At 63.0% G+C, this 43,699-nt stretch carries 38 protein-coding genes, 1 pseudogene and 1 riboswitch (1 of these 40 only partly in view); of the genes and pseudogenes, 22 read left to right on the top strand and 17 right to left on the bottom strand.

The window, feature by feature from the left end; translation table 11 throughout:
• Positions 1-118 (bottom strand): annotated as a pseudogene (locus EOB80_RS09475) (hypothetical protein); it reaches 837 nt to the left of the window's first position.
• Positions 119-270: 152 nt separating this feature from the next.
• Here EOB80_RS09475 and EOB80_RS09470 point away from each other — a divergent pair.
• Both EOB80_RS09470 and EOB80_RS09465 read left to right on the top strand, forming a co-directional pair.
• On the top strand, positions 271-855 hold the full coding sequence (locus EOB80_RS09470; RefSeq protein WP_127327453.1) for a nitroreductase: 585 nt from the start codon (positions 271-273) through the stop codon (positions 853-855).
• Positions 856-1,464, top strand: coding sequence for a flavin reductase family protein (locus EOB80_RS09465; RefSeq protein WP_127327452.1), 609 nt, complete (start codon positions 856-858; stop codon positions 1,462-1,464).
• Here EOB80_RS09465 and EOB80_RS09460 read toward each other — a convergent pair.
• Positions 1,461-2,342, bottom strand: coding sequence for a CoA ester lyase (locus tag EOB80_RS09460; RefSeq protein WP_127327451.1), 882 nt, complete (start codon positions 2,340-2,342; stop codon positions 1,461-1,463). The two genes, EOB80_RS09465 and EOB80_RS09460, sit on opposite strands and share 4 nt — an antisense overlap.
• A 3-nt stretch (positions 2,343-2,345) precedes the next feature.
• Complete coding sequence (locus tag EOB80_RS09455) at positions 2,346-2,798, bottom strand: MaoC family dehydratase (RefSeq protein WP_023810497.1); 453 nt, start codon at positions 2,796-2,798, stop codon at positions 2,346-2,348.
• 150 nt (positions 2,799-2,948) lie between these two features.
• Here EOB80_RS09455 and EOB80_RS09450 point away from each other — a divergent pair, with 150 nt between their 5' ends.
• Positions 2,949-4,073: a DUF2336 domain-containing protein gene (locus tag EOB80_RS09450; protein ID WP_127327450.1), complete on the top strand. Its 1,125-nt coding sequence runs from the start codon at positions 2,949-2,951 to the stop codon at positions 4,071-4,073.
• Here EOB80_RS09450 and EOB80_RS09445 read toward each other — a convergent pair.
• Together EOB80_RS09445 and parE are read right to left on the bottom strand one after the other, a co-directional pair.
• The gene (locus EOB80_RS09445) at positions 4,070-6,136 is read right to left on the bottom strand and encodes an FUSC family protein (RefSeq protein WP_127327449.1); all 2,067 of its coding nucleotides are present in this window, start codon (positions 6,134-6,136) and stop codon (positions 4,070-4,072) included. The genes EOB80_RS09450 and EOB80_RS09445 overlap by 4 nt on opposite strands.
• Before the next feature lie 44 nt (positions 6,137-6,180).
• Positions 6,181-8,235 carry a DNA topoisomerase IV subunit B gene (gene parE / locus EOB80_RS09440; RefSeq protein ID WP_127270722.1) on the bottom strand — a complete coding sequence of 685 codons (2,055 nt, stop codon included), beginning with the start codon at positions 8,233-8,235 and terminating at the stop codon, positions 6,181-6,183.
• Between the two features lie 237 nt (positions 8,236-8,472).
• On the opposite strand from parE, the gene cpaB reads away from it, so the two are divergent.
• The 10 genes from cpaB (at position 8,473) to EOB80_RS09390 (ending at position 18,691) form a co-directional block, all read left to right on the top strand.
• Entirely contained in the window at positions 8,473-9,399 is a 927-nt protein-coding gene (gene cpaB, locus EOB80_RS09435; RefSeq protein ID WP_245466310.1) for a Flp pilus assembly protein CpaB, read from the top strand.
• A gap of 30 nt (positions 9,400-9,429) precedes the next feature.
• Positions 9,430-10,875 (top strand): type II and III secretion system protein family protein, encoded by a 1,446-nt coding sequence (locus EOB80_RS09430; RefSeq protein WP_127327448.1) that lies wholly within the window; start codon positions 9,430-9,432, stop codon positions 10,873-10,875.
• A 4-nt stretch (positions 10,876-10,879) separates the two neighbouring features.
• Positions 10,880-11,149 carry a hypothetical protein gene (locus EOB80_RS09425; RefSeq protein WP_127269273.1) on the top strand — a complete coding sequence of 90 codons (270 nt, stop codon included), beginning with the start codon at positions 10,880-10,882 and terminating at the stop codon, positions 11,147-11,149.
• A gap of 49 nt (positions 11,150-11,198) precedes the next feature.
• Positions 11,199-12,413, top strand: coding sequence for a CpaE family protein (locus EOB80_RS09420; RefSeq protein ID WP_127327447.1), 1,215 nt, complete (start codon positions 11,199-11,201; stop codon positions 12,411-12,413).
• Positions 12,410-13,831, top strand: a complete 1,422-nt coding sequence (locus EOB80_RS09415; RefSeq protein WP_127327446.1) for a CpaF family protein — start codon at positions 12,410-12,412, stop codon at positions 13,829-13,831. The genes EOB80_RS09420 and EOB80_RS09415 overlap by 4 nt, the downstream gene beginning before the upstream one ends.
• Positions 13,832-13,835: 4 nt before the next feature.
• Complete coding sequence (locus EOB80_RS09410) at positions 13,836-14,801, top strand: type II secretion system F family protein (protein ID WP_127327445.1); 966 nt, start codon at positions 13,836-13,838, stop codon at positions 14,799-14,801.
• A 1-nt stretch (position 14,802) separates the two neighbouring features.
• A complete protein-coding gene (locus EOB80_RS09405) occupies positions 14,803-15,765 on the top strand; it encodes a type II secretion system F family protein (RefSeq protein ID WP_127327444.1) in 963 nt (320 codons plus the stop codon).
• A gap of 134 nt (positions 15,766-15,899) precedes the next feature.
• Entirely contained in the window at positions 15,900-16,721 is an 822-nt protein-coding gene (locus EOB80_RS09400; protein ID WP_127327443.1) for a hypothetical protein, read from the top strand.
• A 163-nt stretch (positions 16,722-16,884) separates the two neighbouring features.
• Entirely contained in the window at positions 16,885-17,355 is a 471-nt protein-coding gene (locus tag EOB80_RS09395; protein WP_127320645.1) for a hypothetical protein, read from the top strand.
• Between the two features lie 160 nt (positions 17,356-17,515).
• Positions 17,516-18,691, top strand: a complete 1,176-nt coding sequence (locus EOB80_RS09390; RefSeq protein ID WP_127267795.1) for a GGDEF domain-containing protein — start codon at positions 17,516-17,518, stop codon at positions 18,689-18,691.
• On the opposite strand, the gene gcvP is transcribed toward EOB80_RS09390, so the two are convergent.
• The 3 genes from gcvP to gcvT are packed head-to-tail and all read right to left on the bottom strand — an operon-like array spanning position 18,692 to position 22,994.
• Positions 18,692-21,502 (bottom strand): aminomethyl-transferring glycine dehydrogenase, encoded by a 2,811-nt coding sequence (gcvP, locus tag EOB80_RS09385; RefSeq protein ID WP_127327442.1) that lies wholly within the window; start codon positions 21,500-21,502, stop codon positions 18,692-18,694.
• Between the two features lie 17 nt (positions 21,503-21,519).
• Positions 21,520-21,888 carry a glycine cleavage system protein GcvH gene (gene gcvH / locus EOB80_RS09380; RefSeq protein ID WP_127320643.1) on the bottom strand — a complete coding sequence of 123 codons (369 nt, stop codon included), beginning with the start codon at positions 21,886-21,888 and terminating at the stop codon, positions 21,520-21,522.
• A gap of 5 nt (positions 21,889-21,893) precedes the next feature.
• Positions 21,894-22,994, bottom strand: a complete 1,101-nt coding sequence (gcvT, locus tag EOB80_RS09375) for a glycine cleavage system aminomethyltransferase GcvT (protein ID WP_127327441.1) — start codon at positions 22,992-22,994, stop codon at positions 21,894-21,896.
• Between the two features lie 149 nt (positions 22,995-23,143).
• Positions 23,144-23,230: riboswitch (glycine riboswitch) on the bottom strand.
• Between the two features lie 245 nt (positions 23,231-23,475).
• Here gcvT and EOB80_RS35175 point away from each other — a divergent pair.
• Positions 23,476-23,742: a hypothetical protein gene (locus EOB80_RS35175; RefSeq protein ID WP_245466309.1), complete on the top strand. Its 267-nt coding sequence runs from the start codon at positions 23,476-23,478 to the stop codon at positions 23,740-23,742.
• Entirely contained in the window at positions 23,649-24,476 is an 828-nt protein-coding gene (locus tag EOB80_RS09370; protein ID WP_245466308.1) for a hypothetical protein, read from the top strand. Before EOB80_RS35175 ends, EOB80_RS09370 begins: the two co-directional genes overlap by 94 nt.
• A 42-nt stretch (positions 24,477-24,518) precedes the next feature.
• On the opposite strand, the gene EOB80_RS09365 is transcribed toward EOB80_RS09370, so the two are convergent.
• Together EOB80_RS09365 and EOB80_RS09360 are read right to left on the bottom strand one after the other, a co-directional pair.
• Positions 24,519-25,247 (bottom strand): GntR family transcriptional regulator, encoded by a 729-nt coding sequence (locus EOB80_RS09365; protein ID WP_127327440.1) that lies wholly within the window; start codon positions 25,245-25,247, stop codon positions 24,519-24,521.
• Positions 25,248-25,254: 7 nt separating this feature from the next.
• On the bottom strand, positions 25,255-26,535 hold the full coding sequence (locus EOB80_RS09360; RefSeq protein ID WP_127327439.1) for a D-amino acid dehydrogenase: 1,281 nt from the start codon (positions 26,533-26,535) through the stop codon (positions 25,255-25,257).
• 221 nt (positions 26,536-26,756) lie between these two features.
• Between EOB80_RS09360 and EOB80_RS09355 the strand changes: the two genes are divergently transcribed.
• Positions 26,757-27,548, top strand: coding sequence for an aspartate/glutamate racemase family protein (locus EOB80_RS09355; RefSeq protein ID WP_127327438.1), 792 nt, complete (start codon positions 26,757-26,759; stop codon positions 27,546-27,548).
• A 31-nt stretch (positions 27,549-27,579) separates the two neighbouring features.
• Here the strand turns inward: EOB80_RS09355 and EOB80_RS09350 are convergent, their stop codons facing one another.
• From EOB80_RS09350 to EOB80_RS09330, 5 genes are all read right to left on the bottom strand, one after another.
• Positions 27,580-28,371: a molybdopterin-binding protein gene (locus EOB80_RS09350; RefSeq protein ID WP_127327437.1), complete on the bottom strand. Its 792-nt coding sequence runs from the start codon at positions 28,369-28,371 to the stop codon at positions 27,580-27,582.
• Position 28,372: 1 nt separating this feature from the next.
• A complete protein-coding gene (locus EOB80_RS09345; RefSeq protein ID WP_127327436.1) occupies positions 28,373-29,251 on the bottom strand; it encodes a cytochrome b/b6 domain-containing protein in 879 nt (292 codons plus the stop codon).
• 97 nt (positions 29,252-29,348) lie between these two features.
• A complete protein-coding gene (locus EOB80_RS09340; RefSeq protein WP_023810520.1) occupies positions 29,349-30,026 on the bottom strand; it encodes a DUF1345 domain-containing protein in 678 nt (225 codons plus the stop codon).
• 31 nt (positions 30,027-30,057) lie between these two features.
• Positions 30,058-30,528 (bottom strand): YaiI/YqxD family protein, encoded by a 471-nt coding sequence (locus tag EOB80_RS09335; RefSeq protein ID WP_127327435.1) that lies wholly within the window; start codon positions 30,526-30,528, stop codon positions 30,058-30,060.
• A 70-nt stretch (positions 30,529-30,598) separates the two neighbouring features.
• The gene (locus EOB80_RS09330; RefSeq protein WP_127270241.1) at positions 30,599-31,726 is read right to left on the bottom strand and encodes an S-(hydroxymethyl)glutathione dehydrogenase/class III alcohol dehydrogenase; all 1,128 of its coding nucleotides are present in this window, start codon (positions 31,724-31,726) and stop codon (positions 30,599-30,601) included.
• 197 nt (positions 31,727-31,923) lie between these two features.
• Here EOB80_RS09330 and EOB80_RS09325 point away from each other — a divergent pair, with 197 nt between their 5' ends.
• The 3 genes from EOB80_RS09325 (at position 31,924) to EOB80_RS09315 (ending at position 38,400) form a co-directional block, all read left to right on the top strand.
• A complete protein-coding gene (locus tag EOB80_RS09325; RefSeq protein ID WP_127327434.1) occupies positions 31,924-33,894 on the top strand; it encodes an acetyl/propionyl/methylcrotonyl-CoA carboxylase subunit alpha in 1,971 nt (656 codons plus the stop codon).
• A 107-nt stretch (positions 33,895-34,001) separates the two neighbouring features.
• Entirely contained in the window at positions 34,002-37,529 is a 3,528-nt protein-coding gene (gene dnaE, locus EOB80_RS09320; RefSeq protein WP_127327433.1) for a DNA polymerase III subunit alpha, read from the top strand.
• A gap of 67 nt (positions 37,530-37,596) precedes the next feature.
• Positions 37,597-38,400, top strand: coding sequence for a potassium channel family protein (locus tag EOB80_RS09315; protein ID WP_127327432.1), 804 nt, complete (start codon positions 37,597-37,599; stop codon positions 38,398-38,400).
• Positions 38,401-38,411: 11 nt separating this feature from the next.
• On the opposite strand, the gene EOB80_RS09310 is transcribed toward EOB80_RS09315, so the two are convergent.
• Positions 38,412-39,293, bottom strand: coding sequence for a DMT family transporter (locus tag EOB80_RS09310; protein WP_127327431.1), 882 nt, complete (start codon positions 39,291-39,293; stop codon positions 38,412-38,414).
• Between the two features lie 197 nt (positions 39,294-39,490).
• On the opposite strand from EOB80_RS09310, the gene EOB80_RS09305 reads away from it, so the two are divergent.
• Positions 39,491-39,997, top strand: coding sequence for a hypothetical protein (locus tag EOB80_RS09305; RefSeq protein ID WP_127327430.1), 507 nt, complete (start codon positions 39,491-39,493; stop codon positions 39,995-39,997).
• Here the strand turns inward: EOB80_RS09305 and EOB80_RS09300 are convergent.
• Positions 39,994-41,322: a DNA polymerase IV gene (locus EOB80_RS09300; protein ID WP_127327429.1), complete on the bottom strand. Its 1,329-nt coding sequence runs from the start codon at positions 41,320-41,322 to the stop codon at positions 39,994-39,996. The two genes, EOB80_RS09305 and EOB80_RS09300, sit on opposite strands and share 4 nt — an antisense overlap.
• A gap of 65 nt (positions 41,323-41,387) precedes the next feature.
• On the opposite strand from EOB80_RS09300, the gene EOB80_RS09295 reads away from it, so the two are divergent.
• Both EOB80_RS09295 and EOB80_RS09290 read left to right on the top strand, forming a co-directional pair.
• Positions 41,388-41,963: a GNAT family N-acetyltransferase gene (locus tag EOB80_RS09295; RefSeq protein ID WP_127327428.1), complete on the top strand. Its 576-nt coding sequence runs from the start codon at positions 41,388-41,390 to the stop codon at positions 41,961-41,963.
• A 171-nt stretch (positions 41,964-42,134) separates the two neighbouring features.
• A complete protein-coding gene (locus tag EOB80_RS09290) occupies positions 42,135-43,658 on the top strand; it encodes a hypothetical protein (RefSeq protein ID WP_127327427.1) in 1,524 nt (507 codons plus the stop codon).
• The last annotated feature ends 41 nt before the right edge of the window (positions 43,659-43,699 follow it).

The raw sequence follows: 43,699 nt of genomic DNA, 5'->3' as shown, positions 1-43,699 counted from the left end.
CCGGAAGCTTCAGGTCGGTGACACCGTCGACGTTCTGCGCCACGGCAAGCGAAACCGGCGCCATGAATATCAGCGCGCCGAGCCAGACCAGGAAAAGACGGACAGTCCCCTCAAACATGCCTTGCGTTGAAGCCCATGGCGGTGGCAATTTCAAGGCTTAAGAGTTGAAACGACTCTTCCCTCCGGCGTATCCCGCGCCAATGCCCGAGCCGCCCGAATTCCCGATGGCGCGCTTCAGCTCAAAACAGAATGTCCAGGAGACTTGCGCCCATGGCGTCGCCGATCATCGACTTCCTGCTCACCCGAAACTCCGCACCGATCCCCGATCTGAAGGAGCCGGCGCCGAGCGATGCGGAGATCGCGACGATGATCACTGCTGCCTCGCGGGTGCCTGACCATGGCCGGTTGGAGCCCTGGCGCTTCATCCTCTACCGTGGCGACGCCCGCGTCGAGATCGGCAGGCAACTGGCAGCGCTTGCAGAGCACCGGGAAGGTCCCTTGTCCGAAGGCCGCCGCAACCAGGAACTGGCGCGATTCTCGCGCGCGCCACTGGTGATCGGCGTCGTTTCGATCCCCAGGGACAATCCAAAAATCCCGCAATGGGAAATGTTCCTGTCGGGCGGCATGGCGGCGATGAACCTGATGATAGCAGCGAATGCGCTGGGCTATGGCACCAACATGATCAGCAACTGGTATTCGGATGTGCCGGAGGGCAGGGCGCTGCTGGGGCTGGCGCCGCAGGAGCGGGTCATCGGCTTCATCCATATCGGCTCCTATGCCGGCCCGGCACCGGAGCGGCCCCGGCCCGATCCGGCAAAGCTGTACAGTGACTATTCGGGGCCGTGGGCGGGCTGAATGTTCTACGAACCCTCAAAGGGCCACGGCCTGCCGCATGACCCTTCGAAGGCGATCGTGGCGCCGCGTCCGATCGGCTGGATTTCGACACTGAACAGGGCTGGTGAGGTCAATCTCGCGCCATACTCCTTCTTCAATGCCGTTTCGACGCGGCCTTTCATCGTCTGGTTCTCCTCCGAAGGCGAGAAGGACAGCGCCTCCTTCGCCCAGGAAACCGGCGAGTTCGTCGCCAATCTGGTCAGCCGCGATCTTGCGGAGAAGATGAACCGCACATCGGTCAATGCGCCGCGCGGGGTCAACGAGTTCGTCTATGCCGACCTTGCCATGGCGCCGTCGCGCCTGGTGGCGCCGCCGCGAGTGGCGGCAGCGCCGGCAGCGCTTGAGTGCAAGGTGACGGAAGTCTTTCGGCCAAAGGCACTGGACGGATCGCCGACAAGCGCTGTGATTGTTGCCGGTGAAGTGGTCGGCGTGCACATCGATGACGCCTTCCTGACAGACGGCCTGTTCGACATCACCAAAGCCGGCAATGTCGCCCGTCTAGGCTATATGGACTATACCAGCGTAGATGAGGTGTTTTCGATGCGCCGGCCGCGCTGGGACAAGGACTAACCCAAAACTCCCGCCGCCTTTGCCCGCGCCAGAAGCCGCTCGGCTAGCCGCAGATGCGGTCGATCGAACATCTTGCCGTCAATGCCGACGACGCCGGGACTTCCCGCTGCCGCGAACGCGGCGACGATTGCTGCCGATTGTCTCACGGCCTCGGCCGACGGCGTGAAGGCGGCGTTGATGACCGGCACCTGATCGGGATGGATCGCCATCTTGCCGGTGAAGCCATCGCGCTCGGCCTCGGTGCATTCCGCTTCGAAGGCCTCCATGTCGCGAAAATTCGGGAAGACGGTGTCGATCGCCTCGACCTCCGCCGCACCGGCGGCAAGTATGGTCATGGTGCGAGCGTGTCGGAACACGTCCGTGTAGCGGCCATGCTCGTCGCGGGCGCTGCGCGCGCCGATCGCCGCCGACAGGTCTTCAGCGCCCCAGGTGAGGCCGGCAAGCCGCGCACTGGTCCCGGTATAGGTCGCCGCCGCCAGCACGCCTGCCGGCGTTTCGGTGATGATCGGCAGGATCTTGATCGCGCCGTCGGCCAGATCATTTTCGGCCTCGCGCACCCTGAGCTTTGCTGACAGATGCTGCACATCCTGGCCGCTGTTCGACTTGGGCAGCATGATGCCGTCGGGTCGTGCCGGCACCAACGCCGCCAGATCGTCATCCGTCAACCCGGTCGTGAGGTCATTGACCCTGACATAGATGGCTGAACTGGTTTGCGCCCTGCGTTCCAGGATGAAGCGCGCCGCCACCTCGCGCGCCAGCGCCTTGTTGTGCGGCGCCACGGAATCTTCGAGGTCGACGATGATCACGTCGGCGCCGGCACCAAAACTTTTTTCCAGTTTCCTCTGGGAATCGCCAGGGACGAACAGCAGCGAACGCATGCGTCAGATCGCCTTCTTCAGCATCATCGCTTGCCTGGTGCATTTGGCGACGAGATCGCCATGCTGGTTGTAGGCGCGATGCTCGAATTCGACGATGCCGCGATCGGGTTTCGACCTGGATTCGCGCACCGAGATGACTGTCGTCTCGACCCGGATGGTGTCGCCATGAAAGACCGGATGCGGAAACACGGTCTCCTTCATGCCGAGATTGGCGACCGTAGTGCCGACTGTGATGTCATTGACCGAAATGCCGATCATCAAGCCGAGCGTGAACAGCGAGTTGACCAGCGGCTTGCCCCATTCGCTCTTGGCGGCGAAATCGAAGTCGATATGCAGCGGCTGCGGGTTCAGCGTCATTACCGAAAACAGCATGTTGTCGCTTTCGGTAACGGTCTTGCGCAGCGTGTGCTGGAAGACATGGCCGACAACGAACTCTTCGAGATAAAGCCCGGCCATTTCTTTCTCCTCAGGTGCTTGACGGTGATAGGCGCTGCAAATCAGCCTCGCAAGCCAGTTAATGAACATGGTGAACGGTTCGTAAACCAATTCTGCCTACGGTCGTCAGTGGGGTCAGAAGCTTCTGACAAGGGGCGTAAGCAGGCGGGCATGGTTGTTGTTTCGCATTTTCTGAAATGGATCTACACGGCCAGGGTGTCGGAGCGTGCAGCGGCGGCGAGCGCTCTGGCCCGGGCCTATATCAATTCCGAATTGCCTTTCGAGGACCGTTGCGCCGCCGAGGCGGCGCTGACGCTATTGCTCGACGATGCCTCGTCGAAGGTGCGGCTGGCGATGGCCGAGGCGCTGTCGATGAGCCACCAAGCGCCAATGCAGATCATCAGCGTGCTGGCCTCCGACCAGCCGGAAGTCGCCGGCGTGGTGCTGGCGCGCTCGCCGCTGCTCACCGACGCCGACCTGATCAACCGCGTGGCCTCAAGTCCGAAGGCGACACAGAAATTGATCGCCGACCGGCCACTCGTCTCGATGGCGCTGTCGGCGGCCATCGCCGAGATCGGCGAGGCGGACGCCTGCGCGGTGCTGCTCGCCAACAGCGGCGCCGACATCGCCTCGCTCAGCTTCCGCCGCATGGCCGAACGGCATGGGCACCTGCCGCTGGTGCGCGAGGCGCTGATATCGGATATCAGGCTGCCGGCCGACTGTCGGCATATGCTGCTCGTCAAGCTCGGCGAAATGTTGAAAACGTCGCCACTGGTGATGGCGATGATGGGCGCGGCGCGAGCCGACCGCGTCATGCGCGACGCCTGCGTCAAGGCTTCGGTGACGCTGATAGAAGGCACGCGCCAGGAAGAACATGCGGCCCTGATCGAGCATCTCAGGCTGCGCGGCGACCTTACCGCGAGCTTTCTGATCCGCACCATTGCGCATGGCAAGGTCGATTTCTTCGGCTCGGCGCTGGTCGCGCTCAGCCAGCAGTCCGAACAACGAGTGAGGGCGCTGCTTGCCGGCGGGCACGACGTGGCGTTGCAGGCGCTGTTCCGCAGCGCCGGCCTCGCCGCCGCCACGCATGCCATCATCCTGCGCGCGCTGAAGATCTGGCGCGAGGTCGCCAACGGCAAGCGCGTCGCCGGTGTGCAAGAGGTCAGCTGGCTGATGCTCAAGGAGGTGGGCGGGCAGTCCGCGGAAGGCGATCTTGCCACGCTGGTCAAGTCGATCCATCTCGACGCGCTGCGCGAAAACGCACGCGGCCACGCACTGGCGATAGCGGCGGCTTAGCCTTTATCCCTCGCGAAAAAGTCCGGGAAATCCTCCATCGCCGCGGCGATGATGCGCAGCGATGCTGCGATCTGCAGCAATTCGCCGGTGCCGTTTCGCTCGGCGATGTTCGCTGCGTACTGCCGGGCGACGGCGACGGTCGAGGTCTGTGGATCGCCGGGGGCGCGGAAAAGCAGTTCGCGCGCCAGTCCCCTCAGGAAGTTGGCGATCGAAAGCGCGGTCTCGGATGGAATGGCATGGCTTTGGCTTGCATCGCGCAGCCGAAGGACCTCCAGGCCGACGGTGACGGCGGCGACTCCGCCGCCCAGAACCGCATCGCCCTTCTGACCGGCATTCTGCACTAGCGGCATCAGCTGGTTGATGCGGTCGTAGGCGAGGCTCTCGAAGGCCGACCGCCTCGGCACCCGCTCATGCAGGCAAAGCCGCGCCAAATCCTCGCGCATGGCGCGCACGATGCGGTTGGCCGCGAGCCACGGATCGGCTGGCAGCACGACGATGAAGACACCGATCGCCAGCAGGATGCCGACCAGGATCGACGCCGACCCGGCGAAGAAGGGTACGGGATCGTAGGTCATCGCCTGGTGCGGGCTCAGGAAGGCGAGGAAGTTGATGGCGAAGGCCGTCGCCACGCCGACATAGCGTGGATTGGCCATGACCAGCGCCGTCGGTACAAGGATGGGCACGACAAACAGCATGAACCAGCCGAAGCCCGGCAAAGCGGGCAGCGCGATCTGGCCGACGAGAAAGGCAAAGGGCAAAGCGAGCAGCGTTCCCTTGAAGAAACCCCAGGCGACCTGCACAGGGTCGGGGCGAGCAGCAAACAGGCTCGATACGACAGCAACGAGGATGACCGTACCGGCCGCTTCCGACCATTTCGTCGTCAACCAGAAGGCCGCGACCAGCAGCGTGGCAAGGGCAGCGCGCACGGCGTTGCGCGACGCGCCGGCGTAATCGCGATGCACCACCAGCGCAGGCTGCCTGCTGCCCCTGGCCGACCGCGTGGCAGGCGCGCGCAAGGCGTCGAGGCCGCGCAGCACCTGCTTGAGCGCATCGGCGAAATCGGCGGCAATGGTCAGGCGGGTGATAGTGCCGACCCTGTCGTCGCCCTGGTCGGTCGAGGCATCGGGCATTTGCCGGGCGTTTCCGGCAATCGCATCGAGCCGAGCCACCCACAGCGCCGTATCGTCCAGCGCGCCGGGCTTGGTCGCCAGCTCGCTGACCAGCGACTGCAGTTCCGAGCGCACCGGAATGAGCGCCGCATTCTTCGGGGCGGCGTGCGAATGCAGCGCGCGTGCCGCCGACAGGGCCGAGAGCAGCTGTCCGATGGTGCGCCGGACTGGATGGGCGCGCGGCGCGAAGCTTGGCGCCTCGAGCCTGGCATAGGCGCGCATCTCGCCGAGCGTCTGGGCATCAGTGATCAGCTTTCGGTGCAGCGTGGACAGCGTTGCCGGGTCGCCGCCGGAGAACGCACCGCCGGCATAGGTGGCAAGATCAAGGATACAGCGTTTCAGGCGCGAGACGATGGCGTCGCTGGCCAGTTTCGGCAGGATCAGGCGGCTGGTCAGGCCGGCGCAGACAATGCCAAGCACGATCTCGGCACATCGCGCGACCGCGAGGTCGACGACGAGATGCGGTTGTCCGAAGGCGGGCAGGCCGATGATCATTGCGGTGTAGCCGGCGAGCGCGGCGCCATAGGCTTCCGGATTGCGCAGCAGCGACGAGACGAAGGTGCAGATGCCGATCCAGACGGCAAGCACCGTCACCAGCACCCAAGGGTTGGTGCCGAATACGGTGGTGATGCCGATCGCCGCGACGCCGCCGACCAGCGTGCCGAGCAGCCGGTAGAAGCCCTTCGCCAGCACCATGCCGGCAACCGGCTGGGCGACGATGAACACCGTCATCATGGCCCATTGCGGGTGGTCGAGTTTTAGGGCGTAGGCGGCCAGCAGTGCGATCAGCCCGGCTGAAACGGTGCGAAGAGCGAAAATCCAATCCGACCGCGTCGGTTGCGTCAGGTCGGCCAAACTGGTTTCGAAATAGCCTTTCAGCCGTGCCGCAATCACACGCTGGTCTCCATATCAGAAGCGCAAGCTAAACCGGCTGATGGCTAGATATCCAGCACTTCCGTCTCGGCGAATTCGGCGCGTTCCTGGATGAAGCGGAAGCGGGCTTCCGGCTTGGTGCCCATCAGTGCATCGACGGCGTCCTTGGTCGCCGCCTCGGCATCGATCACGTCGATCCTGAGCAGCGTGCGCTTCCTCGGATCCATGGTGGTTTCCTTGAGCTGGGCCGCCATCATCTCGCCCAGGCCCTTGAAGCGGCCGAGTTCGACCTTGCCGCGCCCGGTGAATTCGGTGCGCAGGAGCTCGTCCTTGTGCGCGTCATCCCGGGCATAGGCGACCTTGCCGCCTTGCCTGATCGAGTAAAGCGGCGGCACCGCCAGATAGAGGTGGCCACCACGCACCAGTGCCGGCATCTCCTGGTAGAAGAAGGTGATCAGCAGCGAGGCGATATGGGCGCCGTCGACATCAGCGTCGGTCATGATGATCACGCGGTCGTAGCGCAAATCCTCGTCGCGGTATTTCGACCGCGTGCCGCAGCCGAGCGCCTGGATCAGGTCCGAGATCTGCTGGTTGCCGGCGAGCTTGTCGTTGCCGGCGCTGGCGACGTTGAGGATCTTGCCGCGCAATGGCAGCACCGCCTGGCTGGCGCGGTCCCGCGCCTGCTTGGCTGAGCCGCCGGCCGAGTCACCTTCGACGATGAACAGTTCAGCGCCGGCCGCGGCATTCTGCGTGCAATCGGCGAGCTTGCCCGGCAGCCGCAGTTTGCGCACCGCGCTCTTGCGCGACACCTCTTTTTCCTGCCGTCGGCGCACTCTCTCGTCGGCGCGCGCGATCACCCATTCGAGCAGCTTCGAGGCTTCCTGCGGATTGTCGGCCAGCCAATGGTCGAACGGATCGCGGATCGCGGTCTCGACAATTCGAATTGCCTCGATCGTCGCCAGCCTGTCCTTGGTCTGGCCGACGAATTCCGGCTCGCGGATGAACACCGACAGCATGCCCGCCGCCGAGATCATGACGTCTTCCGAGGTCACGATCGAGGCGCGCTTGTTGCCGACGAGATCGGCATAGGCGCGCAGGCCCCGCGTCAGCACGTTGCGGAAGCCGGCTTCGTGGGTGCCGCCTTCGCCGGTCGGGATGGTGTTGCAGTAGGAATTGATGAAGCCGTCGCCGCCGAACCAGGTCACCGCCCATTCGAGCGAGCCATGGCCGCCTTGTTTCTCGCTCTTGCCGGCGAAGATTTCGCGAGTCACCTGGAAGTCGTCGCCGAGCGATGCCTTGAGATAATCCTTCAGGCCGCCGGGAAAATGGAATTCAGCCTTGGCCGGTGTCTGATCTTTTTCCTTGATCAGCGACGGATCGCAGGTCCAGCGGATCTCGACACCACCGAACAAATAGGCTTTCGAGCGCGTCATGCGGTAGAGCCGCGCCGGTTCGAACGCAGCGCCCTTGCCGAAAATCTGCTCGTCGGGGTGGAATCGGATCTTTGTGCCGCGCCGGTTGTGGATTTCGCCCAGTTGCTCCAGGCCGGTCACGGGAACGCCGCGCGAGAATTTTTGTCGATACAGTTGCCGTCCCCGCGCGACCTCGACCTCGAGATGGTCCGACAGCGCGTTGACCACGGACACGCCGACGCCATGCAGGCCGCCTGATGTCTCGTAAACCTTGGAGTCGAACTTGCCGCCCGAATGCAGCGTCGTCATGATCACTTCGAGCGCCGGCTTCTTGAACTTCGGGTGCGGATCGATCGGGATGCCGCGGCCATTGTCGGTCACGGCGAGATAGCCGTCGGCCGAGAGCTCGACATCGATGAAGGTGGCATGGCCGGCTACCGCCTCGTCCATCGAATTGTCGATGACCTCGGCGAACAGATGGTGCATCGCCTTGTCGTCGGTGCCGCCGATATACATGCCTGGCCGGCGGCGCACCGGCTCCAGCCCTTCCAGCACCTCGATGTCGGCAGCGCTATAGCCCTCGCTGCCATCCTTGATTGAGGCAGGACGCTTGGTGGCCTGCACCAGCGGATCCGCCGGACGCGCCGGTGTGCGAACCGGCTGCGGCTGCTTGTCCATATTGCCGAAGAGATCGTTGTTGTCGTCCATGCCTGCCATAGGGTCCGGTGCTGCGAATCACCTCGCGATACTGCCACGCTTTTCAGCGCCAAGCGACCGAGGTTCCTGTTCCGTTCGGGGATCTGATCCCTCTTAACCCAAAACCATTCGATAACCAAGCTGGCGGAAATAGGTCCGATGCCGGCGCGCAAGATTCCTGATTCTTTAACAATGCGGCCTAGCGTGAGCCCAACAAAACAAGAAACTGCTGATATCAGGGGTTTAGGCGTGAGGGGCAAGGCCATATCGATGATCGGCATCGCCGCCGTTTTCGGGGCGATCTCGATCTTTGCCGCGGATTTCTGGGTCAAAAGCCAGGCCAAGGCGGATTCCGAAGAGAAGACGTCGTCTATCCCGGCCCCTGTCGTGCCGAAGGTCGAGTTCAAGACCATCGTGGTGGCGAATGCCCCATTGCGCTACGGCATGGCGCTCGACCGCGCGCAGCTCAGCGAAATCCCGTGGTCGCAAGAGGCCGTGCCGCAGGGCGCCTTCACCACCATCAATGCGTTGCTTGCCGATGGCAGCCGCGTGGTGCTGTCGCCGATCGAGGTCAACGAACCGGTGCTGCTGACCAAGCTGTCTGGGCCAAATGGCCGCGCGACGCTTTCCAACATGATGACGCCCGGAATGCGGGCGGTCACCATCCGCACCGACGAGATAGCCGGCGTCGGCGGCTTCGTCACGCCCGGTGACCGCGTTGACGTGGTGCTGACGCGCGATGCCGGCGAAATTCAGGAAGTGGCCAAGAATGCGCAAGGGGCCGCCGGTTCGACCATCACCTCCGAGATCGTCGTTGCCGATGCCAAGGTGCTGAGCGTCGGGCAGGGCGCCGACGAGCGCCAGACGACGCCGCAGATTTCCAATTCGGTGACTATCGAGGTGACGACAGACGGCGCGCAGAAAGTGGCGCTGGCCCGCACCGTCGGCACCTTGTCCCTGTCGCTTCGATCCGCCAGCGAAGGCGGTGACGGCAAGAACGGCGTCACCACCATCTCCTCCTTCGGCGGATCGGTCGCCTCGGATGTGCAGGCCGCGGCCGGCTCGGTGTTCGACGCCGTCACCAAGGAGCCGGAGAAACCGAAGTTCAAGACGGTCATCGTCACGCGCGGCACGAAGGCCGAGGAATACCAGGTTCCTTCGCGGGACCAGAAATAAGCCAGTGGGGACTGGGTGAGGGACGGGACAATGTTCGGGCTGTTCACATATCGGGTCATGGGGCGGTTGCGCATTTTGCGTGCGGTGGCTGTCGCGTCTTCGCTGGCTGCTGCCGCGATGCTGGCTTTCGGCGCCTCGGCGAGAGCTGACAACGACATCGTCTATGTGTCGTCGACCAAGAATGCGTCGATCAAGGTTGCCAAGGGCAAGCCGAAGACGATCATGACCAGTGCCGCCTTCTACCAGATCGTCATCGGCGATCCGGAGATCGCCAACGTCAATCCGCTGACCGACAAATCCTTCTACGTGCTCGGCAACAATCTCGGCACTACCGGCATTGCGCTGTTCGATGAGAAGAAGCAGCTTGTCGGCACCGTCGACATCGAGGTGACGCTCGACACAGACCAGCTGGCCAGCACCATTCGGGCCAGCGTGCCGGATGCCAGGATCAAGGTCGGATCGGCCAACGGCCGGGTCGTGCTGTCGGGCGAGGCGGATGACGCGGTCGCCGCCGAAAAGGCAAACAAGATCGCGACGCGCTTTTCCGGCACCGAGGAGGTCATCAACTCGGTCAACATCTCATCGTCGCAGCAGGTCCAGCTCAATGTCCGTTTTGTCGAGATCAACCGCCAGGCGGGTCAGGATCTGGGCGCCAAATACGCCGCCAATTTTGCCTACGGCCTCGGTGGCCGCGATGTCTCGATCGATCCGGGTACAGTGCCGGCCGCCGGCACCGGCGAGATCATCGGCAGGCTTTTGTCGAACGGCGTGTCGATCGATATCGCCATCAAGGCGCTAGAAGAGCGCGGCCTGGCGCGGCGGCTGGCCGAGCCGAACCTGATCGCCCGGTCCGGCCAGACGGCGAGCTTTCTCGCCGGCGGCGAATTTCCGATCCCGGTCTCCGAGGACGACGGCAAGATCTCGGTCAGCTACAAGAAATACGGCGTCAGCCTGGATTTTACGCCTACGGTTCTGAAAGATGGGCTGGTCAGCCTTGATATTGCGCCGGAAGTCTCCTCGATCGACGCGTCGGCCTCCTACAATATCGGCACCATCTCGGTTCCCGGCTTCATCGTGCGCCGTGCCAGGACGTCGGTCGACCTGAAGAACGGCCAGAGCTTCATGATCGCTGGACTGCTGCAGTCGCAAAACGACATCACCACGTCGCGCATTCCCGGCCTCGGCAAGATGCCGGTGCTTGGGGCGCTGTTTTCCTCGAAATCCTATCAGCGGCGCGAGACCGACCTCGTCATCATCGTGACGCCCTATCTGGTCAAGCCGGTCGATCCGTCGAAGAAGCTCGTCGAGCCGACAGATGGCACGCAGCCGGCCAGCAACGCCGACTATTTTCTCAACAACACCGAGGAAGTGAAGGATTCCGATGCCGGTCGCACCGTGGCGCTGGCAGACGGCCGCGTCACTCAACCTGCAGCGGCCGCTTCGGCTGGGCATTTCCTCGACCTGCCGAAGGATTGAAGCCATGCGTCTGGTCTTTGGATCGAGCGTCGCCTTGCTGCTGACCGGCTTTGCCGCCGGCTGCACCAGCGACGACTATGTGCGCAGCGAAGGGCCGACGGCCGGCGCCGGAAATGCGCAGGCCGCCAACACCGTCATGCAGATGGTCGATCCCTGGAAATACGGGGTCCAGAACACCAGGCTCCTGGTGCCGGCCCAACGAGGCAGTGCCGCGGCTGTCACACCCGATCAGGCGGCCGGTGCCAAGGCGTCGCAGTCCAGCACGACCAATTGATCCCACGGGCAAATGATCCAACGGTCGATCGACCTGACAGGCTGACAGAATGGCAAACGGCATCAAGACCAGGAAGATCCTGCTCGTATCGACCGACAGGACATTTGCGCAGGTCACGCGCACCGCATTTTCCGCCTCCGAGATCATACAGCTCTCGACGGTGGAGAAGAACGTCACCGAGTTGCGCGGCGAGATCCAGGAAGCCGACTTCGGCGCCATCATCGTCGACATGGATGCGGCAAGGCTGGAGGAGGTCGAGTCGCTGCAGCGCATTATGCGCCGGCTGGAGGACAAGGTTCCGGTCGTCGTCGTCACCCAGGAGTTCAACGCCGCCGCGGTGCGCATTCTGGTGCAGCTCAAGGTCGCGGATTTCCTGGTCAAGCCGATCACCACGGCCGATCTGGTGCGCTCCGTCGTGCGGGCGCTGCAGGGACCCGGGCGCGAGGAAAACACCGAGTCGCAGATCTACACCTTCATGCCTGCCGCGGGCGGCGTCGGCACCACCACGCTGGCGCTGCAGACCGCTTTCCAGCTGCATCACTCGGTGACGCGCGGCGCGTCGACCTGCGTCGTCGATCTCAATTTCCAGCAGGGCGCCTGTGCCGAATATCTCGACCTCGAACCGCGTTTCGACATCACCGAGATCGAGAACCAGCCCGAGCGTCTCGACCGGCAACTGCTCGACGTGATGCTGTCCAAGCATGCCAGCGGGCTGTGCGTGCTGGCGGCACCGGCGCATCCAGCAGAGATGCGCTCGTTCAAGACCGATGTCGTGGTGCGAATGCTGGACCTCGTTTCGGCCTATTTCGACAATGTCGTCATCGACATGCCACGCACCTGGTTTCCATGGACGGAAACCGTGCTGCTCGGTTCCAACAAGCTCTACATCGTCGCGGAAATGACGGTGCCGTGCCTGCGCCACACCCAGCGGCTGATCCAGGCGGTCTACGAGACTGCCGGCAAGGAAGTGAAGCCGAACGTCATCGTCAACCGTTTCGAACAGAAGATGTTCGACAACGGCATCAAGCAGGCGGACGTCCAGGAAATTCTCGGCGAGCATTTCGTCGGCGGTATCGCCAACAACTATCGGCTGGTGCGCGAGGCGGTCGATCGCGGCGTGCCGTTGCACGAGATCGATCCAAACGCCAATGTCGTCAACGATCTGAAGAAGATCATCCTGCCGGAGGAGGCGGTCCCAACCCGGGCGAAATCGCGCTCGCTGTTTGGCATCGGCCGTGGATTGCTGAAGAGGAAAGCCGGATGACCAGCCGCTTCTCCGCCCTGCAGAACCGCGATGCGCTTCCGCAGCGCGTGCCTGAGACGACGCCGGTCGCCCATCATGCCGTCGTCATTCCGACCAGCCGAAAGGCTTTGCCGGCAAAGCCGGACACAGCGCCGGCAAAGAATGCCAACAAGGTGCTCGATGCGCGCGTGCGTATCCACCGGCTGCTGCTCGAAGAGATCAATCTTGTCGCGCTGGAGCGTTTGCCGAAGGATGAGATGCGCCGGCAAGTGCATGATTTCGTGTCGGAAAAGACCAAGCAGGAGCGGATGGCGATCAACACCGTCGAGCTTGACGCGCTGGTCGACGACATCGTCGACGAGATGGTCGGCCTCGGTCCGCTCGAGCCGCTGCTCAAGGACCCCGACATCAACGATATCCTGATCAACGGCCACATGAACTGCTTTGTCGAAAAGAAGGGCAAGCTGCAGCCGGTCCACATTCCGTTCAAGGACGAGGCGCATCTCCTGCGCATCGTCAACAAGATCGTCGCCGCGGTCGGTCGCCGCGTCGACGAATCGCAGCCGATGGTCGATGCCCGCATGCTGGACGGCTCGCGCTTCAACGCGGCCATCCGCCCGGTTGCGGTCGATGGGCCGCTGGTGTCGATCCGCAAATTTTCCAAGAACAAGCTCGGCCTGCACAAACTGGTCGAATTCGGCGCCATCACCCAGAACATGGCCGAAGTGCTGGCGGCGGCCGTGCATGCCCGCAAGACGACGATCATTTCGGGCGGTACCGGCACCGGCAAGACGACCATGCTCAATGCGCTGTCGGCCTTCATTCCGGAAGACGAGCGGCTGATCACCATCGAGGACGCGGCCGAGCTCCAACTGCAGCAGCCGCATGTCGCGCGTATGGAAACACGTCCGGCCAACATCGAAGGCCATGGCGAGCTGAAGCAGCGCGACCTGGTCAAGAACGCACTGCGCATGCGCCCCGACCGCGTCATCCTCGGCGAGTGCCGCGGCGAGGAGGCTTTCGACATGCTGCAGGCAATGAACACCGGCCACGAAGGGTCGATGGCGACCATCCATGCCAACACGCCGCGCGACGCCATTTCGCGGCTCGAGCAGATGCTTGGCATGACCGGCATGCCGATGACGGTGCAGTCGATCCGCAGCCAGATCGCCAGCGCGCTCGACCTGATCGTCCAGCTGACGCGACTTTCCGACGGCAAGCGCAAGGTGACCAGTGTCGCCGAGGTGACCGGCATGGAAGGCGATGTCATCCAGATGCAGGAGATCTTCCGCTTCGTGCGTACCGGCATGGAGGCCGACGGCAAGATTCTCGGCCACTACGAGGCGACCGGCATCCGGCCGCGCTTCCTCGAGGATCTGCGCGCCATGGGCATCGAGTTTCCCGGACGATATTTCGAACCCGGCCGGCCGCAGGAGTAGCCAAGTGTTCGATGGAATGAGCGCTATCTATGTCGTTTATGCCGCGGCCGCGCTGACCGGCATCCTGATCGCCGAGGCCTGCTACCTGCTTTATGCCGGCCGCAGCGACAAGCGCACCGCCATCAACCGGCGCATGAAGCTGCAGGAAAACAAGATCAGCCAGGAGCAGGTGCTTGTCCAACTGCGCAAGGAACGCGGCCTCGACGCAGGCACGCCGCTGTTTTCGCTGGATCGGTTCCGCGCTTTGCGAACCCAGTCGGGCATGATCATGCCGCTGTCGAAATTCCTGATGATCAGCTGCGGCGTGGCGATGGCGATGACCCTGGTCGCCATCTGGTACGGCTTGCCGCCGCTGATGGGGCTTGTGCTGTTTGTGGTGCTTGTGCCGGTGCTGCCGGTGATCACGCTGCGCTTCAAGCGCAAGCGCCGGGTAAAGCGGTTCGGCATGCAATTGCCGGAGGCGCTGGAACTGATCACGCGTGGCCTGAAGGCCGGCCATCCGGTGCCGGTGGCGATCGCCATGGTGGCGCGCGAGATGCCCGACCCGATCGGCACCGAGTTCGGCGTCATCGCCGACGAGGTGACATATGGCTCCGATCTGGTTTCGGCGTTGAACTCGCTGTTCGACCGGGTCGGCCAGGAGGATTTGCCGCTGTTCGTCACCGCCGTCTCGATCCAGACCAGTTCGGGCGGCAATCTGCGCGAGATCCTCGACGGCCTGGCGACGACGATCCGTGAGCGTGGCAAGCTGCGCCGCAAGGTGCGCGCCATTGCGACAGAAGGTCGGATGTCGGCCTACATCCTGACAGCGGTGCCGGCGTTGCTGTTCACCGCCATTATGGCGCTGATGCCGGGCTTCTACCGCGACGTCTGGGGCGAGGCGAAAACCTGGTACCTGCTCGGCGGCTCGATCACCTGGCTGATGCTGGGCAATCTGATCATGTTCAAGATGTCGAATTTCAAGTTCTGACATGCAGGGCTTCATCGAATTCCTCGCCTCGCTTGCGCCGACCTCATTGATGCCGGTGGCCATCCTGCTGCTGGCGGCGGGTGCTGCCGCTGTTGCCTGGCCTGTTGTCATGGCGAAGGGCGACCGCAACGAGGTCATGCGCCGGCTCAGGGTCGAAAACGGTCCCGTGGCCGCCAAACCAGAGCCGGTGCAGAAGAAGAATACCGGCGTCGTGCGCGAGAAGGCGGTGAAGCGGGCGCAGGAATTCTACGCCAGGAGCGATCCGGAAAATGTCGCCCGGCTGCGCATGAAGCTCACCCAGGCGGGCTACATGGAGCCGCGCGCTGTCGGCACGTTCTTCCTGATCCGGTTCAGCGCGATGATCGGCACGGCAATCGGTGTGTTTGTGCTCAACCGGTGGATGGCCAGCCCGGACGCGACGATGGCCAGTCGCTGGACATTCGTCATCCTGTCGGGAGCGGCCGGCTATTTCCTGCCCGGCCTGGTGTTGAGCCAGAAAGTGCGGGAACGCAGGCGTGAGTACCGCAACGGCTTTCCCGATTTCATGGACCTGATGATTGTCTGCTCGGATGCCGGCATGAGCATGGAGGCCGGCATAGAGCGCGTCTCCAAGGAACTTGCCAAGACCTATCCCGCGCTCAGCCAGAACCTGCAGCTGGTGTCGTTGGAGCTGAGGGCAGGGCGCAGCCTCGACGATGCGCTGAAGGCGCTCGCCGACCGCCTCAGCCTGGACGAAGTGCGTTCCTTCGCCACGCTGCTACAGCAGTCCAAGGAACTCGGCACCAGCCTGTCGGGGGCGTTGCGCGTTTTTTCCGACGACATGCGCCATAAGCGTATGTCGTTGGCCGAGGAAAAGGCGCACGCTCTGCCGGCCAAGATGTCGGTGCCGGTGGTGGTATGCATCCTGCCGGTGGTGCTGATGATCGCGGCCATTCCAGTCATCGTCAAAATGACGGCGCAATAGCATGATGCCGAAAGGTGTGAGGCTTCGATTCGAGCTGAAATCGTCCGGCTCTAGCGAGCGCCCCACAAAAGTCCTAGCAAGGGGACTGACAAACCATTGTTATGACCGTACTCGGCCTTGCAGGTGAGAAGTCCATGCTGTTGCGCACCCTCTTTCTCGGCCTTGCCGCAGCCACCCTGTCGCCCGCCTGGGCCGTGGCCGACGATTGCGGCGATGCCGCCGCCCTGGTGCAGCAGGCCTATCCCAAAGCTCGAAAGAGCGCCGACGGCACCTCGTTCACGCTCGAACCTCATATCAGCATCGCCCTGACGGATGGCGACGCGCCGTTTGGGCTGAGCTGCAAGATCTGGCCTGCCCATGACGACCTGCTGTTGGTAGCCGTGCCGCTGATCGACAGCGCCCAATCCAGCGACGATGGCCATGTCGGCGATATCGAGCTTCTGGTCGTCGACAGGAACAGCCAGCGTGTGCGCCTGCGCCTGCTCCAGCCGGGGCTGATCGCCGATGATGCCATCGCCATCCGCAAGATCGAGTTCGATACCGGCCGCTACAGGCTGGCGCCCGGGGTGATGGCCTTCGGCCTGCGCATCGAAATCGCGAACCATTCGCAGGCCAATCCCTTCAGCGAAACCGACCTGCGGCTTTATGTTCTCGCCGGCGATGCCCTGCGCCTGGTGCTCGATGGCCTTGTCGTGGCCGGCAATGGCGGCGAGGGCGACTCCAATTGCGCGGGATCCTTTCATTCGACCGAGGTCAGCCTGGCAATGAGCCCGACGAGCCATCACGGCTATCACGACATGGTCGCGCTCGAGCGGACGCAAACCGATGACCCGTCTCCCGACAAGGATGGCGAGTGCCAGTCCCATCCCGGCAAGCCGGTGAAACGGACCTACCGGCTGCGCTATGACGGCAACCGCTATCCGGTTCCCGAGGCACTCAAGGTCATGGGTCCGTGAAAAGGCCGCTCGCGTCCTTGCAGGGATAACCCTCGTCTCGTGGTTAATGGCTGGTGTGCCCGAAGCCGAATTTTGGCGGCGTTTCGGCACCGAACTTTAATCGCCGCTGATATATTGTGTTTCCTGAAGAACGACCCGGCAAATCGGGCGATGAGGCAGGGGCATGCGTCACAGTAATTTCACGGCAATGGCCGCAATGGCGGCCGTCTTGATGATGTCTGGCTGTACGACGAGTGGCGTCGACACCACCAAGACCACCGCCATCCAACCGGCGGCAAAAGACACCGAAACCTCCGATCTGGCGCAAGGCAAGGCGCAGTTTCGCGACGCCAATTACGGCCTCGCCGAAAAGCACTTCCGCAAGGCCGTCGAGTTGAAAGCCGACAATGCGGAGGCCTGGATGGGGCTCGCCGCTTCCTATGATGAACTCGGCCGCTTCGACTTCGCCGACCGAGCCTACGGCCAGCTTTTGAAGGTCGCCGGCCGCAAGCCGCAGATCGTCAACAATATGGGCTATTCGCAACTGCTGCGCGGCAATCGCAAGAAGGCCAAGGCGTTGCTGCTCGAAGCGAAGGCCGGCATGGCCGATCCAACAGTCGTCAACGCCAACCTCGCTCTCTTGAACAAGGGTTGATCTCGCATCCATGGGTCCGGTTTCGGGACACGTGCCATCGACGCTTTGTAAACCCTATCCGCAGGTTGCATCGATGGATCGCCTGAAAACCCGTATCTGAGGGCTGCCGCTGACCTAGAATGCAGCGCAACCGCCGACGCTCAAGAGGCCCTTGCCCGATATGCTGGACTTCAGTTCGCTCCTGCTCGCAGCCGCGCTGTCGGGCATATGCCTTAGCGTCACCATGTTTGCGATCTGGTTCACCGCGCCCAAGGCAGGTTTCGTGCTGACGGTTGCGTGCGGAATTCTGGTGCTCGTCGCGCATGTGATCCTGTTCTGGCGGTACACCAAGGATCCCGATCCACTGCTTTGCCAGATCGTGCTTGCACTGCTCAGCCTGGGGTTCCTGATCATCTGCTTGTCGGCCATGCAATTTCTGGGGGTGCCCGGCTACGGACGCGCCGTTGCACCGGCGCTAGCCGCCATGGCCATTTGTGCCGTCGTGACCTTTATGGGCTTTGACGGCATTGGCTTCATCGTCACCTACACCACGGTGACGGCGCTGCTGTCGGCGATCGGTGCCATGTTCTGGATCAACGGCAGTCACGACCGCCGCATCCTTCTGGTGGTTTCGTTTCTGAGCGGCACCTGCGCGATGTCGTTTGCGCTTTGCGGCGTGGTTCTGCTGACCAAGGGGCAATGGACGCTCGGGGTTGCGCCCGACAACTGGGCCGAACGATTGAATTCCGTGGTGGCGGTCGCCTGCATGACCGGGCTCGGAGCGTTGACGCTCTCCCTCCATCATCTGCAGGCGCAAATCGAACTCAAGGCCGAGACCATGACCGACCCGCTGACAGGGTTGCTGAACCGCCGGGCATTGACGTCGCTCTACGGCGAACGGAGTTTCGGTCCGTTCATGTCCATCGTCATGTTCGACCTCGACCATTTCAAGCGGACGAACGATGTCTACGGTCACCCGGTAGGGGATCAGGTCTTGTGCCGTTTTGCCGCCGTCATCAAGAAGTATGCCCGGCCCGGCGTCGACGCTTTTCGCCTTGGCGGCGAGGAGTTCGCAATCGTCATGTCGCGGATGACGGATGAAAAGGCTTACGATCTCGCCAGCAAGATAGGCGTGGCGTTCGGCACCGAAATCGTCCCCACCCAGCTCGGCAAGTTGCGCAGCACGGTCAGCGGCGGCATCGGCTTTGGCGAGGCAAGCGGCAGCAGGCTGGACAACGTGCTCGCCGAGGCGGACGCGGCGCTCTATGCCGCCAAACGCGCCGGACGAAATTGCGTCATCAGCCGCAAGAGGATGGGCAAGGCCGAGCCGATCAAGCCGGCCTTGCGCTCAGCGTAATTACTCCGCGGCACCCAGATAATCCGACAGCGGCGGGCACGAGCAGACCAGGTTGCGGTCGCCGGCGACATTGTCGATGCGTGACACCGGGGGCCAGTACTTGGCTGCCGTGTCGGCGTCGCCGGCCGGATAGGCCGCTTCCAGGCGCGAGTAGGGATGGTTCCACTGGCCGGCCAGCGCCTCGGCGGCGGTGTGCGGCGCGTTGACCAGCGGATTGTCGGCCAAAGGCCATTCGCCCCTGGCGACTTTTGCTGCCTCTGCCGATATGGCGATCATGGCCTCGCAGAAGCGGTCGAGTTCCCGCTTGGGCTCGGACTCGGTCGGCTCCACCATCAGCGTGCCGGCGACCGGGAAGGACATGGTCGGCGCGTGAAAACCATAGTCGATCAAGCGCTTGGCGACATCGTCGACACTGATGCCTGCACTCTCCTTGAGCACACGGGTGTCGAGGATGCATTCATGCGCGACGCGTCCCTGCCTGCCCTTGTAGAGCACCGGGAAATGCGCACCGAGCCGCGTCGCGATATAGTTGGCGGACAGGATCGCCGTCTCGGTCGCCTGCTTGAGGCCCGAGGCGCCCATCATGCGGATATACATCCAGGTGATCGGCAGGATCGAGGCGCTGCCGAAGGGGGCGGCGGAGACGGCGTGCGCCGAGCCTTCGGTGACATGGCCGGGCAAATACGGCTTCAAATGCGCCTTGACGCCGATCGGCCCGATGCCGGGTCCGCCGCCGCCATGCGGTATGCAGAAGGTCTTGTGCAGGTTCATGTGGCAGACATCGGCGCCAATGTCGCCGGGACGGGCAAGCCCGACCAGCGCGTTGAGGTTGGCACCGTCGAAATAGACCTGGCCGCCATGCTCATGGATCAGTGCGCAGAGATCGCGTGCGCCTTCCTCGAACACGCCATGCGTCGAGGGATAGGTGAACATCAGCGCCGCGAGATTTTGCGCATGTTCAGCCGCCTTGGCCTTCATGTCGTCCATGTCGATGTTGCCGTCTTCGGTGCAGCGCACGACGACGACGTTCATGCCGGCCATCGCCGCGCTCGCGGGATTGGTACCATGCGCCGAGGAGGGGATCAGGCAGACGGTGCGGTGGTTGTCGCCGCGTGAGCGGTGATAGCCGCGGATGGCGAGCAGGCCGGCATATTCGCCCTGGCTCCCGGCATTGGGCTGCAAGGTGACGGCGTCGAATCCGGTGATCTCTGACAGCCAGCCCTCCAGCTCACCGATCATGGCACGGTAGCCTGTCGAGTGCGCGGCCGGGGCGAAAGGGTGCAGATTGGCAATGCTCGGCCAACTCACCGGCATCATCTCGGCGGCGGCGTTGAGCTTCATGGTGCAGGACCCCAGTGGGATCATGGCGCGGTCGAGCGCCAGGTCCTTGTCGGCCAGCCGGCGCAGGAAGCGCATCATCTCGGTTTCCGACTTGTTTTCGTGGAAAACAGGCTGGGTCAGGAACTCCTTGCCGCGCGGCTTGCCGGGTACCGTGCTGTCGGCGGAGACACCAGCCTTGGCGCCGAACAGGGCCGCTATTGCGTCGAGATCGGCCTCGGTCGAAGTTTCGTCGAAGGCAATGCCGATATGGTCGGCATCGACGGCACGCAGCAATCTGCCACCCTTTTCAGCCGCAGTGGCGATCGAAGTTGCCTTGCCCTTCACCTCCGCCGTCACCGTGTCGAAGCGGCTTGAACCGAGCACGGAGATACCTGCTGCTTTGAGCCCGGAGGCGAGACGATTGGCCAGCGTGTGGATGCGCCCGGCAATCGCCTGCAGCCCGGCGGGGCCGTGCCAGATGGCATAGGCAGTCGCCATGTTGGCGAGCAACGCCTGCGCGGTGCAGATGTTGGAGGTCGCCTTGTCGCGGCGGATATGCTGTTCGCGCGTCTGCAAGGCAAGCCGGTACCCAGGCCGGCCCTTGCTGTCGGTAGACTGGCCAACCAGGCGGCCGGGCATCAACCGCGTGAGCCTGTCGGAGACGGCGCAATAGGCCGCGTGCGGGCCGCCAAAGCCCATCGGCACGCCAAAACGCTGCATCGGGCCGACGGCGATGTCGGCGCCGAGCTTGGCCGGCGCGTCGGTCAGCGTCAGGCCGAGCGGGTCGGCGATGAAGACGACGATAGCCCCGGTCGCGCGCGCCTTGTCGATCGCTGCCTTGTGATCGCCATAGATGCCAAATGTATCCGGCCAGGAGACAAGCAGGGCGGCGGTGTTGTCGTCGATCGTTTCGCCATCGATCTCGATGCCGAGCGGCTCGGCACGGGTGCGCACCACGTCCAGCGTTTGCGGATGCGGCGTGCCGGCAAGTGCGACCTTGGTTCGCTTGTCACGGTGGTGGCGCAAGGCGATGCCGACGGCTTCGGCCACGGCGGTTGCCTCATCCAGCAGCGAGGCCGAGGCCACCGGCAGGCCGGTCAATTCGGTGACCAGCGTCTGGAAGTTGAACAGCATTTCGAGCCGGCCTTGGCTGATCTCTGCCTGATAGGGCGTGTAGGCCGTGTACCAGGCAGGATTCTCGAACAGATTGCGCTGGATAACCGGCGGGACATGGACGCCGTGATAACCGGCGCCGATGAAGCTTTTCAGCACCGTATTCCCGGACATGACAGCCGAGAGTTCGGCCAGCGCTTCCGCTTCGCTCGCCGGTGCTGGTAGGGCAAGCGGCCGATCGAGCCGGATCGACTTCGGTACGGACTGGCTGATCAGTGTCTCGATCGAGGGCACGCCGATGGCGGCCAGCATCGCCCTGGTGTCGTTGAGGCCGGGACCGATATGGCGGGCCGAGAAGGGGTAGGGTGCTGCGGTCATGTCAATAAGTCCTGATATCAACCGATATGGGCTTTGTAGGCGGCCTCATCCATGAGGCCAGAGAGCTGGCTTTCGTCGGCAAGCTTCATCTTCCACAGCCAGCCGGCCCCTGTTGCGGCCGAGTTGACCAGTGACGGATCCGACGACAGCGTGCCGTTGGCCTCTGTGATCTCGCCATCGACCGGTGCATAGACATCGGATGCCGCCTTGACGGATTCGACCACGACGGCGGTGTCGCCCTTGGTCAATTTTTTTCCGGTCTCCGGCAGTTCGACGAAGACGAGGTCGCCGAGCTGCTCCTGCGCGTAATCAGTGATGCCGACCGTGGCGATGCCGCCCTCGACGCGGAGCCACTCGTGATCCGATGTGAAATAGGTCGTTGCCATTGAGATCATCCTTTGCGGTAGCGATGGGGTGTGAAGGGCAGGGAACTGATATCGACTGGGATTTTCGTCCCGCGCACATCGGCGAAGACCCGCGTTCCGGGCTTTGCCAGAGGTGTCGAGACATAGCCCATGGCGACCGGATGGCCGGCCGAGGGGCCGAAGCCGCCCGATGTGACCTGGCCGGCCGGATTGCCGTCGGCGTCAAAAAGCGCGGCACCGCCACGCACCGGCTGGCGGCCTTCCGGCTTAAGCCCTACCCGCTTTTGCGCGGGTCCTCGTTCCACGGCGGCGCGGAGCGCATCGGCGCCGATGAAAGCGCCGGAAGCGCGGATGTCCTTTGGAATTGCCCACATCAAGGCGGCGCTGGCGGGATCGGTCTCCGGCGTGATGTCCTGGCCATGCAGGCACAGTCCTGCCTCCAGCCGCAGGCTGTCGCGGGCGGCCAGGCCGATCCACAGCACGCGTTCGTCGCCGAGCAGCTTGGCGACGAGGTCGCGTGCATCGGCTTCCGGCAGGCCGATCTCGAAACCGTCCTCGCCGGTATAGCCCGACCGGCTCATGAACCAGTTTTTGCGCGGTTCGACACCATGCATGAAAAGCAGCGAGCCGGTCTCGATGCCGGCGCGGGAAAGGGCGGCCCAGGCTTCAGGACCCTGGATGGCCAGGAAGACGCGGTCGAGCGGCTCGACCCTGGCGTCGAAATCCGCGGCAAGTGCACGCAAATGCTTTTCATCGGCGACGGCGTTGCCTGCGTTGGCGACTACCATGAACCTGTTATCGCCAAGTCTGGTGACGATGAGGTCGTCCAGGATGCCGCCTGCCTCGTTGAGGAAAAAGGACAGTTTGGACTGTGAGATTTGGAGTGGGCCTGCATCCAAGGGGCAAGCGCGGTTGAGCAGCGCAACCGCCTCCGGCCCGCTGACTTCGAACAGCTTCATATGCGAGATGTCGAACAGGCCGGCCTGTTCGCGGGTGTGAAGATGTTCCTTCATGACGCCCGCCGGATAGGTCAGCGGCATCGACCAGCCGGCAAAAGCGCCAAAGCGCGCACCGGCGGTTACATGGATGTCTTCGAGGGGTAGGTGTCTTGTATCGTCGCCCGTCATGTCGTCTCCAGAGTCGCACGCAATCGGTCGCGAATGGCGACCAGTCCGTGCCCCTCTGTCTGAAGCCTGAGAGACTCGCGCAGCCGGAACTCTGTCAGCGGCGCTTACACCTTCGGCGCGGGGGCAAGCCCCGACTTTCCAGAGTGTCTTTCCCGTCTACGGTTCTTTTGCCTGAGAGATTTCGGGCGATTTCCCCTTCGGCGACAGCTCTCGCTGTTCTCTCCCGCAAACAGGTAGGACTCAGACCCTGAGTCCTCGACGCGCCATCCATAGCTCGCGCGCGACGGCTTGTCACCTGTCAGCGACATCTAAAGCGCGTGCATGCCATTCTTCAAAACCGCGGCACGTTTTTGGGCGACATGCGTTGGCCGACAAGTCTTCGCTAACCACGCCGTTTGCCGGTTTTTCAAGACACTGCTGATATATTGGCTTGTATGACGCTTTGGGGCCGGCGCTTGGCGACGGCGGACGGGGACGACAAATGGGCGAATTGATCATGAGCGCGCCGGTGGCCGGGCTGACCTCGAAAAGCCGCATCGCCGCGGAGGACGTGGCGATGTTGCGCCATGAAGTGTTCGGCGATGGCGTCGTGACGCGCGGCGAGGCCGAGGCGCTGTTTGCGCTCGATGCAACGGCGAAGGACAAATGCCAGGAATGGCCGCCCTTCTCGTCGAGGCGGTCACCGACTATATCGTCCACCAGGAAAAGCCGTCGGGCTATATCTCGCAAGACAATGCCGACTGGCTGATCCGCACGATCTCGCGCGATGGCATGGTCGACAGCCGGACCGAGCTTGAATTGCTGGTGCATGTGCTGGAACAGGCGAAATCGTCGCCGAGCCAGCTTTGTGTGTATGCGCTGGAGCAGGTGGCGCATGCCGTCATTGACGGCAAGGGGCCGCTGATGCTCGGCGGCACGCTGGCTCCCGGCCTCGTCGCACAGGCGGAGGTCGAGTTGCTGCGCCGGATCCTCCATGCCCATGGCGGCGACGGCAACATCGCCATCACGCGCGCCGAGGCCGAGGTGCTGTTCAAGATCAACGAGTGCACTGCCCAAGGGCACAATGATCCGTCCTGGAACGAGCTGTTCGTCAAGGCGATCGCCAATTTCGTCATGTGCTCGGCCGGCTACGAAGCACCGACGCGCGATGTGGCGCTGCGCCGTGATGCCTTCCTCGAACATGCCGATCCGGAAATCGGCGGCTTCTTCAGCCGCATGATCTCCGGCGGCCTTGCCGGCATCATGGAAGCCTATCGGTCGCCAGGCGACATCGAGGCCGAGTGGGAAGCCAAGAACAGGGCGGCCGAGGCTCTGGCCCGCCGCGCCGAGACGGTCGATGCCGGCGAAGCCGGCTGGCTGATCGAACATATCGGCGTCGACAGGCCTCTTTACGAGAACGAACGCGCGCTGTTGACCCTGATCAAGCACGCCTCACCGGAAATCCATCCGGCGCTGGGGCCGCTGCTCGACAAGGTTGCCTGATCGATAGGGGTTTTGCCTCGGCCAAAGCTGGGATTTGCCCGATTAGATCTGGTCGACGTCGATGTATATCCTTGCCAAGCCTTCCCTGACGGTCGACATGGCATCGGCGACACTGATGGCGATGTGGTCGTGCATGAGCCTTGCGGCGCTGTTGGCATCGCGGGCTACCATGGCCCGGGCGATTTCGCTATGTTCGGTGTAGGTTGTCGACAATCGCCGGTGCTTCTCCACTTCGATCTTGCGAACGAAATGGATGCGCGTGTTGATGCCTTCGAGCATGCGCGCCAGTTCGGAATTGCCTGACAGCCTGGCGATGCGGATGTGAAATTCCTCGTCCCTGGCGGTCAGTTCGGCGCTGGAAAACGAGTCGGCGCGCGTCATGGTGAGCGCCCACCAGTCGACGAGCGCGGCAAGCTCCTCATCTGTCGCGCGCTGGACCGCCAGCCTGACGGAGCGCTCCTCGAGCACCGCTCGCACGTCGGAAAGATTGACGATCTCGTCGACATCGAAGCCCCGGCAAAAGAAGCCGCGATTGGTCTGGAAAGTGATGAGTTCCTCCGTGACCAGCCGCTGGAGCGCTTCCCGGACCGGGCTGCGGCTGACATTCAGCCTGGCGGCAAGCGCCACTTCGTTGATGCGCTCGTTCGGCTTGAAGCGATAATCCATCGCCATGCGACGGATTTCTTCATAGACACGCGGGCCGGTCTTGATCGGCTTGGATGCCAGCGCTGCGCTGTTGTCCCGGTTGCTTTGCCTGGTGGGTCGGAGCATGGCGTCGTCAAGCCTTTGCGGCGCTTGGTTCGGCGAACCGCGCCTGTGTGGGAAGGATGCCGTCGAGGGCGATCGGCGCTGCCCGGCCGGCGATCAGATCGGCGACGATACGGGCCGATCCATGCGCCATGGTCCAGCCGATATGGCCGTGCCCGGTGTTCAGCCACAGGTTTCGGATGTCGCGCCGGCCGAGGATCGGCAGGTTGTCGGGCGTCATGGGCCTCAGGCAGGCCCGCATCTCGGCGCGATCATAGGCGATGCCGCGCGGGAACAGGTCCTGCGTGACGCGCTTCATGAAGGCGAAATCCGAAGGCTTGTGGCTGCGATCATAGCCCGCGAATTCCGCGGTGGCGGTCACGCGGATGCGATCGCCCATCGGCGTGATGGCAACGAGATTGTGCTCATCGATGACAGGGAGTTTTGGAGCCAGCGCCTGATCGACGATGGGAATGGTCATGGAATATCCCTTGACCGGATAGATCGGCAGACCAAGGCCGATCTTGCGGGCGAGGACGGGGCTCTCGGCGCCGAGACACAGAACGTAGGTGTCGGCCAGAAACTCTCCCTTGTCGGTGACGATCTGGGTGATCGTTTCCTTTCTGCGTTCGATCCCCACGATCCTGGTCCCTGTCAGGATCTTGCCACCCCTATTTTCGACGATGGCCGCCAGCGCGCGCGTGAACTTGGCGGCGTCGCCGGTTTCGTCGGTCGGACACAATATGCCGCCGGCAATGTTGCCGCGCGACGAAGCCAGCGCCGGCTCGCGGTCAACGATTTCCTGCGCGTCTATGATGCGGATCTCCTGGCCGTCGGCCTCCAGCAGGCGCATGTTGGCGATGCCCTTGTCGAGCGCCTGGCGGTTGCGGTGGAAGTAAAGAATGCCGGCCGATGTCCTGTCGTACTGGATCGCTTCCTCCCTGACGACCGCCTGCAGGACCGATTGGGAATGGACCGCAAGCCGATGTTTGAGAAGGGTGTTGCGACGCGCTTTGGCGGCCGTGCATTGCATGAGGAAGCGCAGCGACCAGCTGTAGAGATGCGGGTCGGCGGAGAGCTTGAAACGAAGCGCCTGGTCTTTCTGGAACAGCGACTTCAGCAGGATTTTTGGCGCGGCCGGCGATGACCAGACGAAGGAATGGCCGGGCGCGATCATGCCGGCATTTGCCCAGCTTGCCCCTTCGGCCACCTGTGATGCCTGCTCGAGAACGGTGACCGTGTGGCCGTCCTTCTGCAACTGATAGGCAGTGGTGACCCCGACAACGCCGCCGCCCAAGATCAATACTTGCATCGCTGTCCCGAATGGTTGTCGTTTCTATTGTCGACAATTCAACCGGAAGACGCTGGCCATTGTCAACGGGCGCGTGAGCCGACGATCGATTCATCGTTCAGACAGGGCGAAATGCGAGCATTCCCGGTTCCCAAAATTGGAACGGAGCTCTTGACACGTTTGGCAAAGTTGTCGTTTTTATTGTCGACAATTCTGATTGTCATCAGGAAGGGGACTGCGCCATGGACGCCCCGCTTAGCCGCGCCGCGCTTGTCGTCGACAAGGAACACATTCCCTTCAAGACCGACGACGGCATCGGCACCCGCGCCAATCTCGGCCTGCTCGTCCTTCGGACCGACCAGACCATCGAGGATGAATTCCGCTATGCGCTGCCCGCGCGCGACATCGCGCTGTACGAGGCGCGGCTCTACAGCGATGTCGAGATCACGCCGGAAAACCTGATGAAGATGTCGGCCGTCATCCCGGGAACCGTCGGGCTCTTGCCGGACGTCAAGTTCGATGTGATCGGTTTTGCCTGCACCTCGGGAGCGCTGGTTATCGGCGAGCACAAGGTCGCCGAACGCGTTCACGAGGTGCTGCCGGGGGTGCAAGTGACCAACCCGGTGACGGCGGCAAGGGCGGCGCTGAAGGCCCTGGGCGTCTCGCGGATCGCGCTGCTCACCCCTTACTTGGCGAAAATCAATCATTCCTTGCGGGCATCGCTGATGGCGCGGGGGATGGATATTCCGGTCATGGGCTCCTTCAACGAGGCGGATGACAATGTCGTTGCACGCATCACACCGGCATCGGTCAAGCAGGCCATTTTGGAGATCGGCGCGTCGAGCGACTGTGAGGCGGTGTTCGTTTCCTGCACCAGCATGCGCGTTGCCCGCATCATCGAGGACGTCGAGAAGGAACTGGGGAAACCGGTAACCTCGAGCAACCATGCACTTGCCTGGCATATGCTGCGGCTTGGCGGCATTGGCGAGCAGATTGCCGGAAAGGGCGAACTGTTTCGCCGCTCGCTAGGCTAGCATCTTCAGAGCCGGAATTGCGGTGTTCAGATCAGATCCCGCCGTACCAGTCGTAGCCATTGTCTTCCCAATAGCCGCCGCGACCGCCGCCGACAGTGGCGAAGCCGTCGACCAGCTCGATCTTGTAGAGATATTTCGGCATCTTGTAGCCGAGTTGGCGCTCGACGCGAACCCGCAGCGGAGCGCCGTTCTCGACCGGCAGCGGCTTGCCGTTCAGGCCATAGGCGAGGATCGTCTGTGGGTGGCGGGCATCGACCAGGTCGATGCTGCCGTAATATTTGATGTCGCCCGACAGGCTGCGGTCGATCGTGTCGAGGCAATGGAACATGACGTAACGCGCCTGCGGTTTGACCATCGCCTGGTCCAGCACCAGCGACAGCGGCGTGCCGGTCCATTTGGCGATGCAGCTCCAGCCTTCGACGCAGTCATGGCGGGTGATCTGGGTGCGGCTCGGCATATTCTGGAGTTGCTCGCGGCTGAGCGATAGCGGCTTCTCGACAAGGCCTGAAACCTCCAGTCGCCAGTCGGCAAAGTTGTTGGCGAGCAAGCCCTTGTAGACATCGTCATCGGGAGCGGTGACACCATTCGGCCGCTGCGGCTGGCGGATGTCGGCCTCGGTGAATTCCGGGGCCAGCGCGTCACTTCCGGCAAGCAGCCGCTGTGCGCGATAGGTCAGGCCATTGGCGTTTTCGAGGAAACTGCGCAGGCCGCTGCCAACACCTAGCTGACTGTCGAAGGCGTCGCAGCCCGACAGCATGATGCCGGAGACGCCAAGACTGGCACCGGTCAGGAATTTGCGGCGGCTGATCTGGAATTTTGCCATGTCAGGCACTCCTCTCGGCTGTATCGTCCTGTGCGGGAGGATCTGTCCGATACCAGCCGGTGATGATCGAGCGCAGTTCGTTGATCGGGCCGGCGGCCAGGATCATCAGGATATGGACGACGAAGAAGGCGACCAATAGCACCATGACGGTGAAATGGATGGTGCGTGCCGTCTGCCGGCCACCGAGCAGATCGTTGAGGAACGGCAGCACCGAATTCATGCTCGGCGACATGGCCAGACCGGTGATGATCATCAGCGGCAACAGCACGAACAGCACCCCGCCATAGGCCATCTTCTGCAGCGTGTTGTATTCGCGCGTGTGGTGGAATTTGAGCTTGGCGTGGTCGACGATGTCTTGCGGCAATCGTTTCAAATCGTCGAGGCGTGGCGCGAGATCGCGCCGCAGATGGCCGTTCACGGTGCTGGCGACAAACCAGACGATCAACGTCGTGGTCAGTATCCAGGCAAAGAAGAAATGGATGACGCGCGCGGTGCCGAGATCATAGTAGGATGGGATGGTCGCCCAGGACGGGAAGGCGCGGGACGTCTCCTGGCCGGCCGGACCCGACCAGCCGAGCACGCCAGTGGTGTCGAAGCGATGCCCGAAGATTTCCATGTAGCCGCGCGGACCCGCATCGGAATTCTCGGCGCCGATGGCGAAGATGGTGTTGTTGTATTCGAAGCCCGATTCTTTGCCGATATAGAGCTGCGGACGGGCATTGAAGATCTGCAGGCCTGACAGCAGCATGAAGAACAAGGAGATGGCCCAGAGCCAATGCGTCAGCCGCGTCCAGCGCGACTGCCGGTAGATCAGCGTTTTGTCGTTCGACGCAGAAGCGCCTGGATCGGCGGCGGATTGGCTTCTGGCAACGGATTCCATCGTCTTTCGTCTCCCGGCCTCGCGGCATGGCCTGCGCGTTCATTGTCCTCCTGATACGTCGCGATCCAAACCGATGTTTCATCCGATCACGGATTTATTACGGACCGCCCAGGCTGACGGCGAGATTGACGGCGGCGGCGACGATGACCGTGTTGAAGAAAAACGACAGGATGGAATGGACAAGCACGACACGACGCATATGCGTGGTCGAGATGTTGGTATCGGCGGTCTGTGCCGTCATGCCGATCACCGTCGAGAAGTACAGGAAATCCCAGCCCTCCGGCCGTTTGTCACCCGGGAACAGCAGTCCGCCGACAGGGATTTTCTTCCTGGTCTCGGCATCCACAGCATCGCCGTCCATCCAGTAGACATGAGCATAATGGAGCGCTGCCATGGCATGAATGGTGAACCAGCCGAGCGGGATCGACAGCAGCGCGAAGGTGAGCTCGACGGGATGGCTTCTGTCCTTCTGATTGATCAGTAGGAACAATGAGATAACGGCAACGCCGACGACGACAAGCGTCACAGCGAAGATGACCAGCACCGGCTGGTCCGTGGCACGCGCATTCCTGCTCAGATACCTGCCGGTGAACTTCGGCATCTGGGCGACGACGAGAATGACATAGGCGGCAAAGAACGCGTTGGCGCCGATCGAATAGGCGAGCGGGGCGTGCAGCAGCAACGCCACGAGAAGCGCAAAAACGCCAACGCAGGCCGACACAGCGAACAACATGTGGCGCTGAATGGGAGACTTCACCGGGGTTTCGGCAGCCATGTCGGTTCCAACCTTGGATGGCGCTCGGTTTCTAGTCTGGTGGGGCGGATTTGAGCGCCCGCCGCAAGATGCGGTCGAGTTCGCCGAGAAACCGCGACCGGTCTTGCGGCGCGAAGCTGGCATTGTAGCCCTTGCTTTCGCCGGTCTCGCGCAGATGCTGCTTCAGGTCACGCATCGCCACCGCCATGCCGATCGTTTCCGGCGTGAAGGGGCGCCCCGTTGGCCCAAGCACATGGGCGCCGAGTGCCACCGCGCGGGCGGCCAGCGGAATGTCGGCGGTGATCACAATGTCGTTGGTGCGTGCATTGTCCACGATCCAGTCGTCGGCGGCATCAGCGCCCTTGGAGACCACCACATTGCGGACCATCGGATCGCGCGATGGCCGCAGGCCGCCATTGGAGACGTAGGTGACAACGACGCCATGCCGGTCGGCCACTTTTTCGACCTCGGCCTTGACCGGGCAGGCGTCTGCATCGACGAGAATGGCGGGGAGTTCGCTCATGTTTCTTTTCTCCTCCCACTTGTGAACCACAGAGGTCGCGGGCCGATTGGGCGGCGGCCTGGTATCTTCCTCAGTAAACCACGACGCTTCTGATCGATTTGCCCTCATGCATGAGATCGAAACCCTTGTTGATGTCCTCGAGCTTCAGCGTGTGAGTGATCATCGGGTCGATCTGGATCTTGCCGTCCATGTACCAGTCGACGATCTTGGGCACGTCGGTGCGGCCGCGCGCGCCACCGAAGGCGGTTCCCATCCAGGTGCGGCCGGTGACCAGCTGGAACGGCCGCGTCGAGATCTCCTGGCCGGCACCGGCGACGCCGATGACGACCGACTTGCCCCAGCCGCGATGCGAGGCTTCCAGCGCCTGGCGCATCACCTTGGTGCTGCCGGTGCAGTCGAATGTGTAGTCGGCGCCGCCGATCTGGTCGGCGCCACGCTTGGTCATGTTGACGAGGTGGGGCACGACATCGCCGTCGATCTCCTTCGGATTGACGAAATGCGTCATGCCGAAGCGCTCGCCCCACTCCTTCTTGTCGTTGTTCAAATCGACGCCGATGATCATGTCGGCGCCGGCAAGTTTCAGGCCTTGGATCACGTTGAGGCCGATTCCGCCGAGGCCGAAGACGACGGCGGTGGCGCCGATCTCGACCTTGGCGGTGTTGATCACAGCACCGATGCCGGTGGTGACGCCGCAGCCGATGTAGCAGATCTTGTCGAAGGGCGCGTCGGGGTTGACCTTGGCCAGCGCGATCTCGGGCAGCACGGTGAAGTTGGAGAAGGTCGAGCAGCCCATATAGTGAAAGATCTTGTCCTTGCCGATCGAGAAGCGCGATGAACCATCGGGCATCAGGCCCTGGCCCTGGGTGGCGCGGATGGCCGTGCACAGATTGGTTTTTCGCGACAGGCAGGAATGGCACTGGCGGCATTCGGGCGTGTAGAGCGGGATGACGTGATCGCCCTTCTTGAGCGAGGTGACGCCCTTGCCGATATCGACGACGACGCCGGCGCCCTCATGGCCGAGGATGGCCGGAAACAGACCTTCCGGATCGGCGCCCGACAGCGTGAATTCGTCGGTGTGGCAGATGCCTGTCGCCTTGATCTCGACCAGAACCTCGCCCTCACGTGGGCCGTCGAGATCGACCTCCATGATCTCCAGCGGCTTTCCGGCGGCGACAGCGACAGCGGCGCGGGTTTTCATCAGACGTCCTCCAATGCGAGTTTTTTCCAAGGTTTCAGGTTTTGCCGACACGATCAACTGGCAGCTGGCTCCCTGACTGGGCCACAGCGATGAATTGGAATCGCAAGTCGATTGAAAGGCAGTGAATTGCATGGTCGGCTTGACCCTGCAAGCACAGGCCATAAAAGGAACGGCCGACCCGAGGGATGACATTTCGCATGTTCACCAAGATCCTGATCGCCAATCGCGGCGAAATTGCCTGCCGCGTCATCAAGACGGCGCGCAAGATGGGCATCGCCACGGTTGCCGTCTATTCCGATGCCGATCGCGATGCCGTGCATGTCGAGATGGCCGACGAGGCGGTGCATATCGGGCCTTCGCCAGCCGCGCTGAGCTATCTCGTCCCGGAAAAGATCATCGCCGCCTGCAAGGAAACGGGCGCCCAGGCCGTGCACCCCGGCTACGGATTCCTGTCCGAGCGGGCGGCCTTCTGCGAAGCGCTGGAAGTGGAAGGCATCATTTTCATCGGCCCGAAGCCCAAGGCCATCAAAGCGATGGGCGACAAGATCGAATCGAAGAAGTTCGCCAACGCCGCCAAAGTTTCCACCGTGCCCGGCTGGCTCGGCGTCATCGAGAATGCCGACCATGCCGAAAAGATCGCCGGCGAAATCGGCTACCCCGTGATGATCAAGGCTTCGGCCGGCGGTGGCGGCAAGGGCATGCGCATCGCCTGGAGCGAGGCCGAAGTGCGCGACGGCTTCGACCGCGCGCGCTCGGAAGCCAAGAGTTCGTTCGGCGACGATCGTGTCTTCATTGAGAAATTCGTCGTCGATCCGCGCCATATCGAAATCCAGGTGCTGGCCGACGCGCATGGCAACGCGCTCTATCTCGGCGAGCGCGAATGCTCGATCCAGCGACGCAACCAGAAGGTCGCCGAAGAGGCGCCGTCGCCGTTCCTGGATGCCGAGACGCGCAAGGCTATGGGTGAGCAGTCGGTGGCGCTGGCCAAGGCCGTCGACTACCAGAGCGCCGGCACGGTCGAATTCATCGTCGACAAGGACAAGAACTTCTATTTCCTTGAAATGAATACACGATTGCAGGTCGAGCATCCGGTGACGGAGCTCGTCACAGGCATCGATCTGGTCGAGCAGATGATCCGCGTCGCCGCCGGCGAAAAGCTTGCCATCAAACAAAGCGATGTCAAACTGAACGGCTGGGCAGTGGAAAGCCGGCTCTATGCCGAAGACCCCTACCGCAACTTCTTGCCGTCGATCGGCCGGCTGACACGCTACCAGCCGCCTGAGGAAGGACAATTCGGCGATGTCATCATCCGCAACGACACCGGCGTCACCGAGGGCTCCGAAATCTCGATGTTCTACGATCCGATGCTCGCCAAGCTGTGCACCTGGGCTCCGACGCGTCTGGAGGCCATCGATGCCATGTCGGAAGCGCTCGACAGCTTCGTCGTCGACGGTATCGAGCACAACATTCCGTTCCTGGCTGCCTTGATGCAGCATCCGCGTTGGCGGGAAGGGCGGATATCGACCGCTTTCATATCGGAGGAATATCCCGACGGCTTCACGCCGGTCGTGCCGAACGATGACGAGAAGGCCGTGCTGGCCTCGATCGCGACCGCGGTGGAACTGCTGCGGCGTGATCGGCTTGACCGGCTGGGCGGGCGCCTGGCGCCGCATTCGGGGGCGCTGAAGCGCGACTGGGTGGTGAAGATCGGCGATGACTATCTGTCGGCCTCGATTATCGAGGGCGGCAGGGCGTTGACCGTTGCATCAGACTGGCGGCCGGGCGACCTGATCTGGCGCGGCACGGTCGGCAAGCGCAAGGTAACGGCTCAGGTCAGGCCGGTTGCCAACGGCTTTCGCATAGCCTGGAAAGGCATGTCGGTGATCGCGCGCGCCATGCTGCCGCGCACCGCCGAGCTGGAAAGGCTGATGCCCGAAAAGGTAGCGCCGGACACGTCGAACCTGCTGCTTTGCCCGATGCCTGGCCTTGTCGTGTCGATTGCCGTTGCCGAAGGCCAGGAGGTTAAGGCCGGCGAGACATTGGCGGTGGTCGAAGCGATGAAGATGGAAAACGTGCTGCGTGCTGAACGCGACCTTGTCGTCTCCAAACTCAACGCCAAACCGGGCGACAGCCTGGCTGTCGACGCTGTGATCATGGAGTTTGCTTAGGGCTAGCCGGGCAGGCAGCCTGTGATCAGCAGTGGTTTGTGCTGGACTGGCATCGCGCGGTCCCGGACAATACATCCCCATCGACTCAAGGACCTTCACACAGCACCATGGCCGACGAAAGACTTCCCCGCGATCCCCTGAACCGCGAAGCAGCGATTGCTGCGGCGCGGCCGGAGGCCCCGGCGCGGCCCTTCGTCCATTTGCGGGTGCATTCGGCCTATTCGCTGCTGGAAGGCGCCTTGCAGATCGGCAAGGTGGTCGCTCACGCGGTAAAGGACGAAGCCCCGGCCATCGCCGTCACCGACACCAACAATCTGTTCGGCGCACTGGAATTCGCGCAGAAGGCGGTGAAGGACGGCATCCAGCCAATCATCGGCTGCCAGACGGCGCTCGCCTTTTCCGGCGAAAACAGCGATGGCCAGCGCGACCGCAGGCGGCAGGGCCCGGATATGCGGCCGGTCGTCCTGCTCGCCGCGACCGAAGCCGGCTATTCCAACCTGGTCAGGTTGGTCAGCCGCGTCTACCTCGAAACGCCGCCAGGCGAAGCCGTGCACCTGACCACCGAAATGATGGAAGGCTATTGTGACGGATTGATCTGCCTCAGCGGTGGGCCGCGCGGACCGATCGGCACCGCGCTCAAGGAAGATCGCCGCGATCTGGCCGAAGCCCGGCTTTTAACCCTCAAGGCAATGTTCGGCGACCGGCTCTATGTCGAGTTGGACCGGGTTTCCGGTTATGATCGCGTGATCGAGAAATCCTCGATCGATCTGGCCTACGCCCATGAACTGCCCCTGGTCGCCACCAACGAGGCGTTCTTTTCCTCTCGTGACGACTATGACGCACATGACGCGCTGATCGCCATCGCCGAAGGATCGGTCGTCGCCGCCGATAATCGTCGCCGGCTGTCGCCGGACAATTTCCTGCGCAGCCAGGCCGATATGGCCAGGCTCTTTGCCGATCTGCCGGAAGCAATCGACAACACTGTCGAGATCGCGCTGCGCTGCTCCTATTATCCCAAAAACCGCAATCCGATCCTGCCGCGCTTCACCGGCGGCGATGTCGCCGACAATGACGCCGCAGTGCAGGCGGAAGCCGACGAACTGGCCCGCCAGGCGCATGAGGGGCTCGACGCGCGCCTCGCCATGCATGGCCCAACCGCCGGCTATACGGTCGAGCAATACCGCGAGCGGTTGAACTTCGAGCTTGGCATCATCACCAAGATGAAGTTTCCGGGCTACTTCCTGATCGTTGCCGACTTCATCAAATGGGCCAAGGCGCAGGGCATTCCGGTCGGGCCGGGCCGCGGTTCGGGCGCAGGCTCGCTGGTCGCCTATTCGACGACCATCACCGACATCGACCCGTTGCGCTTCTCGCTTCTGTTCGAGCGCTTCCTCAATCCCGACCGCGTCTCGATGCCCGACTTCGACATCGACTTCTGCCAGGATCGGCGCGAGGAGGTCATCCGCTACGTCCAGCAGAAATACGGCCGCGACCAGGTCGGCCAGATCATCACCTTCGGTACGCTGCAGGCGCGCGCCGTGCTGCGCGACGTCGGCCGCGTCCTGCAAATGCCCTATGGCCAGGTCGACAAGCTCTCCAAGATGGTGCCGCAGAATCCGGCCAACCCGGTCAAGCTCGCCGACGCCATCGCCAACGAGCCGCGCTTTGCCGAAGAGGCCGAGAGGGAGCCGATCGTCCAGACGCTGCTCGACATGGCGCAGAAGCTGGAGGGCCTTTACCGCCACGCCTCGACCCATGCCGCCGGCATCGTCATCGGCGACCGGCCGTTGTCGGAACTGGTGCCGATGTACCGCGATCCGCGCTCGGACATGCCCGTCACCCAGTTCAACATGAAATATGTTGAGCAGGCCGGGCTGGTGAAGTTCGACTTCCTCGGCCTGAAGACGCTGACCGTGCTGGAGACGGCGGTCAAGCTGATCCGCCGGCGCGGCATCGAGATCGACCTGGCAACGATCCCGCTCGACGATCCCGAGACCTACGCCATGCTGTCGCGCGGCGAAGTGGTCGGCGTGTTCCAGGTGGAAAGCGCCGGCATGCGCAAGGCGCTGATCGGCATGCGGCCCGACTGCATCGAGGACATCATCGCGCTGGTTGCGCTCTACCGCCCCGGTCCGATGGAGAACATTCCGACCTACAACGCCAGAAAGCATGGCGAGGAGGAGATGGCGTCGATCCATCCCAAGATCGACCATCTGGTGAAGGAGACGCAAGGCGTCATCGTCTACCAGGAACAGGTGATGCAGATCGCGCAGGAGCTGTCCGGCTACTCGCTCGGCGAAGCCGATCTGCTGCGCCGCGCCATGGGCAAGAAGATTCGCGCCGAGATGGACAAGCAGCGCGAGCGCTTCGTCTCCGGCGCGGTCGAGCGTGGCGTCGGCAAGCCGCAAGCCGACTTCATTTTCGACCTGCTGGCCAAGTTCGCCGACTATGGTTTCAACAAATCGCACGCCGCCGCCTATGCGGTGGTTTCGTACCAGACCGCCTATCTCAAGGCGCATTATCCGGTCGAGTTCCTGGCGGCGTCGATGACGCTCGACATGGGCAACACCGACAAGCTGGCCGATTTCCGCCAGGACGCGCTGCGCCTTGGCATCGAGGTTCTGGCACCTTCGGTGACATCGAGCTTTCGCCCCTTCGAGGTCGGTGAGAACCGCATCTACTATTCGCTGGCAGCGCTCAAGGGCGTCGGCGATGCGGCGGTCGAGCACATCGTTGCCCAGCGTGGCGAAAAGCCGTTCAAAAACCTCGCTGATTTCTGCGAGCGGGTCGATCCCAAGATCGTCGGCAAGCGCGTCTTCGAAAGCCTGATCATGGCCGGCGCGCTCGATTGCTTCGGCCACGACCGCGCATCGATGATGGCGGGCGTGGAACGCATGATGGGACTGGCGTCGCTGGCGCAGCAGAACGCGGTTTCCGGCCAGCACGACATCTTCGGCGCTTCGCTCGGCGCCCAGTCGCAGGCACTCAATCTGCCGGCGACGGAGCCATGGCTCGCCGCCGACCGGCTGCACCGTGAATTCCAGGTGGTCGGCTTCTATCTCTCGGCGCACCCGCTCGACGAGTACAAGGCAGCCCTGCAGAAGATGCGGGTTCAGACGTGGGCCGAGTTTTCGGCGGCCGTCAAACGCGGTGCCGCCGCCGGCCGTCTGGCTGGCACGGTGACGTCCAAGCAGGAGCGCAAGACGCGCACCGGCAACAAGATGGGCGTTATCGCCTTTTCCGACACATCCGGCCAGTACGAAGCCGTGCTGTTTTCCGAAGGACTGGCGCAATATCGCGATCTGCTCGAGGCCGGCCGCTCCGTGGTCATCACCGTTGCCGCCGAGGACAGGCCGGAAGGCGTCAATCTGCGCATCAACTCGGTGCAGTCGCTGGAGGACGAGGCAAGCCGTATCCAGAAGGCACTTCGCATCTTCGTGCGCAACGCCTCGCCGATCAACACGCTGGCCGGCCAACTGACCGTCAGGGGCGAAGGCCAGGTCAGCTTCGTGCTGATCAAGGACGAAGGCGAGGGCGAAATCGAGATCGAGCTGCCGAACCGCTACCGGATTTCGCCGCAGATCGCTTCGGCGATGCGCGCGGTGCCGGGTGTGGTCGAAGTGGAGCTGGTGTGACCCCCGCTCTTTCTCGCGCGCGGCGGTCAGCCGGGCGGTCGCTGCCGCGAACGCCAGCGCAGTCAGTATGAAGCCGGCGCAGAGGAACGGGTCGCAGGCGGTTTCAGCCTTGGCGCGGCTGCGTGACAGGCTGCGCAGGCTCTATCATGGGCGCACGCCGGCCGCTTTCCGGTTCCAACTGGTGGCCGTCGTCATCGACCTCGCCATCATCGCCTTCTTCATCGCGACGCCGGTTCTTCAGGACAAGCCGTCCTTCCTCTGGCTCGACTATTCGGCGGCCGCGCTTGTCGCCGCGGATCTGGTCGCCCGGCTGCTTGCCTCCAAAAACATGCTGCGGCTGATGAAGCAGCCGACGTCGTGGGTCGATGTCTTCATCCTTTTGACGCTGCTGATGCCGACGGCGTTTGCCAATCTCGCCTTCCTGCGCATCCTGCGGCTGTGGTCGCTGTCGCGCAGCGGTTCGCTCTGGCGGCATCTGGAGATGCGCGGCCTGAGGCCGTGGCGCGAGGCCAGCCACGCGGTCATCAACCTTTTGACCTTCCTGTTCGTCATCACCGGCTTCGTCTACACGTTCTTCTTCCGCACTGGCGCCGGTCTGGAAAACTATGTCGACGCGCTTTATTTCACCGTCGCCACGGTGACGACGACCGGCTTCGGCGACATCGTGCTGCCGGGCATAGCCGGCAAGCTGACCGCAATCGTCACCATGATCATCGGCATATCGCTGTTTGTCAGACTGGCTCAGGCGATCTTCCGGCCAGCCAAGGTTTTGTTTCCCTGTCCGCAGTGCGGCTTGCGGCGGCACGAGCCGGACGCCCTGCATTGCAAAGCCTGCGGTCATCTTCTCAACATACCCGACGAAGGGAACTGACGGCCGGCGTACTACGACGCCGCCACTTCGGCCGGCTTTATAGCCCTGCGCTGAAGATTGAGCAGATTGCCCATCAGGATCAGCAGCGCGCCGCCGGCGGTGAAGGCATCGATCTGCTCGCTATAGAGCAGCCAGCCAATCAGCGCCGATAGCGGCACGCGCAGAAAATCCATCGGCGAGACGATGGTCGCATCGGCATAGCCAGGCGCGCGGGCCATGCAGAAATGCGACGACATGCCGGTGAAAGCGATCAGCACGATCCACGGCCATAGCTCCAGTGGCGGATTGCGCCACGTATAGAGCGCCGGGATGAGACCGACCATCGACTGGATAATCAGCATCCAGCAGATGATGCGCACGACGCTGTCCGTCCGGGTCAGCGATTTGATCGTGACCACCGAGATGCCGAAGCAGGCCGCGGCACCCAGCACGACGAGATGTCCAGGGTCGACCGAGCCGACACCGGGGCGCACGATGATCACCACGCCGATCAGCCCCAGCCCGATCGCTGCCAGCTTGGGCCGGTTCAGCCTTTCGCCCAGAAAAATCACCGCCAGGATAGCTGTCCAGATCGGCGTGGTAAATTCGATCGAGATCAGCACCGCCAGCGGGATCAAAGTGAGGGCGTAGAGCCAGGCCGCCTGGCCCGTGTAATGGATGACGTTGCGGGCGATATGGGCAATGGGGCGCTGCGTGCGCATGGCTCGAAAACCGCCACTCATCATCACCAGCGGCAGAAGAATGAAGAAGCCGATCACAGAGCGCAACTCAAGCACCTGGAAGACGTTGAGCTCCGCTGTCGTGGCTCGGCCGGCGACCGTCATCCCAAGGAAGGAAGCGATCGACAGTGCCATCCAGAACGCGGCCTTGGGGATCGAGGGGGTGGGTGCCATTCGCGCTATGTCGCAGGCGCGGGCTTCTGCCGCAATCGCTACACAAGGCATTCTTCTGGGCCAGTCGCGACTGGCTGGATGTTGTAAAACAGTCGTGTGGCGGGCGGAACCTGAAACGGCAAGTGGCGTTGAGTTCCGGTGGTCAGCCGTGCTCGCGGACCGTCCCGCCTTTTTCAAGATCGACAAGGAGAGCTTCAATGAGATCCTTCGCGCAATTCGCGCTTGCCGGCGGCTTATTGGTTGCGGCAGGTGCGGCACATGCCGACGAGGCCCAATTTCTCCAGGCGTTCAAGGGCAATTTCGCCGGCAAGGGTATCGTCAAGGTCACCACCGATGCGCCGACCGTGAACGTGTCCTGCACGTTCAGCTCGAACGCGACATCGACCTCCCTGTCGCTCGACGGCAATTGCCGGGGACTTGTCGTGGTCGCGCGCGCCATCAGCGCGGACCTGAAGGCCAGCGGTGCCAAATACAGCGGCACCTATGTCGGCTCTCGCACGGGACCGGCGCAGCTTAACGGCAGCCGTTCGGGCAACGCGATCAACCTGGGCATTCGCTGGGCCAAGGAGGTCAATGGCGACCGAAGGGCGCAGATGAAGGTCGAGAAACGCGGCGAGAACGGCATGCGGCTGACCGTCATCGACACCGACCCGAAAACCGGCAAGAGCGTGGTGACGAGCAGGATTGATCTGCAGCGCACCTAATCCTCGAGCGGCTCCGGCGGATGGGTGTCGCGGCCCTTGCCGAATGTGTAGCCGGTTTCCACCGCCTTGCGGCCGAACTTGTCGCGCAGGGCGTCGATGGCGCCTTCGGCCATGGCACGCTTGCGCGATTGGATGTCGACCAGATCGGGCGGGTCGGCTTTGTCGTCGTCCGAGAGGTCGCTGACGCCGATGCCAAGCAGCCGATACTTCGTGCCGTCGGTTTCCTTGCGCAGAAGCTCCACCCCGGTCTGAAAGATGCGGTCGGCGAGCCGGGTCGGATCGCCGAGCTGGCGATTGCGCGTGCGCAGCTTGAAATCCTGGGTCTTCAGCTTCAGCACCACGGTGCGCCCGGCAATGCCTGACTTTTTCAGCCGTGCCGAGACCTTTTCCGAAAGGCCCCTGAGAACCGCGACCAGTTCCTCCAGCGACGCGATGTCGGTGTCGAAGGTGGTTTCGGCCGATACGCTCTTGGCATCCTGGTCGGGATCGACGCGGCGGACGTCCTCGCCGCGCGAAAGGTGGTAGAGCCGGTCGCCCATCGTGCCGTAGCGGCGCATCAGGTCGCCGCGATCCATCTGCTGCAACTGGCCGATAGTGCGGATGCCGTCACGCTCCAGCGTGGCGTTGAATGCCTTTCCGACACCCCAGATCATGGTCACCGGCTGCGCCGAGAGGAAGCCGACTGCCTCGGCCTCGCCGATGACCGAGAAACCGCGCGGCTTGCGAAAGTCAGACGCAATCTTGGCGAGGAACTTGCAATAGGACAGGCCGGCCGAAACGGTGATGCCGATCTCCTTCTCGACGGCCTGCGCGAAGCGCGCCAGCACCACAGCGGGCGGCAGGCCGTGCAGCCGTTCGGTGCCGGCGAGGTCGAGAAACGCCTCGTCGATCGACAGCGGCTCGACCAGCGGTGTCAGCGCTTGCATCATGGCGCGCACTTCGCGGCCGACGCGCACGTATTTTTCCATGTTGGGGCTGATGACCACCGCCTCCGGGCAGGCTTCGAGCGCCTTGAACATCGGCATGGCCGAGCGCACGCCTTGGATGCGGGCGATATAGCATGCGGTGGAGACCACGCCGCGCTTGCCGCCGCCGATGATCAGCGGCTTGTCCTTGAGCGCCGGATTGTCGCGCTTTTCGATCGCCGCATAGAAGGCGTCGCAATCGATATGGGCCAGATGCAGCCGGTAAAGCTCTGGATGGCGCGCAAGCCGCGGGCTGCCGCAGCGCTCGCAGCGGCGCGCCTGGCTGCGCTGAAACGTCAGGCAGTCGCGGCAAAAACCGTGATCGGGATTGTTGACAGGGGCCGCCATCGCTGCGAACATAAAGAGAACAGATGCAATGGTACGACAGTGCAAGGCCAGCGACAAGGCTGGCCTGGGGAGAACGCATGAGCACGACCATAGCGCCACTTGCACCCGAGCTTTGGGCTGAATTCGAGGACCTCTTCGGCAAGCAAGGCGCCTGCTACGGCTGTTGGTGCACGCATTTCCGGCTGGCGCCGGCGGTGCGGCGCGAGAGCAGCCGGGAACGCAACAAGGACCACATCAAGGCGCGTATCGAGGCCGGCCCGCCGCCCGGACTGCTGGCATTCGAGGACGGTCAGGCGGTCGGCTGGATGCAGATCGGACCGCGCGCCGACGTGCCCGAATGGAACAATCAGGGCAGGGGCTCGGCACCGGTCGATCCTGCCGACGCCGCGGATCCGGGCGTCTGGGCGATCTCCTGCTTCTTCATCCGCGCCAAGGCGCGCGGCAGGGGCATCACGCATCGCCTCGTCGAAGGCGGCATCGATTTCGCCCGCCAGAATGGAGCCCGGCTGCTCGAGGCGTGCCCGATGGACCTGTCTCGCGATTCGCGCTCGATCGGCCTGTTCGTCGGCTCGTCGCGGATCTTCGAGAAGGCGGGTTTCGAGCGGCTGGTGGAACGCAAGGCCGGCCGCCCGCTGATGCGGCTGGTGCTTTGATGAGGTCCGCTCGTGGCTTGTTGATCTCACCTTGCGGTTGCAGCAGTAATTTCATACCAGACGGACGTCCCTTCTAAAGCGCATGCGCTTTGGGGTTTTGTTTATGCATGTCGTTCTCCCAAACCAGGACCCACTTTGGGCGACATGCATTAGGTCAAACGGAGAATTCGCGTGAACCGTGCCCTGCCATTCGTTTTCCTCCTTGCGTTGAGCGCGCCTGCGTTCGGTCAGACCGTCGACAGTCAGGGTGCGAAGCAATTATCCGACGACTTGTCCCGCTATGTCGGCAAGCAGGCCATCGACAAAGGCATTTTGAAGGTTTCGCTTGAAGGTGGCGCCTACAGGATCCTGTTCGATTTCAAGGCACTTGCGGCATCGTTTCCGGACCAGAAACTGCTGAAGTTCGACTTCGCGCCCTATGCCCTGATGGTCAAGCCGCGCAGCGACGGGTCCTGGGATGTCTCCATGGATTTCTCCCAAACCGCCTCCTTCGAGTTCAATGGACCCGAGGGGCTGCAAAGCACTCAGTTTTCGATCAAGGACGGCAAGGGTTCGGGCGTCTACGATCCAAATCTGGCGGCCTTTACCAGCGGCACCAGCTCGATGGCCGGCATGACGATGGCATCGAAGGATGCCAAGCAGCGCATGGAAGCCAGCACGGGCGCCGGCGTCGCGACCGTTGCCGCGACCAAGTCGGCGACCGGGGGCGTCGATTTCACAACCTCGCAAAAGGTGTCGAGTTTTGTCGAAGCGATCAATTTCGATGACCCCGAGAGCGGGCTGAAATTCCCGGTCACCGTCAGGTCGCCTGAACTGTCGGTCGAAGCCAGCGGCAAGGGCGTGCGGACCAAGCCATTGCTCGATCTCCTGGCCTTTGCGGTGGCCAACGAGGACGAGGCGACGCTGAAGGCCAACCAGGCGCAGCTCAAATCGCTTCTGCTCGCCGCCTTGCCGCTTTGGCAGCGTATCGACGGGACCTACGGTTTCAAGGATTTTGCGGTGGAAAGCCCGGTCGGCAATTTCGGCGCCACCCAGCTCAGCACCGTGTTCGGCACCGATGGCGTCGCCCAGAACGGCACGATCACGTACGGCATCAAGGCATCGGGGCTGACCGTGCCGACCCAGCTTCTGCCGAGCTGGAGCGTGGGGTTGTTGCCCACCGATGTCGATTTGAACTTTGGCGGCGCCAATATCGATCTCGACAGCATGGCGAAGAAGGCGATCGAAGCCTTTGATCTCAATAAGAATCCCCCTCTGTCGGCCGAATTCGGCGAGCAGCTTAAAGTCGACTTCTTGGCCAAGATGCCGAAGGTCGTGCTTGGCCACAGCACCGTGAAGAACAAGGACACGGAGATCGCGCTGGAAGGCGAGATGACATTCCCAGGCGAAAAGCCCGAAGGAAGCGTAACCGTCGATGTCGCCGGCTTCGACAAGCTTGTCGAAGGCCTGCAGGAAGCGGCAAAGTCGGAACCGGAGGTTGGCCAATACGTGCCAGTCGCTCTCATGGCGAAGGGCTTTGGCAAGACGCTGCCCGATGGCCGGCTGGAATGGATCGTCAATGCCAAGGCCGATGGCTCGGTCACCGTCAATGGCGTCATGCTGAAGCCCGCCGATCCGGCCGTGGACGACAGCATGGATGATGGTGACGGCGCCGATGACAGCGGAGACGACAGCGGCGGCGCAGGTGCGAACTGAACCCTGAAGCTGGAGTTCAGAGCCCCAGCGCGCTTGTGATC

The sequence above is a fragment of the Mesorhizobium sp. M7A.F.Ca.MR.245.00.0.0 genome (assembly GCF_003997415.1).
In the GTDB taxonomy this organism is placed as follows: Bacteria; Pseudomonadota; Alphaproteobacteria; order Rhizobiales; family Rhizobiaceae; genus Mesorhizobium.
This window is presented reverse-complemented; position numbering and strand designations above follow the sequence as displayed.

What these genes read in the sequence shown, in the direction of transcription:
- EOB80_RS09300 (WP_127327429.1), bottom strand. Translation starts at nt 41,322, where the DNA reads ATGTTCGCAGCGATGGCGGCCCCTGTCAACAATCCCGATCACGGTTTT.
- EOB80_RS09425 (WP_127269273.1), top strand. Translation starts at nt 10,880, where the DNA reads ATGCGTCTGGTCTTTGGATCGAGCGTCGCCTTGCTGCTGACCGGCTTT.
- EOB80_RS09315 (WP_127327432.1), top strand. Translation starts at nt 37,597, where the DNA reads ATGAAGCCGGCGCAGAGGAACGGGTCGCAGGCGGTTTCAGCCTTGGCG.
- gcvT (WP_127327441.1), bottom strand. Translation starts at nt 22,994, where the DNA reads ATGACGGGCGACGATACAAGACACCTACCCCTCGAAGACATCCATGTA.
- EOB80_RS09370 (WP_245466308.1), top strand. Translation starts at nt 23,649, where the DNA reads ATGGCCGCCCTTCTCGTCGAGGCGGTCACCGACTATATCGTCCACCAG.
- EOB80_RS09470 (WP_127327453.1), top strand. Translation starts at nt 271, where the DNA reads ATGGCGTCGCCGATCATCGACTTCCTGCTCACCCGAAACTCCGCACCG.
- EOB80_RS09395 (WP_127320645.1), top strand. Translation starts at nt 16,885, where the DNA reads ATGCGTCACAGTAATTTCACGGCAATGGCCGCAATGGCGGCCGTCTTG.
- EOB80_RS09340 (WP_023810520.1), bottom strand. Translation starts at nt 30,026, where the DNA reads ATGGCTGCCGAAACCCCGGTGAAGTCTCCCATTCAGCGCCACATGTTG.
- dnaE (WP_127327433.1), top strand. Translation starts at nt 34,002, where the DNA reads ATGGCCGACGAAAGACTTCCCCGCGATCCCCTGAACCGCGAAGCAGCG.
- EOB80_RS09305 (WP_127327430.1), top strand. Translation starts at nt 39,491, where the DNA reads ATGAGATCCTTCGCGCAATTCGCGCTTGCCGGCGGCTTATTGGTTGCG.
- EOB80_RS09405 (WP_127327444.1), top strand. Translation starts at nt 14,803, where the DNA reads ATGCAGGGCTTCATCGAATTCCTCGCCTCGCTTGCGCCGACCTCATTG.
- EOB80_RS09465 (WP_127327452.1), top strand. Translation starts at nt 856, where the DNA reads ATGTTCTACGAACCCTCAAAGGGCCACGGCCTGCCGCATGACCCTTCG.
- gcvP (WP_127327442.1), bottom strand. Translation starts at nt 21,502, where the DNA reads ATGACCGCAGCACCCTACCCCTTCTCGGCCCGCCATATCGGTCCCGGC.
- EOB80_RS09460 (WP_127327451.1), bottom strand. Translation starts at nt 2,342, where the DNA reads ATGCGTTCGCTGCTGTTCGTCCCTGGCGATTCCCAGAGGAAACTGGAA.
- EOB80_RS09295 (WP_127327428.1), top strand. Translation starts at nt 41,388, where the DNA reads ATGAGCACGACCATAGCGCCACTTGCACCCGAGCTTTGGGCTGAATTC.
- EOB80_RS09345 (WP_127327436.1), bottom strand. Translation starts at nt 29,251, where the DNA reads ATGGAATCCGTTGCCAGAAGCCAATCCGCCGCCGATCCAGGCGCTTCT.
- EOB80_RS09325 (WP_127327434.1), top strand. Translation starts at nt 31,924, where the DNA reads ATGTTCACCAAGATCCTGATCGCCAATCGCGGCGAAATTGCCTGCCGC.
- EOB80_RS09335 (WP_127327435.1), bottom strand. Translation starts at nt 30,528, where the DNA reads ATGAGCGAACTCCCCGCCATTCTCGTCGATGCAGACGCCTGCCCGGTC.
- EOB80_RS09310 (WP_127327431.1), bottom strand. Translation starts at nt 39,293, where the DNA reads ATGGCACCCACCCCCTCGATCCCCAAGGCCGCGTTCTGGATGGCACTG.
- EOB80_RS09355 (WP_127327438.1), top strand. Translation starts at nt 26,757, where the DNA reads ATGGACGCCCCGCTTAGCCGCGCCGCGCTTGTCGTCGACAAGGAACAC.
- EOB80_RS09350 (WP_127327437.1), bottom strand. Translation starts at nt 28,371, where the DNA reads ATGGCAAAATTCCAGATCAGCCGCCGCAAATTCCTGACCGGTGCCAGT.
- EOB80_RS35175 (WP_245466309.1), top strand. Translation starts at nt 23,476, where the DNA reads ATGGGCGAATTGATCATGAGCGCGCCGGTGGCCGGGCTGACCTCGAAA.
- EOB80_RS09415 (WP_127327446.1), top strand. Translation starts at nt 12,410, where the DNA reads ATGACCAGCCGCTTCTCCGCCCTGCAGAACCGCGATGCGCTTCCGCAG.
- EOB80_RS09420 (WP_127327447.1), top strand. Translation starts at nt 11,199, where the DNA reads ATGGCAAACGGCATCAAGACCAGGAAGATCCTGCTCGTATCGACCGAC.
- EOB80_RS09450 (WP_127327450.1), top strand. Translation starts at nt 2,949, where the DNA reads ATGGTTGTTGTTTCGCATTTTCTGAAATGGATCTACACGGCCAGGGTG.
- EOB80_RS09455 (WP_023810497.1), bottom strand. Translation starts at nt 2,798, where the DNA reads ATGGCCGGGCTTTATCTCGAAGAGTTCGTTGTCGGCCATGTCTTCCAG.
- EOB80_RS09400 (WP_127327443.1), top strand. Translation starts at nt 15,900, where the DNA reads ATGCTGTTGCGCACCCTCTTTCTCGGCCTTGCCGCAGCCACCCTGTCG.
- EOB80_RS09365 (WP_127327440.1), bottom strand. Translation starts at nt 25,247, where the DNA reads ATGCTCCGACCCACCAGGCAAAGCAACCGGGACAACAGCGCAGCGCTG.
- parE (WP_127270722.1), bottom strand. Translation starts at nt 8,235, where the DNA reads ATGGACGACAACAACGATCTCTTCGGCAATATGGACAAGCAGCCGCAG.
- EOB80_RS09390 (WP_127267795.1), top strand. Translation starts at nt 17,516, where the DNA reads ATGCTGGACTTCAGTTCGCTCCTGCTCGCAGCCGCGCTGTCGGGCATA.
- gcvH (WP_127320643.1), bottom strand. Translation starts at nt 21,888, where the DNA reads ATGGCAACGACCTATTTCACATCGGATCACGAGTGGCTCCGCGTCGAG.
- EOB80_RS09430 (WP_127327448.1), top strand. Translation starts at nt 9,430, where the DNA reads ATGTTCGGGCTGTTCACATATCGGGTCATGGGGCGGTTGCGCATTTTG.
- EOB80_RS09330 (WP_127270241.1), bottom strand. Translation starts at nt 31,726, where the DNA reads ATGAAAACCCGCGCCGCTGTCGCTGTCGCCGCCGGAAAGCCGCTGGAG.
- EOB80_RS09360 (WP_127327439.1), bottom strand. Translation starts at nt 26,535, where the DNA reads ATGCAAGTATTGATCTTGGGCGGCGGCGTTGTCGGGGTCACCACTGCC.